Below are 57,671 nucleotides of genomic sequence, written 5' to 3'. Positions count from 1 at the left end.
TTAGCAATACTAAACAAGGGCTTCATCATGGTGCCCGAGTGATACACAAATTGCTGCAACTGATCACGATAGGCACTGAAATCTTTTATCGGCCGCAAGGCCACACCATCATCCATCGCTGCTTTAGCTACTGCTGGGGCAATGACGGTAATGAGGCGAGGATCAAAGGGCTTGGGAATTAAATACTCGGGACCAAAGGAAAGGTTTTCAGTGCTATAAACCGCAGCCACTATTTCGCTTTGCTCTGCTTGTGCCAGCTCGGCAACCGCATTCACCGCCGCAATTTCCATGCCACGGGTAATGGTAGTGGCTCCAACATCGAGTGCCCCGCGAAAAATAAAAGGGAAGCACAGCACGTTGTTCACTTGATTGGGATAATCGGTACGACCTGTGGCCATCACGGCATCAGGTCTTACTGCCTTCACTTCCTCTGGCAGAATTTCTGGTGTGGGATTCGCTAAGGCATAAACCAATGGGCGCGCAGCCATTTTTTTAACCATCTCTGGTTTTAGGACTCCGCCAGCCGATAGGCCCAAGAAAATATCGGCACCTTCCATCACTTCGCCCAAAGAACGTAATTGCGTTACTTGGGCAAAGGGATCTTTTTGTGGATCCATTAATTCTTTACGGCCTTCATACACCACACCGGCAATATCGGTAACCCAAATATGCTTGCGGGGTAAGCCTAAATCAACTAGTAAATCTAAGCAGGCTAAAGCAGCTGCGCCAGCGCCTGAAGTTACTAACTTCACTTGCTTGAGATCTTTGCCAACTACCTTCAGGCCATTCAGAATCGCTGCTGCCACCACAATTGCCGTGCCATGCTGATCATCATGAAAAACGGGAATTTTCATGCGGGCGCGTAATTTTCGCTCAACCACGAAGCAATCGGGGGCCTTGATATCTTCTAGGTTAATGCCGCCAAAGGTAGGCTCTAAAGCAGCAATGATCTCGACTAACTTATCGGGATCATTTTCATTCACCTCTATATCAAAGACATCAATTCCAGCGAATTTTTTGAACAGAACCGACTTGCCTTCCATGACCGGCTTACTGGCGAGTGGGCCAATGTTACCTAAGCCCAAAACCGCGGTGCCATTCGTAATTACGCCTACCAAATTGCCGCGCGCAGTGTACCGAAATGCATTCCTTGGATCACGGGCAATTTCTTCACATGCAGCAGCGACGCCGGGCGTATACGCTAAGGCTAAATCACGTTGATTGGTTAATTGCTTGGTAGGGGCAATGGCAATTTTGCCGGGGGTTGGAAACTCGTGATACTGCAAAGCCGCCTCACGAAGGGCTTTAATTTGCTGCTCTTTTGCGGTTTCTGCTGCGCTCATGCGAACTTTCGTCTCTAACAAGCCCAATTTCAAGGAATTTTGGGCTAAAAATTGGGCTAAAAACCTTCATTCTAGTCCTCCTACGCCTTCTAGTCATTTTGCCCGTCTAGCTATTGCGCCTTGTGAGCGCTTGCAACATAAAATAGCTAGATGAGTGCGCCAGCCAAACTTCCACCAGATTCATCGCTGAGTTCATCAATGCGTGAATTTGCCGTAATTGAGAAATACTTTAAGGCAGGTGCGCAAGCAATGGCGCCAAGAGCAAATCTTACCGAGGAAGATCGCGCGTCGATTGCACTTGGCATTGGTGATGACTGTGCCTTATTAGCAATACCTCGCAATCAAGTCTTAGCAATTAGCACGGATATGTTAGTAGAGGGGCGGCATTTTTTGCCAGGCGCGAACCCGCAGTGGCTTGGTCATAAAGCTTTGGCTGTTAATCTTTCTGACTTAGCAGCCATGGGTGCACAACCGATTGCCTTTACTTTAGCTCTGGCTTTACCTGCAGCAGACCCGGTTTGGTTAAATCAATTTACCGCGGGCTTATTTCAACTGGCTAAACAATTTAACTGCCACCTAATTGGCGGCGATACTACCGCTGGGCCACTAACTATTTCCATTACGATTATGGGTCAGGTTGGTGCTGGGCAAGCACTGCGCCGAGCGGGCTCAAAACTCGGTGATGATATTTGGGTCTCAGGCCACGTTGGTGATGCACGTTTAGCGCTAGGCGCGCTACGTAAGGAATGGTCTATCAGTGCCCACGCTTTAGCTGAGGTCTTACCACGCATGCATTTGCCTACTCCACGCATTGCCTTGGGCCTCGGCTTAAGGTCACTAGCCAGTGCCGCAATTGATATTTCCGATGGTCTCCTCGGTGATTTACGTCACCTCTTAAGAGCCTCACAGGTTGGCGCGGTGATTGATGTATCAGCGCTACCAGTTTCAGCGTCGCTGGCGCAGCAACCGGAAACGTTTCGCTGGCAATGCGCGGCTGCAGGTGGTGATGACTATGAATTATGTTTTACTGCCGCACCTGAGAAACGCGAACAAATAGAAGCCTTAAGTCAAACCTTATCTCTACCATTAACGCGGATTGGTTTTACAAGTGAGTCGGCTGATGCTGCAATTCATCTCTTGGATGGTCAAGGGCGACCCATCGATGCAATCATGGCCGCAAATTTACTGCGCTCATTTGATCACTTTGCTTAATTACGCATGCTGATCCAACCCCAAATCTCATTGCGCTGGATGCTGCAAACTGGCAACCGGACCTTTGCGCTGGGCTTTGGTAGCGGCCTCAGCCCTTTTGCACCTGGCACCATGGGTACTTTATGGGCATGGGCAATATTTTGGCTCGGTAACTATTTTTTTTCGGCTAATGATTGGGCCTGGATTATTGCGCTTGGTTTCGTTTTTGGTTGTTGGCTTTGTGGTTCGGTAAGCAAAGAAATTGGCCAGGCCGATTTCGGCGGTATTGTGTGGGATGAAATCATCGCCTTTTGGTTGATCTTATTTTTTATCATGCCGACCAACCTTTGGACCCAAGCCGCAGCGTTCATTTTGTTTCGCTTCTTTGATGCAGTTAAGCCTGGACCAATTCACTTAGTAGATCGCTATTTTAAAAAAGCTCCAGCAGCAGAAAACCCCAATTTTTGGCAAACCCTGTGGCAGGGTTTTGGCATCATGATTGATGATGTCTTGGCAGCTTTCTTTACACTCTTAATCATTGCTTTATTTCAAACGCTGGTATTTTGATGATCACAAACAATTTGACCGCAAACACCGTTGCGCAATTAGCGCAGTCATTAGGCTCACAACTAAGCCTACATAGTTGGAGTGTGGCACTAGCGGAATCATGCACAGGCGGCTTAGTGTGCGCCAGCCTTACTGAAATTGCGGGGTCAAGCGCCTGGTTTGAACGGGGTTACATTACCTATAGTAATCAAGCAAAAAGTGAGTGTCTGGGTGTTAGTGCTGAACTCATTGGTTCATTTGGTGCAGTTAGCGAAGAAGTAGCCAAAGCAATGGCCGAGGGTACCCTAAAAAATAGTGCCAGCAACCTAGCAATTGCGATTACAGGAATCGCTGGGCCAACAGGTGGCAGTCCCGGCAAGCCAGTTGGGACAGTTTGTTTTGGCTGGGCATTCACGCCGGTAGCAAACAATCTGCCTTCGCCAGCGCTAGTTAAAGTCAACACCCAACATTTTGCTGGCGATCGAGCAGCGGTCCGAACACAAGCTTGCGCCTTTGCCCTGCAAGGCGCATTGGCTTTAATTCATCCAACCTTTACGACGGAAATACCACAGCGGAATAATGGCTGAAATCATCATGATGCCAATAGCCATGGGATAACCCAACTCCCACTGGAGTTCAGGCATAAAGCGGTAGTTCATTCCCCAAATACTCGCTAATAATGTTGGCGGCATTAAAGCCACTGAAACCACTGAGAAGATCTTAATAATTTTGCTTTGGTTCAAATTAATAAAACCTACCGTTGCATCCATTAAGAAGTTAATTTTATCGAATAAGAAAGCGGTGTGATTTTCTAAGGAGTCAATATCACGCAAAATTTGCCGGGCTTCTTCTTGTTGCTCATCGGAAAGTAATTTGCTACGCATGAGAAAAGATAAGGCACGGCGCGTATCCATTACATTACGCCGAATTCGGCCATTGGTATCTTCTTCTTTAGCAATAGTTTCGAGTACATCAGCGGCATCCGCATCGCTTATGTCGTCGGATAAAACCTGTTTACCGGCGAGCTCTAAATTTTCATAGACTTCTTCCAAAGCGTCGGCAGAGTATTCGGCATCGGTGGAATATAAGTCTAATAAAACATCTTTCGCATTACTGACCGAGCCCGGACGTAAGCGGGCCCGCAGCCGCACTAAGCGGAAAACTGGCAAATCTTCATCGTGGATCGAAAACAGGACATTTTTTGTGAGTACAAAAGCAACCCGTACGTTACGCGAGGTTTCGTCTTCATCTAACAAGAAGTCGGTACGAATATGCATATGGCCATCATCTGCCTCAAAATACCGTGCAGAAGCCTCCAGGTCACCCAAATCATCGAGCTCTGGGAGAAGCACATCAAAGGCCTCTTTAATCCAGATGAGCTCTTCCTCTTCGGGATCAACCACATCAATCCAAATGGGATTAACGTGCTGGAGTAGTTCATTGCGATCTTCGACTTGCTCTTGAGAGAGTCGACCGTTTTGCAGGACGAACAAGTTGATCATGGTGAACTCCTAAGGAATGCGCTAGTTTATCCTATGAGCTATGACAAATTCTCTAAATGAATCATCTTCTTTATGAAATCAAATTCAGTCAGCTTTATTGAGCAAATTCAGGCGGCCTGGGCAGCGCAAGAAAGCCTGCTGTGCGTAGGCTTTGACCCTGATCCAAAGCGCTTACCCGCCTGCCTAGTGGGCCAAAAGGACGCCGTCTTCACTTTTTGCAAAGAAATAGCCGATACCACGGCCGATTTAGTCTGCGCCTTTAAGCCCCAATTTGCTTACTTTGCCGCTCAAGCGGCTGAGCCGCAACTGGAAAAGTTGATGCATTACCTCAAAAAAACCTATCCCCATATTCCTATTATTTTGGACTCTAAAAGAGGGGATATCGGCAGCACCGCCGAACAATATGCAATAGAGAGCTTTGAGCGCTATGAGGCTGATGCAGTAACGGTGAGCCCATACTTAGGACACGACTCGGTTGAGGCTTATTTGCGCTATACCGGCAAAGGGGTCATTATTTTGTGTCGGACATCTAACCCTGGCAGTGCCGACTTGCAAGCCTTACCCGTGATGAACAAAGCGGGGTCTGAACCCCTTTATTTGCAGGTGGCACGCTTAGCCAGCCAAGAGTGGAATACCTCTGGACAAGTTGGCTTAGTAGTTGGTGCCACTTTTCCAGAAGAAATTACCCAGGTACGTGCCATCATCGGTAATATGCCCCTATTAATTCCGGGTATTGGTGCTCAAGGCGGTGATATAGATGCCACCGTAAAAGCAGGGCAAATTGCCGGGCAGCCGGGCACAGGCATGATTATTAATTCATCACGGGCCATTTTGTATGCCAGCGCTGGCGCTAATTTTGCTAGCGCCGCCCGCACAGCCGCTCTCAGTACGCGCGCTGCAATTAGGGTCGCGGTAGCACAATGCGATCCATATTCTCCAAAATAAAAGCCTGCCTAGTTGGAAAATGAATGCTCGCCTTACGGCAATATTTAATTTTATCGAAGCATTTCGGCGCAGGTAAGGCCGATGCCAAGGCGGCGGCCTGATCACGGCTTAAAGCAGCTGGCGTGGTGACAAAATAATGCTGTGCAGCAGCGCCGACCCCAAAAATCCCCTCACCCCACTCGACTGCATTCATATAGATTTCAAACAGCCGCTGCTTCGATAAAATAAGCTCTAGCAGGCCTGTAATCACTAACTCTTGGGCTTTGCGGAAATAATTTTTCTCTGCAGATAAAAATAAATTTTTGGCTAACTGCTGAGTAATCGTCGAGCCGCCACGGACAGCTTGCGTCCCTTTTTGCTGATTGCGCTCCCAGGCTTTTTGCATGTCCTCAAGGCGCACGCCATGATGTTGAAAAAAAATATCATCTTCGCTCACCAAAATAGCGCGCTTTAAATTACTAGATATTTTCTGATACGGTGTCCAGCTAGATTCAATTGCGCAAGACCAATGCCAAGTACATAAGCGCCAACGTTCGGCACGCTGAAAGGCAGTTGAGCTTGGTTGTAATACTGACCACAGTGCAATTTGAATCACAAAATAAATTTGCATGGCCACAATTCCAAAAACCACACACTTCAAAAAATAACTGAGGTGGGTTTTAAGCCAAAACATGACGCAATTCGGCCAAGACTTGCCGCGGATTAATTGTGCTACTGAAAGTTGCACCACGCCAAATTAAAAAAGCAGCAGCGGCTTGTTCTACTAGCATACCAAGCCCATCACTCACACGTGATCCATGTTGCAGGGCCTGCTGCATGAAGGGCGTCGGCTTGCCATAAACCAAGTCATAGGCAAAAGTACGAGGCTGAAAAAGCTGCGCAGCGGCTTGATCACTAAGAGGGGAAAGCACAGTTAAGCTGGCCGCAGTAGCGTTAATCACTAAATCAAATTGACCGAGTGTGCCTGAGCTCACTTGCGTTACTAAATCTTCGCTTGATTCTGCCGTTAATGCGACGCCTACCGAATGCGTAAGCTCGGCAAATAGTGTTGCCAACTGCTTAGCTTTGCTAGGTGAGCGATTCGCAATCATTACAGCTGCTGGACTTTGCGCCAGTAAAGGACCAATGATCCCACGGGCTGCACCGCCTGCTCCTAATATCAAAATCTTCATGCCCTTTAATTCAATTCCTTGTGCATCTAAATCGCGCACTAAACCTAAACCATCGGTGTTATCACCATTAATTTGGCCTCCGGCTTGCCATAGGGTATTGACCGCACCGGCAAGTTGCGCATGCGCAGTAAGTTGTTTGGCAAAGGCGCAGGCCTCTAATTTAAAAGGTATGGTCACATTCAGGCCTCGACCACCCTGCTGAAAAAAAGCCTCAGCAGTGGCTTGAAACCCCTCTACTGGAGCCTGTATGCGCCCGTAATACATGGCCTGCGCCGCCTGCTCAGCAAAACGTTGGTGAATCCAAGGCGAGAGGCTATGGCCAATGGGATTGCCAACCACTGCGTAGCATGCTTTACCCAAAATAGTTGCAGGATCAACTTGATCGTAAAAAAGTTTGGTGTCCATAGTGCTAGTTTACCGATGCAATTCCAAACGGTTACTTCCTGGCGAACTAGCATCACGGGTAAATTCAAAAGTAGCCACCATATCTAAAACCTCTAATTGCCTGCGCATCTCCGCGGGGAAGGGTCCAAAAGGTGCGGCGGCGCGCACAATTGCTAGCGCCTGACGATCTAACTCAGCAATGCCAGAGGGGCGACTAATTTCAATACCAGTTAAATTGGGTCGAGCGACGAGTAAATTTCCAGCGCTATCGACACTGATTAATACAATGAGGCTACCGTAAATTGGTCGACCATTGGCACGAGGGAAAAAGGTGCTGCCATACGCTTCAATTTTTTTGCGCATCGCATCGTAATACTGCGCAAAGACCACTGCCTTTGCATTGCTCGCCGTCAAAATTGCGCGGCGCTGCGACTGACCTGCTTGATTCTGCAAACGCTGTGCCAATTCTGTCTCTAAAGCATTAAATTGGGGTTTTGCAGTTTGCTCTTCTCCGCTAAGTCTGCCGCCAGACTGTTTGTGCTGAGCATCGAGTTGGGCCAACATTTTTTTTTGTTGTTTTTCTAAGACCTCCATCTGCGCTTCTATTCCCAAACGAGCGCGGTGCATAGCGCTGGCATTCTGGGGCGGTGCGGCGCCACCCCCCTGTAAATCAGCTTGGGCTAATTGATTGGCCTGCTTTGACGCACTTTGACTATTCGCATTGACCAAAATTACACTTAAGGCCGTATTCAAGCGACGATTTTGCGTCTCCTGCCAACCCCAGCGAAAAGACAAAAAAATTGTGTGTAAAGCAATTGACGCTAGTAAAGCGCACCAGATAGGGTGTCTTAAACAGGCGCGCTTAAACCTGAAGCGAAAAGCGTTTTGTTGCTCAGCAAAATCATGGGTTTGCAGTTTCGTCATTAATCTTAGGTATTCCGTCAGTTACTGTGCTTACCGTTGCTACATCGACCAAAGCCTCAATTTCTTTCACCCGCGTACTCGCAGTGAGCTGCAATAAATCGACTGCCGTAACCTCAATCATGGCACGGGTCAGACGCCCGTGGGAAGCCAGCTCAGGAATGGGTAAGTGCAGGGGAATGAATTCAGCCCTTGCCATCCCTTCTTTTAAATGCCGCACTGTAATTGCAGTTGGCAGATTATTTTGTAGCAACCAACGTAAGCACCAATATTTTTCAAGCCGATCTTGATATTCTCCGTAGACCTGATAACAAGCCTCAAAGTCGGCTGCGATACCCATTAAATCGGCATCGCGTGGCGGAAAGGGGGCCACCATTTTTGCCATTACTCCATGACGAATAATGGCGAGTAATTGCCATTGATTGACTAAATCGGTATAGCGTCGCAAGGGAGAAGTACACCAAGCGTAATACTCCAGACCCAAGCCCTCATGCGGCGCAGGGGTAGTTTGCATGCGAGTGCGCAAGGGTCCCCAACCTTTTTGCGTTCTAAATAATCCCGGCAGACCCTGTTCAGCAAGCAGACGCCCCCAAGTGCTATTACAGTAAATCATCCACTCAGCGACGACGGTATCTAATACCGAGCCCCGCTGGCGAGGAATAATTTCAATCTGCTCTGCTCCTACAGCGCCTGTAATCTCAAACAGAAAATCGCGCGCTAAGGCGCCTGGCTCAGCAGGCCCCAGTGGCTCGGCCCTGAGACCATTGGCCACACGTTGAGCCTGTCGCTGGGCGTGGAATATTTTTGCGGTTCGCCATAAGACCCCTAATTCCATTTGAAAGGGGGCAGCTAAGGTCCTTTCTTTACCCGCATGTTCTTCAAGCATTTCAGCACTTACGAGTTTCTCAAGATCTTCCAAACGTAAGTTTGCTGCGATTGACACTAATTCAATGACAGAGCGCGGACTAGCAGCGGTTAATTCTCCTTCTGCATCGACTTCCACATATAAGGAAACAGCTGGTCGAGAAAAGCCAGCATCGAGCGAAAACTGCTGAATGAAGTCGGGAGGCAACATGGTAATTTTGTCGCCAGGAAAATAGACTGTCGACATGCGAGTTCGGGCAATTTGATCGAAAGCGTCATCTCGGTGAATTGCTAAAGCAGGGGCTGCAATATGAATGCCAATCCGAAACCCCCCGCCGGAAATGGCGCTCACTGAAAAGGCATCATCAATTTCAGTTGTACTGGCATCATCAATCGAAAAGGCCTGGACTGGGGCCTCTGGTAAATTCGCTAGCGCTTCTTGTAGGGCATGCGGAGCAATACTCAGGCCGCTAGCGTGAGTAACTCCGTGGGGGAAATGCTGTTGTAAAAAAAGCCCTTGGTGATAATGCAAAGGGGACTCAAGCGCACCACAGCGCATAAATAATTGTGCGGGAGTTTCGCCAACAGTGGCACAAGCTGCTAACACCGCCTTATATGCCAAGCTATTTTTGTCTGGCGTAAAAAGTAAGTTATTAATTTGGTTGCGTAAGCCCGACGGAAAAATTCCTGCGACCAATTCATCTGCCCAACAAGCTTGTTGCGCTAATTCTGTCTTTTTACGTTCAATTGCCGCTAAACCTGCTTGTAATTGCTCGAGTGGCGCACGCAGAAAACGACCCCGACCCTTACGCCGAAAATAAATCGGCGCGCCCTGCAAGGCAATGGCTAAAGCGATTTTTTGCGCCACAGTAACTGCATTGCCAAAATACTCAATTGCTAAATCAGTAAAGATAAATTCTTCAGCAGGGGCACAATCCCAGAGTAGCTGCAAATCGATTTCCTGTGCCACGACAGCGGCGGCGTCGATGGCAATTTGGGCACTAGGTTGTTCAAACCGTAACCAAACTTCTTTTGCCTTCAGTTTTAGTTGTTTGCCAGAAAGGCTGGCCACTAACCATGACTCGCTATCGCCTGAACCACTAGAAGATATAACTGTTGCAGCACGAATTTCGCCGCTTTCTTCATATACCAGTTGCATACTTAAAGTGAAATTCCGCCGCTCGCTTCGAGCGCAATACCATTAACGTAACTCGCCTCATCGCTGGCTAAAAATAAATAGATATTGGCCATTTCTGCTGGTGTACCTAAGCGCCCTAACCAGCATCGCCTTTCAATATCAGCCAAGATAGCGGTTGGCATGGCCTTGACCATTTCGGTAGCAATAAAACCCGGGCAAACCGCATTGACTCGAATGCCTTTAGGTCCTAATTCACGCGCCCACGTTTTAGTAAACCCAATCACCCCAAATTTCGAAGCGGAATAATTGGTTTGACCAAAATTACCATACAAACCAACTACACTGGAAGCATTCACGATAGCGCCTTTACCAGCCTCTAGCATATAAGGCGCAACTAATTGGGTGCAGTTAAATACCCCTTTTAAGTTCACATCGATGACTGCATCGAATTGGGCTTCGGTCATTTTGATCAGCCGCGCATCTTGGGTAATGCCAGCGTTATTAATTAAAATATCAATGCGCCCATGGCGCTGCATAATCATCTCAATTGCTGCTTGAATAGAAGTGCGATCAGTCACATTAATGGCATAAGCTTCGGCGCCTGCCAAACTAGCGGCAGCCTTTTGCACTGCTTCTAGATTCACATCAGCCAACATCACTTTGGCTCCCTCTGCAGCAAAGCGTTGTGCGGTTGCCAAACCAATCCCTTTTGCTCCGCCAGTAATGATGGCTACTTTATCGTGCAAACGTTGCTGCATATGACCTATCCTTTTGGTTATTTCAATCGAGACTCAGAATAGCTCAACTCAACATAAATTAAGCAAGGCACTCTAAAATTTTCTGGTGTATCCCACCAAACCCGCCATTACTCATCACTAAAATATGGTCGCCTGATTTGGCTTCCGCTACAACTGCTGAAATTAGTTGCTCTAGGTCACTAAAAACCAGGGCTTTGGGTGCGAGTGATGGTAGGTTGAGTGGTGCCAATGCGCCTTCTAAATCCCAGCTGAGGGCCCCTTTACCTGCTGTGGCCTCATACGCAAAAACATGGTCTGCCAAATTTAGGCTCGCGGGTAGTTGGGCTTTCATTACCCCTAATTTCATGGTATTGGAACGGGGTTCTAGTACTGCCAAAATACGTGCCCCACCCACTCGGCGACGTAAGCCATCTAGTGTAGTTGCAATGGCAGTGGGGTGATGGGCAAAATCATCGTATACCGTGATGTGGTTTTTTATGCCGATGACTTCTAAACGGCGTTTAACATTTCGAAATGTTCCCAATGCCTTTGCCGCTTCACTTGGCTTAATGCCAATATGATGGGCGGCTGCGATTGCAGCTAGGGCATTCAGTTGATTATGTGTGCCCATTACACCTGAATCTTTTTCCCACACTAGCTCGGCAACTGGCTGCCCTTGATGAAGCACCGTAAAGGCATCAGCAGCTTGTGGCAACAATGACCAGCTAGCATTTTTGTCGCGACCAAACCCCTCTACTGCCGACCACGCGCCGCGTTGCAAAACCCGTTCTAATGCTGGCTCGCCGGCATTCACAACTATTAATCCATTGCCCGGTACTGTTCTCACTAAGTGGTGAAACTGGGTTTCAATCGCCGCTAAGTCGCTAAAAATATCAGCGTGATCAAATTCCAAATTATTGAGCAAGGCGGTACGCGGACGGTAATGCACAAATTTACTGCGCTTATCAAAAAACGCCGTATCGTATTCGTCGGCCTCAATAACAAAGTATTGGCCCGCCCCAAGGCGCGCCGACACAGAAAAATTCAGGGGCACGCCACCAATTAAATAACCTGGTTCAAGACCGTGGCATTCGAGTATCCAGGCGAGCATGGCCGCCGTGGTCGTTTTACCGTGAGTGCCTGCTACGGCCAAGACATGTTGCCCAGCTAGCACTTGTTCGCCCAACCATTGGGGCCCAGAGGTATAAGGTAACCCTAGGTTCATGATGGACTCCATCAACGGGTTACCACGGGAAACCACATTACCAATGACAAATAAATCGGGCCTTGCTTCAAGCTGCAATAATTGATCGGGGGAGTATCCTTCAATGAGTTTGATACCTTGGGCCTCTAGCTGTGTACTCATTGGCGGGTAGACATTGGCGTCACATCCAGTGACCTGGTGTCCGCACTGTCGAGCAATTGCAGCAATGCCGCCCATGAAAGTACCGCAAATGCCCAAGATATGAATATGCATTACTGAATTTTAGCTAAGGAGTGTTGGTGTGAGTCAAAGAATGAACCGAAAACAATGGCTAAGTGTGGCCCTGATTGCCATTATTGCCCTTTTCGCCGGCATTGGAATTTCTCACTGGTTGGCTAAAAACCGCTTAAGCGGTGACCCGAGTGCGCAACAATTTTTCCAGCAGGAGTGGGTCAAGCCAGACGGACAAATATTAAACCCCGCGATTTGGCAAAACCGTTTAGTACTCGTGAATTTTTGGGCCTCTTGGTGTCCACCCTGTGTAGCCGAAATGCCGGCCTTAGACCAACTGAGTAAGGATCTAGCGTCAAAGCCGGTGATTTTTATTGGCGTTGGCATTGACTCACCAAGTAATATCCGCGAATTTTTACTGAAAACCCCTGTTTCCTACCCCATTGTGATTGGCGGCCTAGAGGGCAGTCAAATGGGCAAGACTTTAGGCAATAGCCAGGGAGCACTACCTTTTACTGTGATTATCGATGCAAAAGGACAGATCATCTACCGAAAATTAGGCAAGATAGATGCAGATGAGCTAAAAAATGTCATTTTAAAGGCTATTTAACAAAAGTTAGCTGAACTTAGCCATTTTTAATCTACTCTTTTACCCCCAGAGCTGAGGTATCCCGATTCGTTTTTACGGGTTTTTATTTGCGGCTTTACTATTTTTAAGCCCTCAAGCGGGTATACTTTGACGATGGTAAAAATAGCTTTCCCGCCTTTTTATCTTTAACTGTACTTAAAAGTTGTTATTTATGTCGAAAAAACCATTAATTCTCGTTATTCAGGGCCCTAATCTCAATTTGCTGGGTACCCGTGAGCCTGGTATTTATGGTTCGAAAACCTTAGCTGAGATTCATGCTGAACTGAATTTAATCGCTCAGAAGGCTGGCATTGAGCTGCAAACCTATCAAAGCAACCATGAAGGTGAGCTAATCGATTGCATTCAAAAAGCCAAACAAGATGGCGTCGACTTTATTTTGATTAATCCAGGCGGTTTCACCCATACCAGTGTTGCTTTGCGGGATGCCTTGGCTGGTGTGGCGATCCCCTTTATTGAAGTTCATTTGTCCAATATTCATCAACGTGAAGCCTTCCGCAAACATTCTTATTTATCGGATCTTGCAATCGGCGTTATCTGTGGTCTTGGCCCCCTTGGCTATGAATTAGCCCTCAAGGCAGCCCAGCAGCAGCTGCAGGCACCTGCGCAATAAGTTGGCTAAATCATTGCAAGCCCTTCATGTCGTTCAATCTCCCTACAGCTTCATTCAGTAAGCAGAAAGTAAATGGCTATGGACCTAAGAAAACTCAAGACCTTAATTGATTTGGTTGCCGACTCAGGCATTTCCGAGCTCGAAGTAAATGAAGGCGAAGACCGAGTGCGAATTGTGAATACCCGAGATGCGCAGGCATCTGGCGCGCACAATCTTAGCCATGCCCCAAGCAACTTAAATTTTCCTGCGCCCACAGTGAGTCCGAATACGCTAGCGAGCTCGACTGCAGAAACAAATCAGGGCAAAACGCCCGAAGAAGATCAGCCTGCGGCCGAAGGCGTCATTGCCCGCTCGCCCATGGTGGGCACTTTTTACCGCGCACCGAATCCAGAATCGCCTAATTTTGTCCAAGTCGGTGATATTGTTACCGTTGGCCAAACCCTCTGCATTATTGAGGCTATGAAGTTGTTAAATGAGATTGAAGCCGAGACTGCTGGTGTCATCAAGCAAATTTTGTGCGAAAACGGCCAAGGGGTTGAATACGACCAACCCCTCTTTGTGATTGTCTAATTTACTTTTCCGAAACGCATATGTTTGACAAAATCCTGATTGCTAATCGAGGCGAAATTGCGCTTCGCATTCAGCGCGCCTGTCGCGAGCTGGGCATTAAAACCGTAGTGGTTTACTCGGTTGCAGATAAAGAAGCCAAGTACGTTAAGTTGGCTGATGAAGCTGTATGTATTGGGCCAGCGCCATCCCCCTTAAGTTATCTAAATATGCCCGCTATTATTTCTGCGGCTGAAGTAACTGATGCTGAAGCCATTCATCCAGGCTATGGCTTTCTTTCTGAAAATGCCGACTTCGCCGAGCGGGTTGAAAAATCAGGTTTTGCGTTTATTGGCCCTCGGCCTGAAACGATTCGCCTAATGGGCGATAAAGTCTCGGCTAAGCGGGCCATGATTAAAGCAGGTGTTCCTTGTGTGCCAGGTTCAGAAGGGGCATTACCAGATAACCCAAAAGAAATTATTGCTGCGGCTAAGCGCGTTGGCTATCCCGTCATTATTAAAGCTGCTGGCGGAGGTGGTGGTCGAGGCATGCGCGTAGTACACACCGAGGCCGCCCTCATTAATGCCGTTAATATGACCCGCGAAGAAGCAGGACGGGCTTTTGGTAATCCCGAAGTCTATCTCGAAAAATTTCTCGAGAAGCCACGTCATATTGAAATTCAGGTTTTATCCGATACCCATGGTAATGCGGTCTGGTTAGGTGAGCGCGATTGTTCAATGCAGCGGCGCCACCAAAAAATCCTCGAAGAAGCCCCAGCTCCTGGAATTGATCGACGATTGATTGCAAAAATTGGTGAACGCTGTGCCGAGGCCTGCAAAAAAATGGCTTACCGTGGTGCGGGAACCTTTGAATTTTTATATGAAAACGGTGAATTCTTTTTTATTGAAATGAATACCCGTGTGCAAGTCGAACATCCTGTCACCGAAATGATTACGGGCATTGATATTGTGCAAGAACAAATCCGCATTGCCGCAGGCCTCAAATTAGCCTTTCGCCAAAAAGATATTGTCTTCCAAGGTCACGCCATTGAATGTCGTTTGAACGCCGAAGATCCCTTTAAATTTACGCCCAGCCCAGGGCGGATTTTATCGTGGCATATGCCAGGGGGCCCTGGTATTCGGGTTGATTCGCATGCCTATAGCGGTTATATGGTGCCCCCAAATTATGACTCCATGATTGGTAAGTTAATTTCTTACGGCAAAACCCGTGAGCAGGCTATTCGACGCATGCGCATTGCCTTATCAGAAATGGTCATTGATGGCATTCAAACGAATGTCCCCCTCCACCGCGAGCTTATGCTAGATCCTAATTTTGTTGAGGGCGGAACGAGTATTCATTATTTAGAACATCGCCTTGAGGAACAGGCGGCCAGCCGCGGCAAAAGCTAATCGTGTCTTATCGTGAACTCATTTTCATGGTGGCTGCTGAAGTTGCTGAACCCCTTGGGGATGCTTTACTTGAATTAGGCGCGCTCTCAGTTACGGTTGAAGATGCAAGCGCAGGAGGTTACGATGAAAGCCCACTTTATGGCGAGCCTGGGCTAGCTCCAGATCTTCAGGCATGGGAACGGTCTACGGTTACTGCGCTCTTCCCACCTTCGCTGGCAGACGCTAATGAAGAGCTAAGGGCCATTTTAAGTGCTTTAACTGCGGCAGATTTTAAGTTAGCGCCGCCGCTGGTAAAAATGGTAGCAGAGCAAGATTGGGTTCGCCTCACCCAAAGTCAATTTGAACCCATTCAAATTGGCCAGCGTATTTGGATCGTACCTTCTTGGCATGACACTCCGGTTGATACCAGCGCAATTTGTTTAGCCCTCGATCCTGGACTTGCTTTCGGCACGGGTAGCCACCCCACCACACGACTCTGTTTGCAATGGCTAGAAAGTCAATTTAATTTACATGGCCGTAGTCTCTTAGATTACGGTTGTGGCTCTGGCATTTTGGCCATTGCTGCAAAAAAATTGGGTTGCAATCCGGTGCTGGGAATTGATATTGATCCGCAAGCCATTATTGCTGCCACCAGTAATGCTGAAATAAACCAAGTAGCAATCGATTTTGTTTTGCCCGATGGTGAAATCACTCATGCGCTAGCACCAACGCAGTTTGATATTGTGATGGCGAATATTTTAGCTAACCCATTGCAGCTGTTAGCCCCCCTGCTAATCAGTCGTTTACGTCCAGGTGGACACCTTATTCTTTCTGGTATCTTGGCGCGTCAGGCTACTGAAATCGCGACGGCCTATAGCCAGTGGCTACCTCTCACAGTAGTGGGAGACAGTGAAGGTTGGGTTTGTTTGCATGGTATCTTGCCACTGAATTTGGCTGCTACGGGGCCTCGTCCAGCAACTCGTACACCTAAAAAATCTTGGCTTCTCTATGTTTTACTCAGTAGTTTGTTGGTGTTGCTTTTGCTCATCGGCGGCAGTCATTTATTTAGGGCGCCCTTGTTACGCTCACTTGCACCACAAGTGGATGAAAAAATAAATCCCTTGAATCTTGCCGCTTTTACTTCGGTATTAAAAGTAAATACGATTCTGTGCAAATATCTCAGTTGCAAGGAAGCGCCGATTAAGGCGTTTGAGGCGTGGAAGATAGATTCGGCTAGCTTGGGCATGGAAAATAAAAATAACGCCTCTAAAGACGCTGAGATCCCCTCTATTTTGTCTTTTGAATTACAAAATCGTTTGGCTTTGCCTGTTGCATGGCCAAATATTGAGCTAACTTTAATTGATATCTCCGAAAACACCCTAAGTCGAATTGAGTTTTTGCCGGCAACGTGGCTATCAGCTCAATTTCAAGCTGACCATCCTGATTTTCAACACACCGGGGCAGCAGCTGGCCTAAAAGTGAGCTGTGCTATGCCACTAAAATTACCAGCTCAAGCCGCAGGCTATCGCTTGCGAATTGTGTATCCTTAATTTTTGCAGCTACTTTATTTAGAAAGTACAACATGGCTAGTTTGATTTGCGGCTCAGTGGCCTATGACACCATCATGAACTTTGAAGGTCGCTTTCAGGAACAAATTCTCCCAGAGCAAATTCATATTTTGAATGTCGCTTTTTTAGTGCCGAAGATGCGGCGCGAATTTGGGGGTTGTGCGGGCAATATTGCCTATAACTTAAAACTGTTAAATGGTGAACCGATCATCATGGCTGCCGTAGGTAGTGATGCTAAGCCTTACCTCGAACGCTTCAGTCGACTACAAATTGATACCACCCATATTCGCCAAATCCCAGAGTCGTTTACTGCCCAAGCGATGATCACCACCGATCTTGCCAACAACCAAATTACTGCCTTTCATCCTGGGGCAATGAATGCTTCGCATCTCAATTCGGTGGCGCAAGTCTTAGATGAATGTCGGCGCACAAAAAAATCTTTGCCCACTTTAGGCATTGTTGCTCCTGATGGACGTCAAGGTATGTGGGAGCATTGCCATCAATTAGCGGAGGCGCACATACCTTTTATTTTTGATCCTGGCCAAGGTTTGCCCATGTTTAATGGGAAAGAGTTACTAGAGCTCACAGCCCTAGCCAGTTATTTAGCGGTGAATGACTATGAAGCCGAGATGCTGGCGCAACGCACGGGGATGTCTTTAAAGCAACTAGCCGAACGGGTACAAGCATTAATTGTGACTAAAGGCGCTGCTGGTGCCACCATTTTTACTGCCAGCCAGCAATTAGAAATCCCAGTGGTCAAGGCCACAGAGCTAATCGATCCAACAGGTTGTGGTGATGCTTTTCGAGCCGGCTTGCTATATGGTCTAAATCAAGGCATGGATTGGGAAACGACTGGTAAATTGGCCAGCCTGATGGGTTCAATCAAAATTGCCCATCAAGGCCCACAAAACCATCAACCAAGGGCTCCTGAAATTGCCGACTTATTTGCTAAGGCCTTTGGCTATCGTTATTAATTCCAAGCGATTAACCCAATAAAAAGGGGTCCCGAAGGACCCCATCCAAGTAACTATACGTCCATGAGCGTCAGAAAACTTGAAACTTAAGGACGGCTACCGGTTGGGAAGGGCCATGCTGCTGCAGGATTCAACGCAGTTTGCGTTGAGGCTGGGGCTGCTTTAGCCGCGGGCTTTTTTACTGCTGAGCCCGCTTTCTTCTTGGCGGCAGGTTTTTTAGTTACTTTTTTTTTGCAGCTTTCTTCTTAGCTGCTTTTTTAGCAGGCTTTTTCTTTGCAGCTTTTTTGGCGGCAGGACGCTTTTTGGCGGCTGGACGCTTCTTAGCAGCTGGACGCTTCTTAGCAGCTGGACGCTTCTTAGCAGCTACTTTTTTCTTAGCAGCTGGGCGCTTCTTAGCAGCTACTTTTTTCTTTGCAGCAGGTTTTTTCTTGGCCATGGCCATAGTATTACTCCTTCAATGAAGTTTAAAACGAACTTCCGATTAAGAAGACCCGACCATTTAGCTTTGCTTTACCTTGCGGCATTGCAGAACAAACAAGCGAGCCATTCATCGGCATGCGGCCTAATACACAATGCTGCACGCTAATGAATCTGGGAAAAAAAGCCGTAATCCTTGCAGATAACGGCTTTTTAAATAGGTTGGAGAAAAGGGGAAGAGCCTTCCACGCACCCTGTTGAAAGGGTTTTCGGAATTCTTTTAGGCTCAAATATTGGCTACTAAAACTATTCAACCGACTAATCTCCTATTCATCTGCTGAGTACGCTCACTGCAATTCAATACTTACTCCCAATTCAGCGCACCACCAGTTTGATACTCAATAACGCGGGTCTCAAAAAAGTTACGTTCTTTTTTCAGATCAATCATTTCTGACATCCATGGAAATGGATTCTCTTCATTTGGGAACATAGAGTCAAGTCCTATTTGCATACAACGACGATTACAGATGTATCGGAGGTAGCCTTTGAACATCGGCGCGTTCAATCCAAGCACTCCTCTTGGCATCGTATCTTCGGCATATCGGTACTCTAATTCAACTGCTTTTTCAAAGATCGTTTTGATCTCATCTTTGAACGCGGAAGTCCATAACTGTGGGTTCTCCAGCTTTATTTGATTAATTAAATCAATCCCAAAATTGCAATGCATTGACTCGTCGCGCAAGATGTATTGATACTGCTCAGCAGCCCCCGTCATTTTGTTTTGACGACCCATTGCAAGTATTTGCGTAAAACCAACATAAAAGAATAAACCTTCCATTACGCAGGCAAAAACGATCAAGGAACGGAGTAATATTTGGTCGTTTTCTAATGTCCCAGTCTTAAATGCAGGGTCAGTTAGGACGTGAATATAGGGAATTAAGAACTCATCTTTGTCACGAATAGAAGCAATTTCGTTGTAAGCATTAAAGATTTCACCCTGATCTAAGCCTAATGATTCCACAATATATTGGTAGGCATGCGTATGAATTGCCTCTTCAAATGCCTGGCGCAAGAGGTATTGACGGCATTCTGGCGCGGTAATCTGGCGATAAGTGCCCAACACAATATTGTTAGCCGCTAATGAGTCGGCGGTAGTAAAAAAGCCCAAATTACGCATAATAATTCTGCGTTCATCGTCGGTTAAGCCATTGGGATCTTTCCAAAGCGCTATATCGCGATTCATATTGATCTCTTGTGGCATCCAGTGGTTGGCGCAACCGGCTAAATATTTTTCCCAAGCCCATTTATATTTAAAGGGGACTAACTGATTGACATCGGTAGTGCCATTAATTACCCGTTTATCGGCAACATTAACCCGCCGCGCTACGGCATCGTCCTTTGCCGGAATATTGACGCTATGCGTCTGCGGCGCAACCTTGGCGACCTCATCAGCTTGGTGTTGCAAAGGCTCACTCCGTTTTACATCCACTGCTATTGGCTGAGGGGCCAAACCTGCTTTAGCTAGTGCTGGCGCTACATCCTCTTCCCAATTCAACATATTCTTCTCCTTAATCCATTCTTACTTGTTGTAAGCAGTGCTTACTGACAAGCTTCACATTCATCAAAACCTGCGTCACCCGGACGCATTGTGCAAGCCGGGCCATCTGTAACAATGCCAGCGGCACTCGCTGCTGCATCCGTACCCGCTACGCCGCCGCCACTCGAAACAGAATTGAGTTGGCCACTAGCGACCGTCGATTTTTCCACGTGCGTTGCAGCCATAGTGCGCAAGTAATAGGTGGTTTTCAGGCCGCGTAACCAAGCTAACTTATAGGTGTCATCGAGTTTCTTGCCCGAAGCACCACCCATATAGATATTGAGCGATTGCGCTTGATCAATCCATTTTTGCCGACGTGATGCAGCTTCAACTAACCAGCTGGGCTCGACTTCAAAAGCGGTGGCGTATAAATCGCGTAAATCTTGGGGAACGCGATCAATTTTCGAGAGCGTGCCATCAAAATATTTCAAATCGGCAATCATGACCTCATCCCACAAACCACGATCTTTTAAATCGCGCACTAAGTACTCATTTACAACGGTAAATTCGCCTGATAAATTCGACTTCACAAACAAATTTTGGAAAGTAGGCTCAATGCAAGCCGAAACTCCAATAATGTTAGAAATGGTTGCGGTTGGGGCAATTGCCACACAATTTGAGTTGCGCATGCCATGTTGCTTAATTTTGCTCCGCAAACCATCCCAGTTCAGCGTCGAGGACATGTTTACCTCAACATACCCACCACGCTCTTCAGCCAATAGGCGCACTGAGTCTTGCGGCAGAATGCCACGATCCCATAAAGAACCCGTATAGGTACTATAGGTGCCCCGTTCTTCAGCTAATTCACTCGATGCTTGGTAAGCGTAGTAACACACCGCCTCCATCGAGCTATCGGCAAATTGCACGGCCTGCTCGCTGGCATACGGAATTCGCTGCATGTGTAAGCAGTCTTGAAAACCCATAATGCCCAAACCGACTGGACGGTGCTTTAAATTGGAATTGCGCGCCTTAGCTACAGCATAGTAGTTAATGTCGATGACGTTATCCAACATGCGCATCGCCGTACGGATTGTTTTTTGTAGCTTAGCATGATCTAAAACCAGTTTGCCATTGGCATCGCTGATCATGTGGGCCGTTAAGTTGACTGAACCTAAGTTACAAACTGCAATTTCAGTCTCATTCGTATTCAGGGTTATCTCCGTACATAAATTCGACGAATGCACTACGCCAACATGCTGCTGGGGGCTACGAATATTACAGGGATCTTTAAATGTAATCCAGGGATGCCCGGTTTCAAACAACATACCCAACATCTTGCGCCAGAGTTGTTGCGCAGGAATTTTACGACTTGGCTTGAGCTCGCCACGTTCGGCTTTTTGCTCATACGCAACATAAGCTGTCTCAAAGGCTTTGCCAAACTTATCATGTAAATCAGGGGTATTCGAGGGTGAGAATAAAGTCCAATCGCCATTCTCCATCACCCGTTTCATAAATAAATCTGGAATCCAATTCGAGGTATTCATGTCGTGCGTACGGCGGCGATCATCGCCCGTATTTTTGCGTAGCTCTAAAAACTCTTCGATATCTAAATGCCAAGTTTCTAAATAGGCACACACAGCCCCCTTACGCTTACCACCCTGATTGACTGCGACAGCAGTATCATTCACCACTTTCAAAAACGGTACAACGCCTTGTGACTTACCATTGGTGCCTTTAATGTGGCTTCCTAGGGCGCGTACATTAGTCCAGTCATTGCCTAAACCACCAGCAAATTTAGAGAGCAAGGCATTTTCTTTGAGCGCCTCGTAAATGCCATCTAAGTCATCATCTACCGTAGTGAGATAACAGCTTGATAGTTGGGGGCGGGTCGTTGCCGAATTAAATAAAGTCGGGGTACTCGACATAAAATCAAAGGTTGACAGAATTTCATAAAATTCAATTGCGCGCCGTTCGCGATCTAGTTCATTGAGAGCCAAGCCCATCGCAACACGCATAAAAAACGCTTGCGGCATTTCTATGCGGTGGTCTTCAATATGCAAGAAATAGCGGTCATACAGTGTTTGCAAACCCAAATAGTTAAATTGCAAATCGCGATCTGCATTTAGCGCTGCCGATAATCGGGTTAAGTCATACTCCAGCAAACGGGGATCCAGTAATTCGGCATCAATTCCTTGGCGAATATATTTAGGGAAATAATTTGGGTACTCCGCTTGCATATCCCCCTGTAATACTTCACGTCCCAAAATTTCTTTGCGGATCACGTGCATTAGTATGCGTGCCGTCACGGGGCTATAGGCAGGATCTTTTTCAATTAAGGTGCGCGCCGCCAAAATTGCAGAGTCATATACTTGCGTTAAAGGTACGCCATCGTATAAATTTTTAATCGTTTCGGTAATGATTGGGCTAGCGTCAAGATGATTACCCAAACCCTCGCACGCGGCCTCAATAATCGTGCGTAAAGCACCCATATCTAGCGGTCGCGAAACGCCCTCGTCCATAACTTGCAGAATTGGGGGTGCTGATTCTGCTTGACCTTTTGCCTCTGTCGTTAAAACCTGCTGCGAGGCGCGTTCTTGATTGCGCTTTTCACGGTAAAGCACGTAGGATCGCGCCACATTATGCTCACCACCCCGCATCAATGCTAGCTCGACCTGATCTTGTATATCTTCAATATGAAAAGTTCCGCCATTGGGGCGACTGCGCAACAAGGCACGCACAACAACGCTCGTTAATTGCTCAACTTGCTCGCGAACCCGTGCCGAGGCTGCGCCCTGCCCACCATTAACTGCCAAAAATGCTTTTGTCACAGCGATGGCAATTTTAGATGGCTCAAATGCGACCACAGAACCGTTGCGCCGAATAATTTTGTAATCGGATAATTGGGTCGTCTGACCCGCCCCAACCCCACCCGCCATAAAGCCTGCTGAGGGGGTTTGGCTGATTGGGGCCCCAGGATTCAGGCCTGTCGTTTGGGTGTTAGAAGCCAAACCAGCCGCTTGTGGGTTTGCGTAAGACATAGAACTCCTAGACTCTAATAGGGTAAAAAGGGTTAAATTCAATCAATACAGGGCTTCGGCAGCTATCTGCTGTGCATCGCTTAAAATACTAGATCTAGTGTTTTAAGCACTTATTGACACTAAGTATAGGGAATTATTTCATCTTTGATAAGCTTTTTCTCACAATTTTTTGTCAGGGTTTTCCTTAGGTCTATCGATTTTTATAGTGCTGATCCCCCATGTAGTTATGTAAGCTAGTGCTCACATATAAACAAACAATGGAGTTAATTAGGCTCGAAACTCTAGACCAAAGGGCAGCTGTTCTTGCAGCAAATGATTTTCGCGTTGTAGTCGCTGCCAATCAAAATGCCTGCCGGGGTCCACTTTTCGCTTTGGTGCTACGTCGCTATGGCCGGCAAAGCTTAAATGAGTGTAGGCGTTGCCAAGTACTTTAATCAGTTGTGCTAAAGCAACATATTGCGCATCTGTAAAGGCGGTTTCGCCGTCACCTTCTAACTCCACGCCAATAGCAAAATCGTTGCATTGCTTGCGCCCCAAAAAATCGGATTCTCCCGCATGCCATGCGCGTTGCTGTACCGAAACAAATTGGCTAATCAATCCATTGCGCTCGATCAAAAAATGACTTGAGACTTTTTGTGCAGCAATTTCGGCAAAATAGGGATGCGCAGTAGGGTCGAGCTTATTTTGAAAAAAATCACCAATGTAATTTTGTCCAAATTGCCCTGGCGGCAAGCTAATATGGTGAATTAAAACTAATTCAGGTTGTATTCCAGTAGGTCGGGCGTCGAAGTTCGGTGAAGGGCGCCAGCGTGCCAGTCCATACCATCCCGCTGGGTCCATCTCATTGCAATGCGCACTACAACAATAGAAACGCTGCTCCCGCTCTAGACAATCTTGGGCAGGCAGATGCACCCCACAATAGGCACAGGGAACAATTGGTAGTGGCTCGGTAATACGGGGTGGGGCTGGAACAGGGGCAGCAGCGAGTTTAGGCCTCTTCAACCAGAAATAAAACAAGGCCGCCACGGCGCCGAGAAGAACCCATTTCAGCATGGGGTTAAAGCCGATGCAAAATAACTTCGAGCACAAAGCGGCTACCTACATATGCCAACAGGAGCGCCGCAAAGCCCCACAAGACCCAACGTAATGCCGAGCGACCCCTAAGGCCGACCCGCAAACGCGCCACAATTAACCCGCCGAATAGTAACCACGAGGCAAAAGCAAAAATCGTTTTATGATCGAATACCACTGGCTTACCAAATAAGGTTTCAGAAAAAAAGATGCCAGAGAAAATCGTCAAACTTAATAATGCAAAGCCAAAATAAATTAAATTAAACAGTAAATTTTCCATGGTTAATAATGGTGGCAAACCTTCTAACCAATGCGCTAAGCGACTATCAGGCGCATAAGCCAAGGTGCGCCGTATTGCACGATCTTGCACCTCCATTAACACTGCCATCATCGCCGCCAAGGTCAGTAGACCGACGGCAATCGTCGCCACTATAAAATGGGCTTTAAACCAGGGATCAGCTACCGCGCGGGGCGAGATCAAGGTTCCAGGAAATAAAATGGGCAAAAATGCACACAGCATCGCAAATATCAACACCATTAAGCGCAAGCTAGCGATTGGCAAATACCAACTTTGTAACCAATAAAATAAGAGCCCGACCCATGCCATTAATGAGAGGTCTTGGGCAAAACCAAAAATAAATCCTGCGGGCGTAAAGACAGAATCGTGCAAATAGATCCCCTGAATCATCAGACTTAATAAAATCAAGGTTTGGACAAGCAAGGTAAATGTCCATGTTTCAGGACGAGAGCGCGGCCGCCAGCTTAAAACCACCAATAAACCAAGATAAAGTAAGGATGGCAGCCATGCGCTACTTGGGTAATCTAAAATCGACATAACTAAAGTCTAATCGATAAATGCTCAACAACCTCACCGATCGCCTTTCTCGCGTTGTTAAAACGATGCGGGGCCAAGCTCGCCTGACAGAAAGTAATACCGCCGAGATGCTGCGGGAAATCCGCTTAGCCCTGCTAGAGGCAGATGTCGCGCTGCCGGTGGTAAAAACCTTGCTTGAACAAATTAAAGTGCAGGCCTTGGGTGAAGCCGTCATAGGTAGTCTAAGTCCTGGTCAGGCGCTAGTAGGTGTTGTACAACGTGAATTGACCCAAGCGATGCAGGGCAATTTAAATGACAGTGGCGAGCTGAATTTGGCCACCCAACCCCCTGCAGTGATTTTGCTGGCGGGCCTGCAGGGCGCAGGTAAAACTACTTCGGTCGGTAAGTTAGCGAAATGGCTGCATGAGAAAAAGAAAAAAAAGGTGCTGACTGTTTCTTGCGACATTTATCGTCCTGCTGCCATTCAACAACTGCAAACAGTTAGCGCTCAAGTTGGCGTTGAATTTTTCCCCAGCTCGGTTGATCAACGCCCTGAAGTCATTGCTTTAGCTGCCCTCGATTGGGCCAAACGGCATTACTTTGACGTCCTCATTGTTGACACTGCTGGGCGCTTAGGCATTGATGCTGAGTTGATGGCAGAAATTCGTAACTTACATACTCAACTTAAACCGATTGAAACCCTTTTTGTTGTCGATGCCATGCTGGGTCAAGATGCTGTAAACACTGCCAAAGCCTTTCATGAGGCCCTGCCACTCACAGGCGTCATTTTGACTAAGCTTGACGGTGATGCTCGCGGAGGTGCGGCGCTCTCGGTGCGAGGCGTGACTGGCGTACCGCTCAAATTTATTGGTGTTGCTGAAAAAATGGATGGTCTTGAGCCATTTGATGCGGCACGCATGGCAAATCGCATTCTAGGCATGGGCGATATTCTGGCCTTAGTTGAACAAGCCCAAGAGCATGTTGATATTGCTAAAGCAGAAAAGTTAGCTAGCAAAATTCAAAAGGGGGGATTTGATTTAAATGACTTTCGCGCGCAAATTAGCCAAATGCAACAGATGGGCGGTATGGCCAATATGATGGATAAACTCCCAAGTCATTTAACCCAAGCTACCAATAAAGCAAATCTAGGGCAAGCCGATGCGCAGATAAAACGCATGCAAGGCATGATCGATAGCATGACCGCCAAAGAACGCAATAAGCCCGAATTACTCAAAGCCAGTAGAAAAAGGCGTATTGCTACTGGCGCTGGGGTGCAAGTGCAAGAGGTCAACCGCCTCTTAGCCCAATTTGAACAAATGCAAACCATGATGAAGCAATTTAAAGGCGGCAAAATGGCCCGCATGATGGGATCAATGGCAGCCCGGGGAGCCGCTAAAGGCTTAGGTGGTTTGTTTAAGAAATAAGTCGCGTACAGCAATAATGTGTTCTTTAATCTTCGCTAGCGGAATCATTTGTGCTTCACTTTCCGTACGCCCCTGAAATTCAACTTTTGCCTCTTTAAGGCCACGCTCTCCAACGACGACTCGAAATGGCACGCCAATTAATTCCCAATCGGCAAACATCGCACCTGGTCGTTCACCGCGATCATCCAAAATGACATCAATCCCTGCAGCAAGTAAATCGGCATACAAAGTATCGGCTGCTACGCGCACCACTTCTGATCGATCGTAATTCATCGGGCAAATTACCACTTCAAACGGAGCCATCGAGAGTGGCCAAATAATCCCGCGCTCATCATGACCCTGTTCTATTGCCGCGGCCAATAAACGCGTGACACCGATACCGTAACATCCCATCACCATCGGTTGTGCCTGACCTTGAGCATCAAGATAAAGGCACTTCATTGCTTCAGAATAGCGTGTTCCTAACATAAATACGTGACCTACTTCAATGCCACGACAAATATCAACCATCCCTTTACCGTCGGGTGAGGGATCACCCACTACCGCATTACGTAAATCGAAGACGCTCGCGTGAGGTAGGTCGCGCCCCCAATTGACGCCTTTAAAATGGTACCCAGCATCATTTGCACCACAGACAAAATCAGTCATATTGGCAACAGTACGATCAACCACAATCGTGACTGGTAGTTTTAAGCCAAGGGGACCAATATAGCCAGGTGGTGAGCCACAGGCAGCAAGTACTTCGGCCTCGGTAGCAAAACGGAATGCTTCTAAGCCCGACACCTTACTAGCCTTCACTTCATTGAGCTCATGATCGCCACGCAGCAGCAGCATAAATAAATTGGGCGGACCTTCTGCCTGATCTGCAGCTAGCAATAAAGATTTCACCGTTTGCGGTAGTGGCAAGCCTAAAAACTGCGCTACCTTATCGCACTGAGTTTGCTCTGGCGTCGCCACTTTCTCTAAGGCTACACTTGGCACTCCGCCCTGCGGAATTAACGCTAGCGACTCAGCTGCCTCTAAATTTGCGGCGTAAGCAGAATCGGGACAATAAACAATAGCGTCTTCCCCAGTATCAGCAATTACATGAAACTCTTGGCTACCCGAACCGCCAATTGCGCCATTATCGGCCGTTACTGCGCGAAACTGTAAACCCATGCGCTTGAAGATACGAGTGTAGGCGTCAAACATCAATTGATAAGACTGCTTTAATCCAGCGGTATCGCGATCAAACGAGTAAGCATCTTTCATGGTGAACTCGCGTCCCCGCATAATGCCAAAGCGCGGGCGGCGTTCATCGCGAAATTTCGTTTGAATTTGATAGAAGTTAATTGGTAGTTGTTTGTAACTTTTAATTTCTGCGCGCGCTAAATCGGTAATGACCTCTTCAGAAGTGGGTTGAATAACAAAATCGCGTTGATGGCGATCTTGAATGCGCAAGAGCTCTGGGCCCATTTTTTCCCAGCGCCCAGTTTCTTGCCATAATTCGGCAGGCTGCACCACAGGCATCAGTAATTCAATTGCGCCAGCCCGATTCATTTCCTCACGAATAATATTTTCGACTTTACGAATGATCCTTAATCCGCATGGCAAATAAGAATAAATACCAGCGCTTAGCTTGCGTATTAAGCCGGCCCGCACCATTAGTTGATGAGAAACCACTTCGGCGTCGGCGGGCGCCTCTTTCAGGGTAACGAGAAATGACTGAGATGCTTTCATGTGTGGATATAATCAAATCATTGATTTTAAAGGATTCGGGGCACCATCATGCTCGACCGTGAAGGGTATAGACCCAATGTCGGCATTGTCCTCCTTAACGGCCATAACGACGTTTTCTGGGGAAAACGCGTTGGGCAGCATTCGTGGCAGTTCCCGCAGGGCGGGATTCAATATGGCGAGAGTCCTGAGCAAGCCATGTTCCGCGAATTGCACGAAGAGGTTGGCTTGCTGCCAGAACACGTCCAAATTATTGGGCGCACAAGGGATTGGCTTCGCTACGAAGTGCCCGAGGCATTTTTGCGTCGCCAAAATGCCGCTCGACCGCATCGCACCGCCTACCGTGGTCAAAAACAAATCTGGTTTTTACTGCGCTTAACTGGCTTGGACAGCGATATTCATCTGCGAGCTTCAGACCACCCTGAATTTGATGCTTGGCGTTGGCACCCCTACTGGATTGAATTAGCTACGGTAATTGATTTCAAACGAGAAGTGTATCAACTCGCACTATCTGAGCTAGCGCGCTTTATTACGAGTGGGATGCGCATGCAAGATGCCAGTTGGGGTGCCCCCCTTGAAGCTCATTCACCCCCCAAGAAAGCAGCCGATCTTGACTCAACCAAATAAATTGCCCCTAGGGCCACCGCTAGAGCGGCAACCGACAGGCTTGAGCTGGCCGCTTACCTTGCTTGTTGTCTGCCTGCTAAGTGCCTGTGCCGGCACCACACCGGATGCCTACGAAGATCCCTTTGCTCCCAAGATCTTTAAAGAAGATACCGTTGTGCCCCTACCTACTAAGCCGCCCAATACGGCGAATCTAATCCCTTTTCATGTATCTCAACACTCAGTTTTTAAATTTGCTATTGATCCTGATTCAATTCGTATCGACCCTGATGGCGTAACCCGCTATGTGCTGGTCATTACGAGTCCAAGCGGTAGTCAACAAATTAATTTTGAAGGTATTCGCTGTGAAACTTTTCAGTTTGCTTTGTACGCCACTCTCAATACCAACTCAATTTGGCAAGCGAATCAACGTAAAACCTGGACCGATATTAAAAATAATGAGGCGAATCGATACCACGGCGCACTAGCGCAAGGCGCGTTTTGCAACAATAAATCACAAGTAAAAAATAAAGGTTTAATCCTCGATTCCTTACAGCCGAATAAATTTACTGGTAAGCCCAATGCTGACGCACATCGTTTTTAACCTGCGGCGGCCTTGATGAGGGTACCAATTGGCAAACCCGCGACGATCTGATTGAGTACTTGCGGTTCATGCCCAGAAGCAATCACAGTAGATGCACCCGTTTGTGCAGCCGTTTTGGCGGCTAAAATTTTGGTGAGCATGCCGCCCTTGCTAATGGCGCTACCAACTCCGCCAGCCATTTTCTCAAGCGAGGGATCTCCGGCGCTAGCCTCTGTTACTAACGTTGCCGCCTGATCTTGGCGAGGATCGGCTGTAAATAAGCCACCCTGATCAGTGAGAATAATTAATAGATCAGCATGAATGAGATTAACTACCAAGGCAGCAAGATGATCGTTATCGCCAAATTTAATTTCATCGGTTACTACCGTGTCATTTTCATTAATGACAGGTACTACTCCTAGGCCTAATAGAGTATCTAACGTTGCTTTCGCATTAGCTCGACGCTCGGGGTGATCAAGATCGGCATTAGTTAGTAAAACTTGTGCACTCTGCAAATTAAAATGGGCAAAACAACTTTCATACATTTGCACCAAACCCATTTGCCCAACAGCCGCAGCAGCTTGAAGCTGATGAATTGCAGTTGGGCGCTCATGCCAAGTTAGGCGTTGCATGCCCTCAGCAATTGCCCCAGAACTTACCATTAATAGTTGATGACCAGCCTGTAAAAGCACCGCAACTTGCTCAGCCCAGCGTTCAATTGCTGCTCGATCTAAACCATCACCATTATTAGTGACTAGGCTAGAGCCCACTTTTACTACGATGCGTTTCATTGGCTGCGTTGTCATGACAAGGTTCTCAACTCAATTTTAATCTACCTGAATGCTGCGCAGGCTTGACTTTAGGGCTTATCTAAATCGATACTGCCTTGATAACGGGGATCGACAGCCTGTTCTTCTAATTTATCACGCTCTCGCCGTTTTGAATCGAGATAATCTTGCAAGGCATAGCATAGGCGATCGCAACCCTCGCCTGTTAAAGCTGAAATTTCAAAAACTGGGCCTGACCACTTAAAGCGTTTAATAAAATCAGCGATGGTTTTTTTTCGCTCTGCCTCAGGAATCATGTCGACTTTATTTAAAACTAGCCACCGTGGCTTTTCATACAAGGCTTCGTCGTATTTACGCAATTCGTTCACAATAGCTTTAGCATCAGCAACGTTATCAACCGCTTCATCGAAAGGGGCAATATCGATTAAGTGCAATAAAACTCCAGTACGTTGTAGATGTCGCAAAAACCGGTGCCCTAACCCAGCACCTTCGGCAGCACCCTCAATTAATCCGGGAATATCGGCAATCACAAAACTACGCTCTTGCCCAACCCGCACTACCCCTAAATTGGGGTGTAAGGTTGTAAATGGATAGTCGGCTATTTTGGGTCGTGCATTGGATACGGCGGTTATCAGGGTTGATTTACCAGCATTAGGCATACCCAACAAACCGACATCAGCCAAGACCTTTAATTCCAGCTTTAATTTTTTACGATCACCTTCTTTGCCGTTGGTTTTTTGACGGGGAGCACGATTAGTACTACTTTTAAAATGTATATTTCCCCAACCGCCTACTCCGCCTTCTGCTAAACAAAGACGCTCACCATGGGTCGTTAAATCAGCAATGGGCTCACCAGATTCAAAATCACTAATGATGGTGCCAACGGGCATTCTAAGTTCAATATCTTCGCCCGCACGACCGTAGCAATCTGCGCCACGCCCAGGCTCACCATTTTTAGCTAAATGGGTTTTAGCATAACGGTAATCGATGAGGGTATTAATATTGCGATCAGCAATCGCATACACACTGCCCCCTCGCCCACCATCTCCACCATCGGGGCCACCAAACTCAATGAATTTTTCACGCCGCATTGAGGCGCTACCTGCGCCACCGCTGCCAGCGATTACTTCAATTCGGGCTTCATCAATAAATTTCATAAATAAAAAAGGCCTCGCTAGCCGCGAGGCCTGCTTCTGAGGTTGGTGAATTTAGTTCAATTCGATTTAAGCAAGCCATCGAATTGCCGTAAAACTGGTCTCAGCCAGGCGCCTAATAAAAATTTAGGCGGTAGGTGGTAAAACCGATACTTGCGCTTTGTTCAACGCACCCTTGACGCTAAATTGCACTTGTCCGTTAATCAATGCAAATAAGGTGTGATCTTTACCAATACCTACATTGACGCCAGGATGTACCTTGGTGCCTCGTTGGCGAATAATGATGCTACCCGCATTAATATGCTCGCCACCGAACACTTTTACGCCTAGGCGTTTCGATTCTGAATCGCGACCGTTTCGTGTGGAACCGCCGCCTTTTTTCTGTGCCATTGTTCTTTCTCCTGCTTTACAACTTAAGCCTTATTAGGCTTTGATTGTGTTAATCAGAATTTCAGTGAAATTCTGACGATGACCTTGGTGCTTTTGATAATGCTTGCGCCGACGCATCTTGAAGATTGTCACTTTGTCATGACGTCCTTGGGAGATGACCGTGGCCATCACAGCGGCACCATTAACCAGTGGATCACCCAATTTGAGTGAAGCACCTTCGCCTACGGCGAGAACTTGGTCAAGGGTAATTTCGCTGCCGATATCCGCTGGTATCTGTTCTATTTTCAATTTTTCACCTGCAGCAACTTTATACTGTTTGCCACCGGTTTTTATGACCGCGTACATGGTAGAGACCTCAATTTAAGACAACTTTTAATCACTTTTGCGGCTAATCCACCAAGGATTAGCTAAGCCCATTATTATATCCTGCATGATAAGCAGTGTCAAAAACATCGATCTAGCCCCCATATTGGCCCCCATAGCCCCTGATTTAAAGGCTTTGGATGAGGTGATTAAGCGTCGTCTTGCTTCCGAAGTGGCCTTAATTGATCAAATTTCCAGCTATATTATCCAAGCCGGCGGTAAGCGCATTCGGCCTACCTTGCTCTTACTTACCGCAAAAGCCTTAGCGCATGGTCAAGATACCCCCCATACCCTTGAGATCGCCGCCGTAGTGGAGTTTATTCATACCGCCACCCTATTGCACGATGATGTTGTCGATGAATCAACCCTGCGCCGCGGTCGCGAAACTGCCAATGCTGCTTTTGGTAATGCCGCTAGCGTGCTGGTGGGGGATTTTTTGTATTCACGCGCTTTCCAAATGATGGTGACACCAAATGATTTACGCATCATGCAAATCCTCTCGGACGCTACTAATACGATTGCCGAAGGCGAGGTGTTACAGCTACTGAATATGAATGACCCCGAGGTCAGCGAGTCAAGCTATTTGCAAGTCATTCGCTATAAAACCGCAAAACTATTTGAGGCTTCGGCAGAGTTGGGTGCTTTATTAGCCCGTTCTTCAGAAATTGATCGAGAGTTAGCCGCCGCTTTTGGTCGGCATATTGGCACTGCCTTTCAACTCATGGATGACATGCTTGATTACACTGCCAATGCAGCACAAATGGGCAAAAATGCTGGCGATGATTTACGTGAAGGCAAACCGACCTTGCCACTGATTTTTTTGTTAGAGAACGGTAGTCAAGACGAGCGTTTACTAGTGCGTGAAGCAATCACCCAAAACACTGATCTACCTGACGATGTTTTTAGTCAAATATTAAAAGCGGTGCAAGATTCAGGTGCACTGGAATATACCCACCAAGCGGCTGAGCGCGAAGCGAATTTAGCCTTGGCAACAATTCGTAATTTTCCTGACAATGAAGCAACTGCGGCCTTACGAGCCTTGTGTGCCTATTCACTAAATCGGCAAACCTAAGCTGCCGCGCTAAAATACCTTCAGCAACACGGAATGTAGCGCAGCCTGGTAGCGCACCTCGTTCGGGACGAGGGGGTCGGAGGTTCGAATCCTCTCATTCCGACCACTTAATTCTTATGAGAATAAATTGATAATATGGCTCAATGGCTTCGTTTTAATCATCACGGCAAGGTCTACTTTGGCCAATTAAATCAAGCCCAAATTTCGGTGTATGAAGGCAATCTTTTTGATCGCCCTCAGGCCACAGGCGAATCTTTTGCGCTTGCAGAAGTTGAGCTTGATATACCTTGTGTGCCCTCAAAAATGGTGGCTTTAGTTGATAATTTTTATGCTTTGGTTGAAAAATTAGCCCATGCTGTGCCAGCTGAGCCGCTCTATTTTCTCAAAGGCAATAACTCATTTCTTGCTGCCGGCAAAACTATTTGCCTACCAAAATCTTATAGCGGTAAAGTAGTTTATGAAGGTGAACTTGGAATTGTGATTGGTAAAAAATCACAAGACTTAACTGAAACTGAAGCCTTAGAAGCTATTTTTGGCTATACCTGCATCAATGATGTAACCGCAATTGAAATTTTACAAAAAGACCTTGGCTTTGCCCAGTGGACGCGCGCCAAAAGCTTCGATACCTTTGGGGTGTTTGGGCCTTACATCACGACTGATATAGATCCGCTGAGCTTGCGTATTCAAACCATTTTAAATGATCAAGAACGGCAAAACTATCCCGTGGCAGATATGATTTTCCCGCCAGCAAAACTCGTTAGCTTGCTATCCCAACAGATGACGCTTGAAGCAGGCGATGTCATTGCCTGCGGTACTTCAATCGGGGTAGGCAGTATGAAACCAAACAGCACAGTTAGCATTGTGATTGAGGGCCTTGGCACCCTCACCAACCAGTTTGCCTAGTTGTGACTGAAGCTGCCTTGCTATCGAAGCAGCGTCACTAGAATTCTGTCGGGTGCCTTTGTATTAATACCCAGTTGCAAAAGGTAAAGCTAAGCTTGCCTTGGCATGTTGCACATTGACATCTAAAAACTTGGTTAAAGCATAAACACTGCTCAAACAGGGTGTAGGTATTTGCACAATTTGACCTAGTTCAATTACCGATCCTAATAAGGCATCAATTTCCAGCGCTCGTCCTGCTTCTAAATCTTGCAACATAGAGGTTTTATGTTGACCCACTTTTTCGGCGCCGGCAATACGACGATCGATATCTACCCGAAATGTTACGCCCAATTTTTCCCCAATGAGCTGAGCTTCCATCATCATGTTTCGGGCTAGCTCGCGGGTGAGAGGGTACTGACAAATTCCTTCCAGATGACCATGGGTCAACGCACTAATGGGATTGAAAGTCATATTTCCCCAAAGCTTAAGCCAGATTTCGGCACGAATATCATCCAAAATAGGTGACTTGAAGCCCGCTTCAGCCATTAAGTTAGTAATCTGTTGAATTCGCTCTGACTTGCTGCCATCAAGCTCGCCCATGGGAAAGCGGGTTCCCTCAACGTGACGGATGACCCCAGGGGCTTGAGTTACGGTTGCCGGATAAACGACGCAACCAATAATGTTGGCTGGATTGATGGCCCGCATAATGGCTGCGCCTGGATCAACCGTCTCAACCGAATGATTTTCATATGGCCCAGCAAGCTTCTGAAAATACCACCATGGAATGCCATTTTGCATGGGGATTAAAATTGTCTCGGGGCCAATGATGTTGACTAAATCGCCTACTAGCGGCTCTACTTGATGCGCCTTTACTGCCAAAATTACCAAGTCGGGCTTACCTGCTTCAGTCATCTTTTCTACCGCCCGCACTTCGGCGTGTAATGGCTCTGGCAGATCTTCCATAATGAGGGCCAAGCCACGCTCTTGAATTGCGCGCAAGGTTGCACCACGGGCGACCACCGTTACCTCATTACCGGCTCGGGCTAACATCACTGCTAAATACCCGCCAATTGCACCACCCCCGCCCACTATACAAATCTTCATTTCATTCTCTTCCGTCTTGACTGTAATCTGCCTTCACTCCAATCAACCCATAGCAGATAATTAATGTAACTTCACATGAGGCTCGGTGCGCCGCGTGATGAGTCGCGCTAGAGTATCTAAGGCTGTCTTTACCCAACCGTGCAATGCCAATTCATGTAATTTATACAACGATAAATACATCATTTTAGCAAATAATCCTTCGATCATGATGGAGCCGCCTATTAACCCACCCATCATATTACCTACCGTACTAAATTTACCAAGCGATACCAAGGAGCCAAAATCTCGGTAATAGTAGGGCTTCAGTTCCTGGCCGACCAAACACCGTTGAATTTGTTGATATAAATGATTTGCCTGCTGGTGTGCGGCTTGTGCGCGCGGCGGCACAACACCTCCCTTGCCACCATGCGATTCTGGCCATGGACAAGCAGCGCAATCGCCCATAGCAAAAATACGAGGATCACGAGTGGTCTGGAGAGTTTGTAATACTTGTAACTGATTAAGGCGATTGGTTTCCAGCCCATTCATGTCTTTTAAAAACTCAGGTGCTTTCACTCCCGCGGCCCAAACCACTAATTCGGCCGGCAAAATTTGTCCATTTTCAAACTGTACGCCATCGGGTAAAACAGCGGCCACCTTCGAATTGACATACACATCAACGCCAAGGTTTTTTAACAAAACTTCGGTGGCTAGTGATAAGCGCACGGGTAAGGCGGGCAAAATTCGATCGGCAGCCTCAATCACATTAATCTGTAAATCTTTATTTGGATCGACTCGATCTAAGCCGTAAGCTACGACTTCGCGCGTGGTGCGATAGAGTTCTGCGGCCAATTCAACGCCAGTTGCACCAGCGCCAATAATGGCAACATGAAGTTGGCCCGCTTTCAACGGTGTCTTTTGCGCTTGCGCCCGAATACAGTCATTTAACATGCGCGTATGAAAACGCTCAGCATCCAATGGTGATTCAAGTCTGAGGGCATATTCAGCGACCCCTGGAGTGCCAAAGTCATTCGTTAGGCTACCAACTGCAAGTACCAAAATATCGTAGCGCAATTTACGCGCTCCCATCACTTCATGGCCGCCTTCATCTAAGTATGGATTGAGGAAAATGAGTTGTTGGGCGCGGTCAAGGCCAGTCATTTCCCCAATTCGATACTCAAAATGGTGCCAATGGGCTTGCGCCATATAGTCAACTTCATGCTGGCCTAAATCCATACTACCGGCAGCAATCTCATGCAGTTTTGGCTTCCAAATATGGGTACGGTTCTTATCTACCAGAATGATCCGCGCTTTGCCTTTGCGGCCTAGAGTATTACCAAGACGAGTAGCTAACTCAAGGCCGCCAGCACCACCGCCCACAATCACAATCTGCTTCACTAAATGCTCAACTAGCCGAAGGGGCCATTAAGTCGAACGGTATCCCAATTTAAAACAATGGCAATGCTTACCCAAATTAAATAAGGCAACATTAGTAAGCTCGACTTTGGTGAATAGTGGCGAGTGGTATAGATAATTGCCAATACCGATAGCCATAAAAGACTAGCCTCATAAAGAGCCCAATCAGGTCGCTCTAGGCGGAAATATAAAAAACTCCAAAGTAAATTACAGAGCCCATTTAGTACAAATAAAAGGCTTAGGTGGCGCACCGCTGTGGGGGCGGGATTTCGATCCCAAGCGATGACCCAGGCCGTGCCAGAACAGATAAATATAGCCGACCAAATAGGCCCAAATAACCAATCGGGCGGTTTCCAAAAGGGTTCTTTTAAGGCGTGATACCAAGCGTCTAAATTGGTTGCCCAGCCACCTAAAATAGCAACGGATAACCCCCAAATAAGGGCAACGATAACGGGTTTTCTAAACATAGTCATAACTTACTTTACACCCTTAGCAAATAAACTTTAGACCTTAATCAAACCAAAAAGGTGCGCCAGATCTTTAAAGAAGATGCGAATATGCGCTAAAGGATCGCGTTTTGCGAGCTTTTTATTCATATACGCGTCAAAAGTGAGTTTTTGCACATCCTTATCTTCGCAAATCTTTACAAAGCGCTCGCGCCGTTTATCGCTGATATACCAAAACCATTGCATAATCCCCAACACCAAAAAGACTTTGCCGTGTTCACGCATAAAACGCTTACGTGCCTTAGCTAGACTCTTCGGATTATTGGTCAATAAAAGTTCACTCACTGACTCAGCCGCCAAGCGCCCGCCAACCATGGCGTAATAAATACCTTCGCCCGAAGCTGGTGCCACCACTCCTGCTGCATCACCAGCTAACACCACATCGCGATTGTTGTCCCATTTTTTTAGCGGCTTCATCGGTAACGGTGCACCTTCATGACGCAGCATTTCAATATTTTCGAGGCCAGTAATTTTTTTTAAGTCAGCCACTGCACTACGTAATGAAAACCCTTTGTCTGCACTACCAGTGCCAATACTCATCGTCTTGCCATGAGGGAAAATCCAGCCGTAAAAATCGGGAGAGATCGTACCTTGATAAAAAACATCGCAGCGTGAACCATCAAAATCTGCCGGCGGCAGATCGGGTGTACGCACAATTTCATGATAAGCAAAAACATATTCAACGTCTTTGGCACTGGGGATAGCAGCCCGACCAACGCCAGATTTAGCGCCATCAGCGCCAATAATTGCTTTTGCCTTCACGGCCATTGAGGTATTGGGCTCATTTTTATTACTAGAGCGAACCATGTAGTGAACAATGCTGACCCCATCGGTATCACGTGACAATTTTTCAAAATTACCAACACGCCGTTCACAACCATCATTCGCTGCGCGTACCCGCAACCACTCATCAAATTGATCGCGATCAACCATTCCCACAAAGCCACCTTCAATTGGAATGTCGACTTTATTATTTTTGGGTGAGATCATGCGCGCTGACTTTGCTTTCGCAACCAAGAGCTCATCTGGAATTTCAAAATCTTGAATGAGTCGCGGCGGTATTGCACCCCCGCATGGCTTGATACGACCCGCTCGATCAAGCAATAACACCTTATGACCTAAGCGCGCCAAATCGCCTGCAGCAGTTGCACCTGCTGGACCGCCGCCAACGACGACGGCATCAAAAAGTTCATACGAATTCATACTTTTATCCTTCAGGCATTAATTTAAATTCGATACAGCAAAAGCGCTAACCATCATTCCAGCAACAAATAAAGGCACGCCAAAACCACTTAAAAATAAAGCGCGCTTAATGGGGTCACGCAAAAAATATAGCATCATCACGCCTTGTCCTAGCATTAAGCTCGCAATAACAAGAGCGCGCCAAGGCATATCCCATGCAAATAAAATGAGCACAATGATCGCTTGTGGAAATAACATCAAGCTACAAGCATTGATTGCTGCACCACGAACACCGAGTTGCACGGGTATAGACCGCACACCCATTTGACGATCTCCGTCGATAGCCTTGAAATCGTTCAAGGTCATAATGCCGTGGGCCCCAATACTATACAAAACCGCCAGCATAATCGATGCCTTTGACGGCATGGCATCACCCATCATCACTGCAGTGCCGGTGAACCAAGCAATACCCTCATAGGCAAGTCCACATGCCGCATTACCCCACCAACCATTTTGTTTTAGGCGCAAAGGCGGAGCGCTATAAGCCCAAGCCAAGCCCAAGCCAACGAGGGTTGCAATAAAGGCCCAGGGGCTAATGTAATAGCCTAATACCGCAGAAAGTAAAGTCCAGATGATGGCCACATAAAGCCCCCAATAGCCGGGCATTCTGCCCGAGGGAATGGGTCTTTGCGGCTCATTAATAGCATCCACATGTCGATCAAACCAATCGTTTACCGCCTGGCTTGCTGCACACACTAGGGGCCCAGCCAAAATAATGCCGGCTAACAATATTGGCCAGTGCCCGGAAAATGGGACACCTGCAGCAATTGCGCCGCAAGCAAACGCCCACATCGGCGGAAACCAAGTAATGGGTTTTAAAAGCTCAAGGGCAGCACTGCCCGATGGCCAGATGCGGCTAAGGCTCATAGGTGCTAGGCGCGAAAGCTCCATCTCCATAATCCCTCAGAGCTAATGGGTAGTACCATCAAAATATGTTCAAGAATCGCTAAAGACAACAAGGTTCCTAAAATAGTGCAGGAGGTAATTTGATAGGGGCTGGCTCCAACCGCAAAAGCGGCCTGCCAAATTGGCACCGCCACTACCGTCGCAGCAATAACCGAAATCGGCAATAAAGGATTCATTAAGCTGCGCGAAAAATAGCTATGAATATATTTCAGATGGTTCGGTAAAAAATTTTCGTTGAGATTTAGTACCCCTAAAAATAAGTTCAACTTAGCACTCTGGCGCATGATCCATAAAATAATAAATGTCCAAAAAGCGGTTTGATTTACCCCACCCCAACTCGCTACCGTTACCACAATTGCCAACACAATCAGGGCTATTTCATGATGTTGTATGGTTTGAAAGGCGAAGCCTACTTTCTTCCACCCCCTAGCATCGGGTGGGCAAGCAATACGCCGTGGGCCCGTTATAAAACCCAATAAAAAACCAATTTCCTGCCAAGCCCATACTAATAGTGCACATGTAAAACCGCAATAAGCGGCGGCTACAGTATCCATAGAGCTGCTGGTTTTAATGCCAACAATGGCAAATAGCATGACGCATCCACTCAACCAAAAAGTTCCCTGATACGTTGTCGGAGAGCGTTGGTTCAAAAATAAAATAATACCGGTGCCAAACCACCAAGCAAAGATAGTAAAAAGCAGTGGCCAGAGATACATACTCATGATTTTTTAAAATGACTTACCAAGTCGGCACCATCCGCACTGAACTAGGCAAGGCATTGTCGTTCACTGGCAAAAAATAGACGCGAATAAACTCAATACCAACTTGTGCGCCCAACCATGCAACATGTATTTTTTTAAACCAAGTTGACTGTTTTTTTACTGCTTCCATGCGGATAAACAGCGCTAACATTCGCTCCAAGCCCTGATAAAAACGTGGGTCATCGAGATTCAAGGTCACCGGAAATACTTGCTTAGTAATTTCATTGGTAATTTGCAGAACTTGGCGATCATAGTCGGCAGGTGAAATCTGTAATGCCTTATATAACTGGGGGCGTGAATGATCTCGTACATACATCGTGGCATAGACTGCCAAAATAAAAAAGCGAATCCAATATTTATTGATGCCGGTTAGTAATTTTGGATTTGCACGCATGATTAAGGCAAATGATTCACCATGCCGAAACTCATCGTTACACCATTTTTCAAACCATAAAAATATCGGGTGAAAACGCAACTCGGGCTTACGCTCAATTTGCCTAAAAATCGTAATGTAACGCGCATAGCCAATTTTTTCTGAAAGATAAGTGGCGTAGTAGATAAATTTTGGCTTGAAGTAAGTATATTTTTTTGTTTTTGCTAAAAACCCCAAATCAATCCCTATCCCAAAATCTTTGAGCCACTGATTAATAAATCCTGCATGGCGGCTTTCGTCGCGGGCCATATAGCCAAACAAGGTACGCATATCTTCATTTTTTACTTTGCGTTTAATTTCGGCATACAAAATACAACCTGAAAATTCAGATGTAATTGAGCTAATTAAAAAGTCAACGAATTCATCGTAGAGCTCCGGATCTACTTTTGAATAATCTTTATCCATGTCGGCAGGACGCTGGAAGTGATCGTTGTTGGTATCAGCCTCATATTCAACCATCAGTGCATCCCACTCACGGCGTAAGCTATCGATCTTGACTCGGTCAATTTCAGCAAAATTTGTAGTGTAAAAACGCGGGCTTAATACAGCGTCTTCGAGTGCGCGCTCGGTCGATGAGTTTAACTGGGCTGTTTTGCTCATTTGCGAGCCGAGCAAGGTTTCCACACTCTCCATTTTGACTTCCATTATTTCTGCTCCTTAACAGGCTTTGTCAACATCCGTAAAAAATTTTCAGCATTAGTTGGCCCGAATGAATCCAAATCAACCTTACGTTTCGTTACTGGATCAATCAAAGTTAGACGACCGTCGGTATGGCCAATTAATTCGAAAGGCCTTGAGCTATCAAAACCCTCACGCTTTCGCTCTTGCGCTAAGCCACGCAAGACGCCCCTTACAAAACCACTCTCACCAACCACGCTATGAATTTGCTGCCCACTGATGAACTCAATTACTGCAATCGATCCATCGGCACGATCTTCAAAGCGTAATTGGCGAACTTGTTGAGTGGGAGCGTATGGCTCACCAATATCATGACCCTGCAAACTGACCATGGCGACCCAAGTAAAAGTGAGCAGCATGACTGAAATTACCGCAATTCCCATACCCCTGGGAATTAATTTAGGTTCCAAGGTCAATCTCATGCGACTTGTTCTTCTACTGCCAACTCAGCAAATGCATTACCGGTACTGACATTACTCATCGCCTGATTGGTATGAACAGTCTGCCATGCGCTAGTTAGTTGCTGAGCAACGACAGTGACATTGGGAATACTGCGGAGCATGGGTTCAGGGTGAGCAAAATACCAAGGACGTGCGTGCGGCCACAAATGAAAATAGGCGATTTTGTCGCTAGCCGCTAATTGCAAAGGAATATTACCAGTGCCATCAGCAAACTCATGGATATCGGCACGCACAATACGCTTGAAAGGTAAATTAAAACTGACTGTGAGAACAATGCCTACTCGCATTACAACGCGTTGATTGGTAAGGGTATAAACCGTTGTTTGCGCTGCTAAATAAGCTAAATACGCAACTAAACCTAAGCCTAGTAAAGATAAAGCAATCACTAATGCAATACTGCCCAGCTCGGCGGACCAAGCCACATCACCTAGTGCAACCGAAATAATTTTGGCCAAAATAATGAAACTAAAATAAGCACTTAAAGCGGGCAGGTGGAAAGCATGACGCGCCAATGAAAACCAATTGGGGCTACCCTGCCATAAAATTTGCTCGCCAGCTGGCAAGGCTTCTGGTAAGCCATAGCTTGACTCAAATTCATGCTCTGGCGAGCGGTGAAGCAATTTCATATTAAGGGCTCTCGCCGTTCGGGGGTGGCATACAAGGTTCCGCCGCCGTAATACGCCATAACCCGCTCTTCTTCGAGCATGGTAATTTGGTCCTGACTTTTAATTGTGGGCACTTCTGCAAACTGCTTTCCTAAAATAGACTCGACTGCAATTTTCTTACTCTGTACACGCGCAAAATTCATTGGTAGCATCACCTTGCGACTACCATTTTCAGCAGTTGTTTCTAATTCTAAATAACGAATCACCATCTCGGCACGATCAACCCAAATCTCTTTAATGACCCCACCGCGTGCGCCATCAGCACCAATTACTGGCAAGCCTCGGGGGTCGATATCCGGTTTCGCAACTGCAAAGCCCGGCAAAATACGCATGGGCACAATCACTGGCTGGCCCTCAAAAGTTACATCTGGATAGTCGGGGCGATTGGCATACGAGCCAGGACCTACGGCGGCTAACATGGGATTACCAATGGGCTCAAGTGGGGCGCCATTAAAACGGTGCGCGGGACGCGCATTGCTAATAACATCTAATGGTTCTGAGCGCGGATTAAGCACATCACCATGAAATTGAGTTTTAAATACTTTAGGCGGGGGCATGCCAATTAAACCCGGATTACGCCTGATCTTGCCAGCTTGGTCATATTCCAAGGGAAAGCCTTCACGCTTACTTTCAAGCGTAAGGTAATAAATTAAGCCGAAAAAGAATGCCCAAAACACATAAAGTATGAGTTGCGCTAAATCAACATATTGTGTAATTGCTCCGGTTCCCATAATCAATTTCCTTTTAATTAAACAAACTTACAAGCATCCACTACCCTGGTAATTCAGCTAAACCAAACTTTTTATCAACGGTACTTTCTGCCATCATCTTGGTCGGCCGGTATGCGACTAAGGGCCCGAGCACAATTAAAGTGGCAAATAGTAAATAAAACTCGAGGTGATACACAAAACTGTAGCCTGTTGCGTTAGAGTCAAGGGCAGAGCCCAATAGCCCTGATTGGGCTAAGCTTGAAATTAAATCGCGAATTAAGCCGCCTAAAGCAATCGCCAAGCCCGCAGCCGTAGCCTGTACTGCTCCCCAAGCTCCCAATACCAACCCATTCATATCATCGGTTTCAAATGACATTGCCGCAGTTAAGGTGCTGACGGAAAATAAGCCGCCGCCAAAACCAATGAGGAAGGCACCACAACGAAACAGCCAAGGCGACTGCAATGGCTCAGAAAAAATGACGCAAGTAAACGCCAGAATACCTAATAGGGCGCCAATTGCAGCTAAGCGATAAGCCTCAATACTGCGATTCAAGCATTTAGCGGCCAAGGCAAAAGCGCAAATTGCGCCTAACGCCGTTATAAAAGTCAGTACAGTGGTAGAACTAACAGATAAGTGGAGGACTTCAGCTCCGTAGGGCTCCAAAATAATATCTTGCATACTAAATGCGGCGGTTCCAATGCCTAGGGCCAATAAAAATCGCAGCACTTTTTTTTGCGCAGAAAATAATTTCCACGACTCACTGAAACTTTTGCGTGGCAAATGCGGGGCAGTTAAATGCGGCTGCCGTGCCTCTTGTTTCCATAAAGCAATTAAATTCAAAATTAAGGTGAGGCTAGCGGCGCCTTGAATCACCCTAATTAATAGCACTGGTGTGAAATCAATTAAAAGAAATCCCAAAACTAAACTACTAGCTGCCATACCCACTAAAAGCATTAAATACATTAAAGCAACTACTCTTGGGCGAAGGCTGGGGGTACTTAAATCACACGCTAAAGCGAGTCCAGCAGTTTGTGTAGTTTGCATGCCGGCTCCAACTAATAAAAAGGCCAAACCACATGCACCTTCACCAAACCACATGGGCCAATGCGTATCTCCTGAAAGTAAAATTAACGCAAAGGGCATGATCGCTAAGCCGCCAAATTGCAACCACGTACCAATCCAAATATAAGGCACCCGACGCCAACCTAAAACAGATTTATGGCGATCGCTGCGATGGCCAATTAAGGCTCTAAATGGCGCAAACAATAAAGGGAGTGCCACCATTAAAGCCACTAAACCTGCGCTGACATGCAACTCAATAATCATGATGCGATTGAGCGTGCCAATTAATAAAGCTGCTGCCAAACCCACTGAGAACTGAAATAGGGATAAACGCAAGAGGCGACTCAAGGGTAATTCAGCCGTGGCGACATCCGCAAATGGCATAAAGCGTGAGCTGAGACGAGGGAAGCGAGGTTGAAAACGCATGATCTGGTTTACTGTCGCCCTAAAGCCATGGCTTGTGATTTATAAAACCCGCGAGAGATTTTTTTACTGCCAATAATTTGCCATGCGCTTAAATCTTCACCCATCTCGATTAACTTGGCAAGTTTTTTTTCTGCTACCGGTTCAATGAAAGGGGCGCGATCGCCGCGAGGAAATAACCGTCCCACACTAATTAGGGCTGCTAGGAATAGGGTTTTTGGGGCAAAGGTAAATATAATTGCCTGGTGCGTGCGTGCTGCCAGTAAGCCTAAGGCCTTAGTAATGTCTGCACGGTTGTAATGAATCATCGAATCCATACACACCACATAATCAAATTCCCCTAAGGCGGGGTCTAACATATCACCCGCAAGAAACTCAATTGAGCCTGTGCCCAAATCGGTCGGCACGCGTTCTCGACCCAATTGCACCAGGGTAGGAGAAATATCAATCGCCATCACACGCGCGCCCCGGCGTGCTAAATCGACTGCTAATAAACCAGTGCCACAGCCAGCATCAAGCACGCGCTTACCAGTTAAATCAAGAGGTAAGTAGGCCAATATTGTCTTACGCATCTCATCACGACCCGCCCGCACCGTTGCACGAATGCCGCTTACTGGGGCTGATGTAGTTAGTCTTGCCCACGCCTCAACCGCAGTACGATCAAAGTACTGTTCTAGTTGATTGCGTTTATCGACATAAGAGCGATGTTGCATGGCCCAGCCTTTATTAATCAAAGCCCAGTAAATCAAATATATCGCGGTCCTTCATTGGCTCAGCTGGCAATGGTGCGGTGCCAACCCAAAGCGCTGCAGCCAAACGCATATATTCTTTTTTTACTGCTTCTAGTTCTGGTGAATCTTCCATCTCAAATAAGGTCGATTTTTTTAAGCGGCTACGACGGATGACATCTAAATCGGGGAAATGGGCCATCGTTTTCAAGCCCACCCGTTCATTAAACTTATCGATTTGATCAGTAGCATTACTGCGATTAGCGATCACACCACCTAAACGCACGTTGTAATTTTTCGCCTTAGCACCAATTGCTTGCACAATTCGATTCATGGCAAAGATGGAATCAAAATCATTGGCAGTTACAATTAAAGCGCGATCAGCATGTTGCAAGGGTGCAGCAAACCCGCCGCACACCACATCACCAAGCACATCAAAAATTACCACGTCGGTATCATCGAGTAAGTGATGTTCTTTTAGTAATTTAACCGTTTGACCAACGACATAGCCCCCGCAACCAGTACCAGCCGGTGGCCCGCCTGCTTCAACACACATCACGCCGTTGTAACCTTCATAAACAAAATCTTCGACCCGTAACTCTTCCGAATGAAAGTCAACCCGCTCTAAAACGTCGATCACCGTAGGCATTAATTTTTTAGTGAGGGTAAAAGTCGAATCATGCTTTGGATCGCAACCAATTTGAATAACGCGCTTACCTAATTTGGAGAAGGCTACTGATAAATTCGAGGAAGTAGTGCTTTTACCAATGCCGCCTTTACCGTAAACCGCGAATACTTTTGCTTTGCCAATTTTGACGCTCGGGTCAAGTTCAACTTGCACACTTCCCTCGCCATCTGGTGGCCGTACTCGTCCAGTTTGGCTAATTGGTATATTCGTTACTTCCATGGTAAATCCCCTAGGTTATCCGCACATTAGCGGCTGTAATACGCTTTTGCATCGTAAAGTGTTTCAATCGAAATTGTTTGTACGCCCTGTTCCAAAGCAAAACGTTCGGTATTTCGTTTAGCTTTACCGCGCACAAAAAATGGAATCTTTTTCAACTCCGATTGCGCCTCGTCATCCCAAATTGAAATCAACTCTTGCGAATTTGTAGTCATACGAGTTTCTGTCTCAGGCTTCCGCTCTAATGTCGAGCCATGACCCAAATGAGAAGGCATCGCCTCTTCATGGAATTCACTATCGCCTCTAAACATCCCAATAAGATGCTCTTCTAGGCCCATCATTAATGGATGCACCCAAGTATCAAACAACACATTCGCACCCTCAAAGCCCATTTGTGGCGAGTAGCGTGCTGGAAAATCTTGTACATGAACTGGGGCTGAAATAACCGCACAAGGAATCTTCAGGCGTTTAGCAATGTGTCGCTCCATTTGCGAGCCCAAAATTAATTCAGGCTGTAGTTCAGCAATAGCTCGCTCAACCGTCAAATAGTCATCTGTGATTAAGGCTTCAATGCCGTACAGAGTAGCAGCCTCACGAACCTCGCGGGCTAATTCACGGCTATAGGTACCCAAACCTACAACTTGAAAGCCCATTTCTTCATGCGCTACTTTAGCGGCAGCGATGGCATGGGTGGCATCGCCAAAGATGAAAACCCGTTTATTAGTTAAATAGGTTGAATCAACCGAGAGTGCATACCAACGCGCCCGTGAATTATTGACTAGCGCGTCTACATCGCACTCAATACCAGCTAAAGTGCAAACTTCTTCAATAAATTGGCGCGTGGCTTTAAAGCCAATCGGGATAGTTTTAGTGTTAGCTTGATTGAAGTTACGCGCTAGCCATTGCGCCGCCAAATTGGCAATTTCTGGGTAGAGCACCACATTGAAATCGGCCTCATGCAAACGGGCAATATCGCTTGGTCTTGCGCCTAATGGTGCAACAACATTTACTTCAACGCCAATCTGGTTCAGTAAGCGGGTAATCTCGGTCACATCGTCTCGATGCCGAAAACCTAAAGCAGTTGGGCCTAAAATATTACAACGTGGCTTTTGATTGGCGAGTCGGGGGGTTCTTTTCACACCAGGTGCTAAAGCATGTTCAGTGCCTAATAAACGCACCATTTGATAAAACGTTTCTGCTGCGCCCCAATTTTCTTTCTTTTGATAGGCAGGAAGTTCTAAGGGCAAAACTGGTAAGGGTAAATTCAGTGCGGCAGCCAAACCACCAGGATCATCTTGAATTAATTCAGCGGTACATGAAGATCCCACCATAAGGAGTTCTGGCTTAAACCGTTCGTAGGCATTGCGCGCTGCCTCTTTAAATAATTCAGCTGTGTCGCTACCTAAATCACGGGCTTGAAAAGTGGTGTAAGTAACGGGTGGACGACGATGATTACGCTCGATCATGGTGAACAATAAATCAGCATAGGTATCACCTTGGGGCGCATGCAGTACATAGTGCACACCCTCCATGCCGGTTGCAATTCGCATCGCTCCCACATGCGGAGGTCCTTCGTAGGTCCATAAGGTTAGTTGCATATTAGGCGGCCAATTTCAAATGACGTAAGAGCGGACGCGCAAATAATTCAGCCAAGTCGGCAGCCTGATCAAAGCCTTGGATGGGTGTAAAAACCAATTCAATTGACCACTTGCTAGTAATGCCTTCCGCCTCTAGCGGGTTAGCTAAACCCAAACCACAAACGACTAAGTCTGGTTTAATCGCTCGACACCGATCCAGTTGGCGCTCAACATCTTGCCCCTCAGATAATTGCACGCCCTCGGGCAAGAGGGCCAATTCGCTGGCCATATGCTGACGATGTAAATAGGGCACGCCAACCTCGGTTAATACCATATCTAATTCCCGATGTAAAAAACGCGCTAATGGAATTTCTAATTGTGAATCAGGAAAGAAAAAAATGCTTTGGCCGGCTAATTGTGTTTTAAAACGGGCTAAGGCTGAGCTTGCCCGCTGCCTTTTAGGGGCGATTACTAGTTCAAATTGCTCTGCTGGAACCTGCCAAGCCAAGGCAGCAGCAGCAAACCATTTTTCAGTCCCTTCAACCCCAAGTGGAAATGGCGCCTCAAGCCGCTGTGCACCTTTCTCTTCTAGTACTCGCGCGGTATCTGCCAAAAAAGGTTGCGCCAATAAAAAACGGGTATGCGGACCAACGACTGGCACATTACTTGAATTACGGGGTGGGAAAAAACGCACCTGTTCAATTCCTAAATCTTTAAAGATGCGAATAAATTGATCTTCGACCACATCAGCTAGGCACCCCACGACCAATAACTCCGCTGGCGCTTGTGACTGAGCAGCAGTAGGTAGTGGAATATCTTTAGCTAAGGCTGCCAAACAAGCGTCCTCGCCTTGCGTAAAAGTTGTTTCAATACCGCTTCCTGAGTAATTCAGAATGCGCACTTGCGGCATAAAATTTCTACTCAGGCGCTGGGCAGCAGTGGCTAGATCTAATTTAATGACTTCAGATGGGCAAGAGCCCACTAAAAAAAGAAGTTTGATATCGGGACGCCGTTCTAATAGCTCTGCTACTACCCGATCGAGCTCTTCATTCGCATCTGCTAAGCCAGCTAAATCACGATCATCAATAATTGCCGTGGCAAAACGAGGTTCAGCAAAAATCATCACGCCAGCTGCCGACTGAATTAAGTGGGCACAAGTGCGTGAGCCTACTACTAAAAAGAATGCATCTTGGATTTTGCGGTGTAGCCAGATGATTCCAGTTAAACCACAAAAGACTTCGCGCTGCCCGCGCTCTTTAATAATTGGCAACACTTGCCGTTCGACAGGCGGGGAAATGACGGCACTCATGCTGGTAGCCCTTGGTTCATTTGGCGTTTTTCCTGTAAGCGTGCGGCCCGTAATTTCAGAATAAATTGCCCAGCATTAATAACATACGTGAAATAAGCCGCCAAAGCTAAATACATTAATTCCCGCTCTGTTAATAAGCCCATCATTAAGCACACAACATAAGCAGTATGAAGGGCAATGACCAACATGCTAAATACATCTTCCCAATAAAATGCTTTAGCAAAGAGATATTTACCAAAGACCACCTTCTCCCAAATACAGCCCGTTACCATGATGGTATAAAGACAAAAAGTTTTTATTAATACCGAAATATTAGCTGCATCTTCTCCAGAACCAGTCATTAAAAACCGCACCACCAGATACAGGCTAACCAGAAAAACGACGAATTGAACTGGCGCCAATAAGCCCTGCACTAAAGTCCATTTAGTGCGGTCCCGCCTCAGCCGTTGGGCAGGGGTATAGAGGGGTTCATAAGTTCTTGCCATGACGCTTAACCAGGGGCTTCCATTGCTCAATGTGTAAACAAAAGTTTACGCTTTTTCTGTTTTTTAGCCCACTAGGTATCTACCCCTAGTTGATGTAATTAAAATTTGACAGTTGGGCTCTTAATTGCGTAATCTATGGGTATAGCGCACAAGTCTTGGACGGACTCAAGCTTAAATAATTGTTGCGGTGCAATATTTTCACCTCAATGACTGGAGTTTATGTGGATGCACTCAATCGACCTTTACCAACATGTGAAATGTCCACGGCTTCCGATCTTGCGCCAAATACACTGCAAAAAAACCGGCGTGCTAAACCCAGTTATCTCAAGATGGTGGTTGAAAAAAAGGTATTACCCCGTTTATTGGCCGATCATGCAAATATTAAAAAGTTAAAACTAGAAAATATTACCCAATTGCCGCGGCATGTTTCTGCTCATGAAATTAGTCAGTTTTCGATCTTATTACTAACTACTTCCTATAACGAGTGTCGTGATTACGCTTTACGCTTATGTCATTCGGGTTGCTCAATTAATGAAATTTACTATAGCTTAGCGGTTGATGCGGCAAGAAATTTAGAGTACCTCTGGGAGGTTGACGCCTGTACGTTTGGCTCAACAACTATAGCAATCGGTCATTTGCAAGCTATTTTGCGTGAGCTTAATCCGCTTTTTCATACGCAAGCAGACCTTCACTATCAAACTAAAGGTCATGCCTTTGCCTTTGCAATGCCTCATTCGCAACATACGCTAGGCGTATTTCTGTTAGCTGAAAACCTGATTCAACATGGCTGGAATGTTTTAGCAGCGCCTAAAATTAGTAAAGCAGAAATTCTAGATACTGTTAAAGGGGCTTTTTTCCATTTTGTTGCTATTTCCATCTCCACCTTTAAGCATTGGGATGAGCTAGAGAAAATGATCCCACTCATTCGTAGTCAATCTTTAAACCCTCAATTACACATTATGGTTGGCGGCGCACTTTTTAGAGCGCAGCCCCAATTACTTGATCAATCGAGTGCCGATAGCTGCACTAGTGATCTTGATGAAGCCATTAAAACGGCGGCAAGCCTAGTAAAATAGTGGGTTAAATCAATCCACCAAGGCATGTCTTGTCGTCATCAACCCTAAATCCCCTCCTTCATATTGGCTCGCTCGCGCCACAGGAGGTAGCAACGGTCATTCAAGCTGGGTCAGATCTAGCGATTGTGATGGATGAGCAAGGCATCATTCTAGGTTTGGCCTTCGGCAATTCTGAGCTCTACAGTAAAAATCTTCAAGCTTGGGTAGGACAAAACTGGGAAGACACAGTTTCGATCGAAAGTCGTATTAAAGTTAAAACTCTACTTAAAGACGCAAAAGAAACGGGCACTTCACGACTGCGACAAATCAATATTGCTATTCCTGGGGCCACTGATTTGCCATTTCTCTGTGCCACTATTTATTTACCCAGTAGTCGGCGAATTGTGGCTTTGTACCGAGATTTGCGTGAGGTATCTTTATTACAGCAACGCTTAATTGATGCCCAACAAACTATCGAGCTAGACCATGCGCGTCTGCGGGAAATGGAAACGCGTAATCGTATTTTATTTGAAATTGCCTCTAGTGAAAATATTGTTATAGATAGTATTCATTTTAAAATTTTAGAAGCAAATGCTCGGTTTGTTGAAATTGTGGGGGAACCCATAAAAAAAATTATTGGAAAATCTTTTCTTGATTACTTGGCTAAAAAAGATCTTGATGCCGTACGTACGGCCTTAACCAAAGCTAGCTATGGTAGCGAAAAAATTGAATTCAATGCAACTTTTAATAGCAGTAATGTATTTTTAATTGCAGCGCCCTTTCGAAGCGCAAATCAATCCTTAATTTTGATCACCATGAAGACAGTACAAGATACTGAGATTGCTGGAATTAATAGTAGTCAAGCGCTCGCTTTATTTGCCTTGGAAAATTCAGCTGATGCTTTTGTGGTTACCAATTTACAGGGCATGATTATGAGTACTAATCATGCTTTTCGTAAAATGATTATGGTCGAAAAGCCAGAGCAGCTACTCCATGAATCGCTGGAGATTTGGCTCGAACGGGCCAGCATTGATTTAAAGGTGATGCTATCTAATTTACAAGCAGAACGAACTATTAAATTATTCGCAACTGCCATTCGTGATGCCTTTGGAACTTTTCATCCTGTTGAAATATCTGCGTCTGCTATGGCTAGCCCCAAAACCTGTATCGGCTTCTCAATACGCGAGGTTGGCTCCCGCATTCGGCCCCAATATCAAGTTGGTGAAGGTATCTCGCGGTCGAATGAAGAGTTAACCCAACTAGTTGGTCGCCTACCATTAAAAGAAATTCTGAATGAAACTACCGATTTAATTGAAGAGTTATGTATTAAGGCTGCGCTTGATTTATCACGAGGTAATCGCGTAGCTGCTTCTGAAATGCTTGGCTTATCGCGCCAAAGTCTTTATATCAAACTGAGAAAATTTGGTCTTAATGACGGCTCTAAAGAGAATGATTTGGAGCAATAAGTGTCCAATCTAATGGGTGCACCAGTGGCAATCATGGCTTTAGTCAAAATCGCTGAAGATGCAAAATTGAGCGGTATTGCCAAGCTAATGTTTGGCCGTTATCAACTTGGATCTGTACCTGGCTTACAACTAATTAAATACTTAGGATCAGGGGTGAATGGGGGCTTCTCAGTAAAGCCAAGCGCCCTTCATCAAGGTATTTTTGCGGCTTTTAATAACCAACAAGAAGCCGAACAATTTTTACATGGGTCGGCATTATTGCATTGGTATCGTGATCATGCCGATGATTTTTTTACTACGCAATTGCAGACCTACTCTTGCAAGGGCAGTTGGGGGGGTAAGTCGCTGCCAATTTATGATGCCCAAATTCCAACAGGGGCTATTGCCTCACTCACCCGAGCTTCGATTAAACCTTGGTATGCACAACAATTTTGGAGCAAAGCGCCGCCTGCTGAAACCGAGCTAAAACACACTTCAGGTTGTCTTCTGGCGGCGGGAGTAGGTGAGGCGCCACTCTTAAGGCAGGCTACCTTTACGATTTGGGAATCTGAAGTTGCTATGAATGACTATGCCCGCTCAGGCAGTCATTTAAAAGCGATTCAAGCAGCCCATCTTCATCATTACTTTTCTGAATCGATGTTTGCCCGCTTTAAGCCGATCAACCCTCAAGGTAGCTGGGGCGGTCACGCGTTTGGATAAGTCAACAGTTATTGTTGTTGGTGGTGGAATCGGTGGCCTTGCTAGCGCCTTAGCACTAGCTTGTGCTGGGCTTGAAGTGACGGTGATTGAAAAGGAATCCACCTTAGGTGGAAAAATTCGGCAGATTCAAGCCGGTGAGCAAGCGATCGATTCTGGCCCTACTGTTTTCACCATGCGCTGGGTATTTGACGAGCTTTTTCGTCAAGCCGGCACCAGCCTAGAAGATGAAATGCAGATTTCACCTTTAGCTGTTTTAGCTCGCCATGCATGGAGTAAAGATGAGACGCTTGATTTATTTGCCGACCGCATGCAATCAGCTGAAGCTATTGCACAATTTTCTTCGCGAGCCGAAGCAAACCGCTTTCTTGATTTTTGTAGTCAAGCTAGCCAACTGTATCAGGCCTTAAAAAAACCATACATGCTTTCTGGGCGGCCAAGCATGAGCAGTATGATGGCTAGCTTAGGGACTTCGGGTTCAAAGGTATTATTTGATATTGGCTTGTTTAGCAATCTCTGGAAAACTTTAGGTCGCTACTTTCATGATCCGCGTTTGCGTCAGCTCTTTGGGCGCTATGCCACATATTGTGGCTCCTCTCCTTTTGAAGCTCCTGCTACTTTAATGCTCATTGCCGAAGTAGAAATGCAAGGCGTCTGGAGCGTCAACGGCGGTATGTCTACTTTAGTGAAGACCCTACAACGACTTGCAGAACAAAAAGGGGTGCGTTTCATAACAGGTCATCCATGTACTGAAATTTTATTGAATAATCGACGCGTCTGCGGTGTACGTCTTGATAATGATGACGTTCATTACGCCCATTCGATTATTTTTAATGGCGACGCCCGAGCGCTTCAAGTGGGCTTATTGGGTGCGGGACTGAAAAATGCTAGCACGATTGATCGCCAGGCGACACCATCACTCTCCGCCTTAACTTGGTCGATGGTAGCTAAACCCAAAGGATTTCCGCTTCTACGGCATACTGTCTTTTTTAATGCAAACTATCAAGCTGAATTCGATGACATTTTTCTTCGCCAGCAGTTACCTCAACAGCCAACAGTTTATATTTGCGCGCAAGATCAAACCGATGTCCATCTTGATTATCCCCATGAACAAGGTATCTTTTGCTTAGTCAATGCGCCAGCACACCTAAGCCCGCGACCCGAACTCACTACCGAGGAGATTGAAGCATGCGAAAGTCAGGCATTCGCTTTATTAAAACAATGTGGTCTCGAGCTCAATCCCAATTTCAACACGGTAACGCGTACTTCGCCGCATACCTTCAGTCAGTTATTTCCGGCAACGGGTGGAGCACTCTATGGAACAGCCAGCCATGGTTGGATGGGCGTCTTCAAACGGCCTGCCGCGCAGAGCACTATTCCGGGCCTTTATCTAACGGGGGGGAGCGTCCATCCAGGGGCGGGAGTGCCCATGGCCGCCCTATCGGGACGCATGGCGGCCGCAACCCTGATGGGTCACCTCGGTTTGATCAAGCCCTCGGGAAAGGAGCTTATCTCTGGTGGTATCTCGATGCCCTGAGCGATGATCGCCAACATGGCATTGTCATTATTGCTTTTGTAGGCAGTGTTTTTTCACCCTACTATGCGAAAGCCCATAAAAAAACGGGGCAAGGCGATCCTGAAAATCACTGCACGCTAAATGTCGCAATTTATTCGCCAGGAAAAAAGCGTTGGACTATGACCGAAAGAAGTGCGCGCAGTGCATGCCGCAGCGCTAATGAGTTTGTCATTGGCCCAAGCTCATTACGCTGGGATAAAGATTGCCTCACCATTGAAATCAGAGAACGGGCAGTGCCCTTTGGTCAAGCTGTTCGTGGCACAGTTCGAATCTATCCAGAACAGCTGTTTAATTTTTCAACTGCCCTTGATGATCAAGGTCGTCATCGCTGGGGGCCGCTTGCCCCAAGAGCACGCGTCCAGGTTGAACTGAGTAAGCCTGATTTACATTGGCAAGGCAATGGGTATTTAGATTCCAATGAAGGCGATGGCCCGCTAGCACCCGATTTTCATGAGTGGGATTGGTCGCGCGCCGAATTGAGTGGCAAACGTACTGCAGTCATATATGATGTGCGCCAAAAAAATGGGGTGGAAAAATTGCACGCTCTCCTCTTCCATCCAGATGGTCGCGTTGAACCCTTTGTGCCACCCCCACGGCAAACTCTACCCAAAACTGCTTGGCAAATTCAACGACAGATGCGCAATGCTGATCAGCCTTCTTTGAAATTAATACAAACCCTAGAAGATACGCCGTTTTATGCTCGTTCGATTTTGTCTTCAGAGTTATTAGGCGAGCCAGTGATTTCATTTCATGAAACCCTCAATGTGCCTCGCTTCGCCTCACCAATTGTGCAATGGATGTTAGCTTGGCGAATGCCGCGAATACGCTAAAAATGCAGTCATTAGATAATTAGGCAGCCATTTTTTGTGCTGCTACTGCTACCTTCGCTTGCTCACGACGCCGCATTTCAACCCGCTCTAATAAATTCACCACCCAAACGATACGTTCGTGAATTGAACCACCATAATGAGGTTGATGCGGTGCTTTAATAACTGCTTGAATTAAATATTGACTTGCAGGATGTGCTGGAATGAAGCGTTTGCTCCAATTGCGCTTAGCAGTAACTAACATCGCGCGACTTAATAGATGCATTTTTTTCTGGCTCGATACAATCGCACGTAGGGCTATAGAATTCAACTGGTTTTGTTCTATTTGACGGCCAATTTCAGCATAAATTAAACGCGCTGCTTGAATTGCTGGACGACAATCCCAGGGTAGGTTAGTTATACCAATTTCGGCTTGCTCGTATAAAGTATCTGCTTGCTTTAAGAGGCGCTCGACTACTCTGGCAATGGCAGGATTAAATTGGGGATTTTTAAGCCATTGATCGGGATCAATTCCTTCTTCTACCAACCAACTACGCGGCAAATATAAGCGGCCATTGCGCGCATCTTCGCCAACGTCACGCGCGATATTAGTTAGTTGCATTGCCAAACCAAGATCACAAGCACGGGCTATGATTGCTGGATCACGCTTGCCCATCAGCAGGCACATCATCGCCCCAACTGAACCAGCAACGCGTGCGCAATAATCTAATAAAGCATCCAGAGTGACGTACTGGCGATGTTGGCTATCCCATTCATAACCCTCAATGAGTGCTTGTAATAATTCTTGGGGAATATCGTAATAACGGACTACTTCAGCTAAGGCCCGATCAGCCGCTTGATGGTCTGGCTTACCTTGATAAATACGCTCTAAGCGCTTACATAAGCCCGCAATAGCATCGGGTTTTGCATCAATCGCATCGGCAATATCATCCGTCAGACGACAAAAGGCATAGAGTGCGATGGCTGGGTCGCGTACCCGTTTGGGCAAAAGACGTGATGCAGCAAAAAATGATTTTGAGCCAACTCGCATCGTTTCAGTGCACTGGGCAACATCGTTACTAAATTGACTCATCCAGCATTCTCCTTTAAAGGCTGCAAACTTTAGGTGGTTGATGAATAGCCTTTGGTACAACCGACATCAAGGCTTTAGCAGAAGATAAAACCCCAGGAATGCCTGCGCCAGGATGCGTACCTGCGCCCACCATAAAAAGTCCCTGTACATCTTCGCTGCGATTGTGGGGTCTAAACCAAGCACTTTGTAGCAAGAGTGGCTCGAAACCAAAGGCCGCACCTTTTACTGACAGTAAGCGATCTTGAAAATCTTGCGGCGTCATACAAAAAGAGGTTTTAAGATGCGCTTGAAACCCTGGCATGACTGTGGCCTCTAAATAATCAGCAATTTTTTGACGATACGTTTCTGCATATGCCTGCCAATCGGTACCGCTATCTAAATTCGGAACCGGTGATAAAACATAAAAAGTATCACAACCCATCGGACCTAAAGAGGGATCCGTAGCAGTGGGTCGATGCAAATAAAGACTAAAGTCGTCAGCTAATATTTTGCGTTTAAAAATATCCGTTAATAATTCTTTATAGCGCTTACCCAATAAAATCATATGATGTGGAATATCGTGATACTGTCGATCAATGCCAAAATACCAAACAAATAAACTCATTGAATACTTGCTTTTCATTACTTTCTGATCAGTCCATACCCGACGGTGTTCGGGATCAATTAATTTTTGATAAGTCCATGCCGCGTCGGCATTCGAAACCACGATATCAGCAGCTATAAAACTGCTATCAGCCGTAGTGATACCAGTTGCCTGGCCATTTTTTACGACAATTTTCTTCACTTCAGTATTGCATTCAATCTCGACGCCCTGATCGCGTAATAGCCTAACTAAGCCCTGAATAATTGCGCCAGTACCACCCATTGCTGAAAAAACTCCATGCCTTCTTTCAAGTGAATTAATTAAGGCATACACGGCTGTTACAGAAAATGGATTACCGCCAATTAATAGTGGGTGAAAACTCATTACTTGACGTAATTTCGGGTTTTTAAAATACCGCGCTACCAACGTATAAATACTTTCCCATGCTTTCATGCGCATCATAGATGGAATGGCGGCAAGTAAATCTTTCAGCGAATCAAAAGCGACTGAACTTAAATCTTCAAAACCCAACTTATAGCATTTCTCAGCCTCTTGAAGAAACTGATCAAATCCCACCAAATCTTCAGGCGCAAACTTGGCGACCTCTTGACGCATTTGCGCTAAGTTACCGGTGTAATCAAAGTAGGTACCATCGTCAAAACGAATCCGATAAAACGGGTCCATTAAACGTAAATCAACATCGTCACTCAATTTTTCGCCACATAGCTCCCAGAGCTCTTCCAATAAAAATGGCGCTGTAATAATCGTGGGGCCGGCATCAAAAGTAAAGCCATCTTTTTTAAAGACCGACGCTCTACCACCTGGCGCAGCCAGTTTCTCAATAACCCGTACCCGATAGCCATGATGAGCTAAGCGAATTGCCGCAGCTAAACCACCAAAACCGCTGCCAATGACTAAGGCAACGGGTCTAGTGTCATCATGAATAACCGTCTTTTTCAACATAAATACGAGTAGTCTTACGGTCTACCGTAAGACTATTTCACCGAAGTATTGCTTACACTGGCAGCCGCTGCTGCAGTAGTTATGCCACTGCCACGTAAGTAAGGGTAATCAGTCAACATCGAAACACCGTACAAAGGCTTGTACGCACCCTGATGACAAGTGCCACAATTTGCCTTGGCAACATCGCCAGTTGGACCCAAGCGATGGGCTGGAAATACCTTGGTTAGCGGGACCATAAAATTATTATTAATATCACGCGCCATACGAATTCCATACCAAGCAGTTGAGCGCTGTGGCGGGCTTTCTTCCCAGCTAGCA

Annotated in this window: 54 protein-coding genes, 1 tRNA gene and 4 pseudogenes (2 of these 59 running past the window's edge); 22 read left to right on the top strand and 37 right to left on the bottom strand. The window is 46.5% G+C overall.

What is annotated here, in order from left to right:
* Positions 1–1,343 carry the 5' portion of an NADP-dependent malic enzyme gene (locus tag LZG75_RS02720; RefSeq protein WP_233923098.1) on the bottom strand. It extends 982 nt beyond the left edge of the window, so the window shows 1,343 of its 2,325 coding nt (coding positions 1–1,343); its start codon is at positions 1,341–1,343; the stop codon falls past the left edge of the window.
* Positions 1,344–1,493: 150 nt separating this feature from the next.
* On the opposite strand from LZG75_RS02720, the gene thiL reads away from it, so the two are divergent.
* The 3 genes from thiL to LZG75_RS02705 are packed head-to-tail and all read left to right on the top strand — an operon-like array spanning position 1,494 to position 3,667.
* Positions 1,494–2,555, top strand: coding sequence for a thiamine-phosphate kinase (gene thiL / locus LZG75_RS02715; RefSeq protein ID WP_370635386.1), 1,062 nt, complete (start codon positions 1,494–1,496; stop codon positions 2,553–2,555).
* A 6-nt stretch (positions 2,556–2,561) separates the two neighbouring features.
* Positions 2,562–3,101: a phosphatidylglycerophosphatase A gene (locus LZG75_RS02710; RefSeq protein ID WP_233923099.1), complete on the top strand. Its 540-nt coding sequence runs from the start codon at positions 2,562–2,564 to the stop codon at positions 3,099–3,101.
* On the top strand, positions 3,101–3,667 hold the full coding sequence (locus LZG75_RS02705; RefSeq protein WP_233934934.1) for a CinA family protein: 567 nt from the start codon (positions 3,101–3,103) through the stop codon (positions 3,665–3,667). The genes LZG75_RS02710 and LZG75_RS02705 overlap by 1 nt, the downstream gene beginning before the upstream one ends.
* Here the strand turns inward: LZG75_RS02705 and corA are convergent.
* Complete coding sequence (gene corA / locus LZG75_RS02700) at positions 3,617–4,582, bottom strand: magnesium/cobalt transporter CorA (RefSeq protein WP_233923101.1); 966 nt, start codon at positions 4,580–4,582, stop codon at positions 3,617–3,619. The two genes, LZG75_RS02705 and corA, sit on opposite strands and share 51 nt — an antisense overlap.
* Before the next feature lie 72 nt (positions 4,583–4,654).
* Here corA and pyrF point away from each other — a divergent pair, with 72 nt between their 5' ends.
* Positions 4,655–5,527 (top strand): orotidine-5'-phosphate decarboxylase, encoded by an 873-nt coding sequence (pyrF, locus tag LZG75_RS02695; protein ID WP_233923102.1) that lies wholly within the window; start codon positions 4,655–4,657, stop codon positions 5,525–5,527.
* Here the strand turns inward: pyrF and mtgA are convergent.
* The 6 genes from mtgA to mpl are packed head-to-tail and all read right to left on the bottom strand — an operon-like array spanning position 5,484 to position 12,220.
* A complete protein-coding gene (mtgA, locus tag LZG75_RS02690; protein ID WP_233934933.1) occupies positions 5,484–6,200 on the bottom strand; it encodes a monofunctional biosynthetic peptidoglycan transglycosylase in 717 nt (238 codons plus the stop codon). The genes pyrF and mtgA overlap by 44 nt on opposite strands.
* Positions 6,187–7,104 carry a shikimate dehydrogenase gene (aroE, locus tag LZG75_RS02685; RefSeq protein WP_233934932.1) on the bottom strand — a complete coding sequence of 306 codons (918 nt, stop codon included), beginning with the start codon at positions 7,102–7,104 and terminating at the stop codon, positions 6,187–6,189. The genes mtgA and aroE overlap by 14 nt, the downstream gene beginning before the upstream one ends.
* Positions 7,105–7,113: 9 nt before the next feature.
* On the bottom strand, positions 7,114–8,007 hold the full coding sequence (locus LZG75_RS02680; RefSeq protein ID WP_233923105.1) for an energy transducer TonB: 894 nt from the start codon (positions 8,005–8,007) through the stop codon (positions 7,114–7,116).
* Complete coding sequence (locus LZG75_RS02675; protein WP_233934931.1) at positions 7,985–10,027, bottom strand: ribonuclease catalytic domain-containing protein; 2,043 nt, start codon at positions 10,025–10,027, stop codon at positions 7,985–7,987. The genes LZG75_RS02680 and LZG75_RS02675 overlap by 23 nt, the downstream gene beginning before the upstream one ends.
* Before the next feature lie 2 nt (positions 10,028–10,029).
* Entirely contained in the window at positions 10,030–10,764 is a 735-nt protein-coding gene (gene fabG / locus LZG75_RS02670; RefSeq protein ID WP_233923107.1) for a 3-oxoacyl-ACP reductase FabG, read from the bottom strand.
* Positions 10,765–10,822: 58 nt separating this feature from the next.
* Positions 10,823–12,220, bottom strand: a complete 1,398-nt coding sequence (gene mpl, locus LZG75_RS02665) for a UDP-N-acetylmuramate:L-alanyl-gamma-D-glutamyl-meso-diaminopimelate ligase (RefSeq protein WP_233934930.1) — start codon at positions 12,218–12,220, stop codon at positions 10,823–10,825.
* Positions 12,221–12,260: 40 nt separating this feature from the next.
* Here mpl and LZG75_RS02660 point away from each other — a divergent pair, with 40 nt between their 5' ends.
* The 7 genes and pseudogenes from LZG75_RS02660 to LZG75_RS02630 all read left to right on the top strand — a co-directional run bounded on the left by LZG75_RS02660 (position 12,261) and on the right by LZG75_RS02630 (position 17,913).
* Positions 12,261–12,788, top strand: a complete 528-nt coding sequence (locus tag LZG75_RS02660) for a TlpA disulfide reductase family protein (protein ID WP_233934929.1) — start codon at positions 12,261–12,263, stop codon at positions 12,786–12,788.
* 190 nt (positions 12,789–12,978) lie between these two features.
* Complete coding sequence (aroQ, locus tag LZG75_RS02655; protein WP_233934927.1) at positions 12,979–13,437, top strand: type II 3-dehydroquinate dehydratase; 459 nt, start codon at positions 12,979–12,981, stop codon at positions 13,435–13,437.
* Between the two features lie 72 nt (positions 13,438–13,509).
* Complete coding sequence (gene accB, locus LZG75_RS02650) at positions 13,510–14,007, top strand: acetyl-CoA carboxylase biotin carboxyl carrier protein (protein ID WP_370635385.1); 498 nt, start codon at positions 13,510–13,512, stop codon at positions 14,005–14,007.
* A 20-nt stretch (positions 14,008–14,027) separates the two neighbouring features.
* The gene (accC, locus tag LZG75_RS02645; RefSeq protein ID WP_233923111.1) at positions 14,028–15,392 is read left to right on the top strand and encodes an acetyl-CoA carboxylase biotin carboxylase subunit; all 1,365 of its coding nucleotides are present in this window, start codon (positions 14,028–14,030) and stop codon (positions 15,390–15,392) included.
* A gap of 2 nt (positions 15,393–15,394) precedes the next feature.
* Positions 15,395–16,306, top strand: a pseudogene (gene prmA / locus LZG75_RS02640) (50S ribosomal protein L11 methyltransferase); the annotation flags it as partial.
* 96 nt (positions 16,307–16,402) lie between these two features.
* Entirely contained in the window at positions 16,403–16,921 is a 519-nt protein-coding gene (locus LZG75_RS02635) for a DUF3426 domain-containing protein (protein ID WP_233923381.1), read from the top strand.
* A gap of 32 nt (positions 16,922–16,953) precedes the next feature.
* Positions 16,954–17,913, top strand: a complete 960-nt coding sequence (locus LZG75_RS02630; protein ID WP_233923112.1) for a carbohydrate kinase family protein — start codon at positions 16,954–16,956, stop codon at positions 17,911–17,913.
* A 220-nt stretch (positions 17,914–18,133) separates the two neighbouring features.
* Here the strand turns inward: LZG75_RS02630 and LZG75_RS12305 are convergent.
* From LZG75_RS12305 to LZG75_RS02605, 5 genes and pseudogenes are all read right to left on the bottom strand, one after another.
* Positions 18,134–18,214: pseudogene (locus tag LZG75_RS12305) on the bottom strand (histone); the annotation flags it as partial.
* Positions 18,215–18,694: 480 nt separating this feature from the next.
* Positions 18,695–19,888 (bottom strand): ribonucleotide-diphosphate reductase subunit beta, encoded by a 1,194-nt coding sequence (locus tag LZG75_RS02620; RefSeq protein WP_233923113.1) that lies wholly within the window; start codon positions 19,886–19,888, stop codon positions 18,695–18,697.
* Positions 19,889–19,929: 41 nt separating this feature from the next.
* Positions 19,930–22,905 carry a ribonucleoside-diphosphate reductase subunit alpha gene (locus tag LZG75_RS02615; protein ID WP_255698727.1) on the bottom strand — a complete coding sequence of 992 codons (2,976 nt, stop codon included), beginning with the start codon at positions 22,903–22,905 and terminating at the stop codon, positions 19,930–19,932.
* Between the two features lie 267 nt (positions 22,906–23,172).
* Entirely contained in the window at positions 23,173–23,958 is a 786-nt protein-coding gene (gene ampD, locus LZG75_RS02610; protein WP_233934925.1) for a 1,6-anhydro-N-acetylmuramyl-L-alanine amidase AmpD, read from the bottom strand.
* 4 nt (positions 23,959–23,962) lie between these two features.
* Positions 23,963–24,811 (bottom strand): inner membrane protein YpjD, encoded by an 849-nt coding sequence (locus LZG75_RS02605; RefSeq protein WP_233923115.1) that lies wholly within the window; start codon positions 24,809–24,811, stop codon positions 23,963–23,965.
* Positions 24,812–24,831: 20 nt separating this feature from the next.
* On the opposite strand from LZG75_RS02605, the gene ffh reads away from it, so the two are divergent.
* On the top strand, positions 24,832–26,214 hold the full coding sequence (ffh, locus tag LZG75_RS02600) for a signal recognition particle protein (RefSeq protein ID WP_233923116.1): 1,383 nt from the start codon (positions 24,832–24,834) through the stop codon (positions 26,212–26,214).
* On the opposite strand, the gene LZG75_RS02595 is transcribed toward ffh, so the two are convergent.
* Positions 26,191–27,933 (bottom strand): proline--tRNA ligase, encoded by a 1,743-nt coding sequence (locus LZG75_RS02595; RefSeq protein WP_233923117.1) that lies wholly within the window; start codon positions 27,931–27,933, stop codon positions 26,191–26,193. The two genes, ffh and LZG75_RS02595, sit on opposite strands and share 24 nt — an antisense overlap.
* 48 nt (positions 27,934–27,981) lie before the next feature.
* Between LZG75_RS02595 and LZG75_RS02590 the strand changes: the two are divergent.
* Both LZG75_RS02590 and LZG75_RS02585 read left to right on the top strand, forming a co-directional pair.
* A pseudogene (locus tag LZG75_RS02590) lies at positions 27,982–28,497 on the top strand (RNA pyrophosphohydrolase); the annotation flags it as partial.
* Positions 28,498–28,540: 43 nt separating this feature from the next.
* On the top strand, positions 28,541–29,137 hold the full coding sequence (locus tag LZG75_RS02585) for a CNP1-like family protein (protein WP_233934923.1): 597 nt from the start codon (positions 28,541–28,543) through the stop codon (positions 29,135–29,137).
* 8 nt (positions 29,138–29,145) lie between these two features.
* Here LZG75_RS02585 and proB read toward each other — a convergent pair.
* The 4 genes and pseudogenes from proB to rplU all read right to left on the bottom strand — a co-directional run.
* Positions 29,146–29,922 (bottom strand): annotated as a pseudogene (proB, locus tag LZG75_RS02580) (glutamate 5-kinase); the annotation flags it as partial.
* A gap of 53 nt (positions 29,923–29,975) precedes the next feature.
* Entirely contained in the window at positions 29,976–31,061 is a 1,086-nt protein-coding gene (gene obgE / locus LZG75_RS02575) for a GTPase ObgE (protein WP_233923120.1), read from the bottom strand.
* 123 nt (positions 31,062–31,184) lie between these two features.
* A complete protein-coding gene (gene rpmA / locus LZG75_RS02570) occupies positions 31,185–31,448 on the bottom strand; it encodes a 50S ribosomal protein L27 (RefSeq protein ID WP_233923121.1) in 264 nt (87 codons plus the stop codon).
* A gap of 33 nt (positions 31,449–31,481) precedes the next feature.
* Positions 31,482–31,793, bottom strand: a complete 312-nt coding sequence (rplU, locus tag LZG75_RS02565) for a 50S ribosomal protein L21 (protein WP_233923122.1) — start codon at positions 31,791–31,793, stop codon at positions 31,482–31,484.
* Positions 31,794–31,878: 85 nt separating this feature from the next.
* Here rplU and LZG75_RS02560 point away from each other — a divergent pair, with 85 nt between their 5' ends.
* The 3 genes from LZG75_RS02560 to LZG75_RS02550 all read left to right on the top strand — a co-directional run bounded on the left by LZG75_RS02560 (position 31,879) and on the right by LZG75_RS02550 (position 33,786).
* Positions 31,879–32,883, top strand: coding sequence for a polyprenyl synthetase family protein (locus LZG75_RS02560; protein WP_233923123.1), 1,005 nt, complete (start codon positions 31,879–31,881; stop codon positions 32,881–32,883).
* 29 nt (positions 32,884–32,912) lie between these two features.
* Positions 32,913–32,989: transfer RNA gene (locus LZG75_RS02555), tRNA-Pro, on the top strand.
* A 29-nt stretch (positions 32,990–33,018) separates the two neighbouring features.
* Positions 33,019–33,786 carry a fumarylacetoacetate hydrolase family protein gene (locus LZG75_RS02550; protein ID WP_233934922.1) on the top strand — a complete coding sequence of 256 codons (768 nt, stop codon included), beginning with the start codon at positions 33,019–33,021 and terminating at the stop codon, positions 33,784–33,786.
* A gap of 63 nt (positions 33,787–33,849) precedes the next feature.
* On the opposite strand, the gene LZG75_RS02545 is transcribed toward LZG75_RS02550, so the two are convergent.
* The 16 genes from LZG75_RS02545 to bchF are packed head-to-tail and all read right to left on the bottom strand — an operon-like array spanning position 33,850 to position 49,115.
* Entirely contained in the window at positions 33,850–34,869 is a 1,020-nt protein-coding gene (locus LZG75_RS02545; RefSeq protein WP_233934921.1) for a 2-dehydropantoate 2-reductase, read from the bottom strand.
* 60 nt (positions 34,870–34,929) lie between these two features.
* Positions 34,930–36,246, bottom strand: coding sequence for an NAD(P)/FAD-dependent oxidoreductase (locus LZG75_RS02540; RefSeq protein ID WP_233934920.1), 1,317 nt, complete (start codon positions 36,244–36,246; stop codon positions 34,930–34,932).
* Between the two features lie 11 nt (positions 36,247–36,257).
* Positions 36,258–36,737 carry a TspO/MBR family protein gene (locus LZG75_RS02535; protein WP_233923127.1) on the bottom strand — a complete coding sequence of 160 codons (480 nt, stop codon included), beginning with the start codon at positions 36,735–36,737 and terminating at the stop codon, positions 36,258–36,260.
* A gap of 30 nt (positions 36,738–36,767) precedes the next feature.
* Positions 36,768–37,973 carry a geranylgeranyl diphosphate reductase gene (locus tag LZG75_RS02530; protein ID WP_233923128.1) on the bottom strand — a complete coding sequence of 402 codons (1,206 nt, stop codon included), beginning with the start codon at positions 37,971–37,973 and terminating at the stop codon, positions 36,768–36,770.
* Between the two features lie 18 nt (positions 37,974–37,991).
* Positions 37,992–38,879, bottom strand: a complete 888-nt coding sequence (gene chlG, locus LZG75_RS02525; protein WP_233934919.1) for a chlorophyll synthase ChlG — start codon at positions 38,877–38,879, stop codon at positions 37,992–37,994.
* A 5-nt stretch (positions 38,880–38,884) separates the two neighbouring features.
* Positions 38,885–39,640, bottom strand: a complete 756-nt coding sequence (gene puhE, locus LZG75_RS02520) for a putative photosynthetic complex assembly protein PuhE (protein WP_233934917.1) — start codon at positions 39,638–39,640, stop codon at positions 38,885–38,887.
* A gap of 16 nt (positions 39,641–39,656) precedes the next feature.
* Entirely contained in the window at positions 39,657–40,757 is a 1,101-nt protein-coding gene (gene acsF / locus LZG75_RS02515; protein ID WP_233934915.1) for a magnesium-protoporphyrin IX monomethyl ester (oxidative) cyclase, read from the bottom strand.
* Positions 40,757–41,212, bottom strand: a complete 456-nt coding sequence (gene puhC / locus LZG75_RS02510) for a photosynthetic complex assembly protein PuhC (protein ID WP_233934914.1) — start codon at positions 41,210–41,212, stop codon at positions 40,757–40,759. Before puhC ends, acsF begins: the two co-directional genes overlap by 1 nt.
* The gene (gene puhB, locus LZG75_RS02505; protein WP_233923133.1) at positions 41,209–41,877 is read right to left on the bottom strand and encodes a photosynthetic complex putative assembly protein PuhB; all 669 of its coding nucleotides are present in this window, start codon (positions 41,875–41,877) and stop codon (positions 41,209–41,211) included. Before puhB ends, puhC begins: the two co-directional genes overlap by 4 nt.
* Positions 41,874–42,647: a photosynthetic reaction center subunit H gene (puhA, locus tag LZG75_RS02500; RefSeq protein WP_233923134.1), complete on the bottom strand. Its 774-nt coding sequence runs from the start codon at positions 42,645–42,647 to the stop codon at positions 41,874–41,876. The genes puhB and puhA overlap by 4 nt, the downstream gene beginning before the upstream one ends.
* Positions 42,648–42,687: 40 nt before the next feature.
* Positions 42,688–44,115 carry a BCD family MFS transporter gene (locus LZG75_RS02495; protein WP_233923135.1) on the bottom strand — a complete coding sequence of 476 codons (1,428 nt, stop codon included), beginning with the start codon at positions 44,113–44,115 and terminating at the stop codon, positions 42,688–42,690.
* Between the two features lie 8 nt (positions 44,116–44,123).
* Entirely contained in the window at positions 44,124–44,825 is a 702-nt protein-coding gene (bchM, locus tag LZG75_RS02490) for a magnesium protoporphyrin IX methyltransferase (RefSeq protein WP_233934913.1), read from the bottom strand.
* Between the two features lie 13 nt (positions 44,826–44,838).
* Positions 44,839–45,747 (bottom strand): ferredoxin:protochlorophyllide reductase (ATP-dependent) iron-sulfur ATP-binding protein, encoded by a 909-nt coding sequence (gene bchL, locus LZG75_RS02485; RefSeq protein WP_233923137.1) that lies wholly within the window; start codon positions 45,745–45,747, stop codon positions 44,839–44,841.
* A 26-nt stretch (positions 45,748–45,773) separates the two neighbouring features.
* Complete coding sequence (gene bchB / locus LZG75_RS02480) at positions 45,774–47,342, bottom strand: ferredoxin:protochlorophyllide reductase (ATP-dependent) subunit B (RefSeq protein ID WP_233934912.1); 1,569 nt, start codon at positions 47,340–47,342, stop codon at positions 45,774–45,776.
* Position 47,343: 1 nt separating this feature from the next.
* On the bottom strand, positions 47,344–48,630 hold the full coding sequence (locus LZG75_RS02475) for a ferredoxin:protochlorophyllide reductase (ATP-dependent) subunit N (protein ID WP_233923139.1): 1,287 nt from the start codon (positions 48,628–48,630) through the stop codon (positions 47,344–47,346).
* Positions 48,627–49,115 (bottom strand): 2-vinyl bacteriochlorophyllide hydratase, encoded by a 489-nt coding sequence (gene bchF / locus LZG75_RS02470; RefSeq protein WP_233934911.1) that lies wholly within the window; start codon positions 49,113–49,115, stop codon positions 48,627–48,629. Before bchF ends, LZG75_RS02475 begins: the two co-directional genes overlap by 4 nt.
* Positions 49,116–49,372: 257 nt before the next feature.
* Between bchF and LZG75_RS02465 the strand changes: the two genes are divergently transcribed.
* From LZG75_RS02465 to LZG75_RS02445, 5 genes are all read left to right on the top strand, one after another.
* Positions 49,373–50,191 (top strand): B12-binding domain-containing protein, encoded by an 819-nt coding sequence (locus LZG75_RS02465; RefSeq protein WP_233934909.1) that lies wholly within the window; start codon positions 49,373–49,375, stop codon positions 50,189–50,191.
* A gap of 29 nt (positions 50,192–50,220) precedes the next feature.
* Positions 50,221–51,636 carry a transcriptional regulator PpsR gene (ppsR, locus tag LZG75_RS02460; RefSeq protein ID WP_233923142.1) on the top strand — a complete coding sequence of 472 codons (1,416 nt, stop codon included), beginning with the start codon at positions 50,221–50,223 and terminating at the stop codon, positions 51,634–51,636.
* Positions 51,637–52,335 (top strand): spheroidene monooxygenase, encoded by a 699-nt coding sequence (locus tag LZG75_RS02455; RefSeq protein ID WP_233923143.1) that lies wholly within the window; start codon positions 51,637–51,639, stop codon positions 52,333–52,335. It abuts the gene before it with no gap.
* Entirely contained in the window at positions 52,277–53,869 is a 1,593-nt protein-coding gene (crtD, locus tag LZG75_RS02450) for a 1-hydroxycarotenoid 3,4-desaturase CrtD (protein ID WP_233934908.1), read from the top strand. Before LZG75_RS02455 ends, crtD begins: the two co-directional genes overlap by 59 nt.
* Positions 53,870–54,027: 158 nt before the next feature.
* On the top strand, positions 54,028–54,738 hold the full coding sequence (locus tag LZG75_RS02445) for a carotenoid 1,2-hydratase (protein WP_233923145.1): 711 nt from the start codon (positions 54,028–54,030) through the stop codon (positions 54,736–54,738).
* Positions 54,739–54,757: 19 nt separating this feature from the next.
* Here LZG75_RS02445 and LZG75_RS02440 read toward each other — a convergent pair whose 3' ends face one another.
* The 3 genes in view from LZG75_RS02440 to pufC are tightly spaced (at most 32 nt apart) and all read right to left on the bottom strand, a layout consistent with a single transcriptional unit that may run on beyond the window.
* Entirely contained in the window at positions 54,758–55,807 is a 1,050-nt protein-coding gene (locus LZG75_RS02440) for a phytoene/squalene synthase family protein (RefSeq protein ID WP_233934907.1), read from the bottom strand.
* Positions 55,808–55,820: 13 nt separating this feature from the next.
* On the bottom strand, positions 55,821–57,353 hold the full coding sequence (locus LZG75_RS02435; protein ID WP_233934906.1) for a phytoene desaturase: 1,533 nt from the start codon (positions 57,351–57,353) through the stop codon (positions 55,821–55,823).
* Between the two features lie 32 nt (positions 57,354–57,385).
* Positions 57,386–57,671 carry the final stretch of a photosynthetic reaction center cytochrome PufC gene (pufC, locus tag LZG75_RS02430; protein ID WP_233934905.1) on the bottom strand. Its footprint extends 770 nt past the window's final position, so only the last 286 of its 1,056 coding nucleotides appear in the window; its start codon lies off the right edge, out of view; the stop codon is at positions 57,386–57,388.

Source organism: Polynucleobacter sp. IMCC30063, assembly GCF_021395235.1.
Classification (GTDB): domain Bacteria; phylum Pseudomonadota; class Gammaproteobacteria; order Burkholderiales; family Burkholderiaceae; genus Polynucleobacter.
Note: the sequence above shows the minus strand (reverse complement) of the source record. Positions and strands in the feature narration are given on the sequence as shown.

What these genes read in the sequence shown, in the direction of transcription:
- thiL (WP_370635386.1), top strand. Translation starts at nt 1,494, where the DNA reads ATGAGTGCGCCAGCCAAACTTCCACCAGATTCATCGCTGAGTTCATCA.
- LZG75_RS02710 (WP_233923099.1), top strand. Translation starts at nt 2,562, where the DNA reads ATGCTGATCCAACCCCAAATCTCATTGCGCTGGATGCTGCAAACTGGC.
- LZG75_RS02705 (WP_233934934.1), top strand. Translation starts at nt 3,101, where the DNA reads ATGATCACAAACAATTTGACCGCAAACACCGTTGCGCAATTAGCGCAG.
- corA (WP_233923101.1), bottom strand. Translation starts at nt 4,582, where the DNA reads ATGATCAACTTGTTCGTCCTGCAAAACGGTCGACTCTCTCAAGAGCAA.
- pyrF (WP_233923102.1), top strand. Translation starts at nt 4,655, where the DNA reads ATGAAATCAAATTCAGTCAGCTTTATTGAGCAAATTCAGGCGGCCTGG.
- mtgA (WP_233934933.1), bottom strand. Translation starts at nt 6,200, where the DNA reads ATGTTTTGGCTTAAAACCCACCTCAGTTATTTTTTGAAGTGTGTGGTT.
- aroE (WP_233934932.1), bottom strand. Translation starts at nt 7,104, where the DNA reads ATGGACACCAAACTTTTTTACGATCAAGTTGATCCTGCAACTATTTTG.
- LZG75_RS02680 (WP_233923105.1), bottom strand. Translation starts at nt 8,007, where the DNA reads ATGACGAAACTGCAAACCCATGATTTTGCTGAGCAACAAAACGCTTTT.
- LZG75_RS02675 (WP_233934931.1), bottom strand. Translation starts at nt 10,027, where the DNA reads ATGCAACTGGTATATGAAGAAAGCGGCGAAATTCGTGCTGCAACAGTT.
- fabG (WP_233923107.1), bottom strand. Translation starts at nt 10,764, where the DNA reads ATGCAGCAACGTTTGCACGATAAAGTAGCCATCATTACTGGCGGAGCA.
- mpl (WP_233934930.1), bottom strand. Translation starts at nt 12,220, where the DNA reads ATGCATATTCATATCTTGGGCATTTGCGGTACTTTCATGGGCGGCATT.
- LZG75_RS02660 (WP_233934929.1), top strand. Translation starts at nt 12,261, where the DNA reads ATGAACCGAAAACAATGGCTAAGTGTGGCCCTGATTGCCATTATTGCC.
- aroQ (WP_233934927.1), top strand. Translation starts at nt 12,979, where the DNA reads ATGTCGAAAAAACCATTAATTCTCGTTATTCAGGGCCCTAATCTCAAT.
- accB (WP_370635385.1), top strand. Translation starts at nt 13,510, where the DNA reads ATGGCTATGGACCTAAGAAAACTCAAGACCTTAATTGATTTGGTTGCC.
- accC (WP_233923111.1), top strand. Translation starts at nt 14,028, where the DNA reads ATGTTTGACAAAATCCTGATTGCTAATCGAGGCGAAATTGCGCTTCGC.
- LZG75_RS02630 (WP_233923112.1), top strand. Translation starts at nt 16,954, where the DNA reads ATGGCTAGTTTGATTTGCGGCTCAGTGGCCTATGACACCATCATGAAC.
- LZG75_RS02620 (WP_233923113.1), bottom strand. Translation starts at nt 19,888, where the DNA reads ATGTTGAATTGGGAAGAGGATGTAGCGCCAGCACTAGCTAAAGCAGGT.
- LZG75_RS02615 (WP_255698727.1), bottom strand. Translation starts at nt 22,905, where the DNA reads ATGTCTTACGCAAACCCACAAGCGGCTGGTTTGGCTTCTAACACCCAA.
- ampD (WP_233934925.1), bottom strand. Translation starts at nt 23,958, where the DNA reads ATGCTGAAATGGGTTCTTCTCGGCGCCGTGGCGGCCTTGTTTTATTTC.
- LZG75_RS02605 (WP_233923115.1), bottom strand. Translation starts at nt 24,811, where the DNA reads ATGTCGATTTTAGATTACCCAAGTAGCGCATGGCTGCCATCCTTACTT.
- ffh (WP_233923116.1), top strand. Translation starts at nt 24,832, where the DNA reads ATGCTCAACAACCTCACCGATCGCCTTTCTCGCGTTGTTAAAACGATG.
- LZG75_RS02595 (WP_233923117.1), bottom strand. Translation starts at nt 27,933, where the DNA reads ATGAAAGCATCTCAGTCATTTCTCGTTACCCTGAAAGAGGCGCCCGCC.
- obgE (WP_233923120.1), bottom strand. Translation starts at nt 31,061, where the DNA reads ATGAAATTTATTGATGAAGCCCGAATTGAAGTAATCGCTGGCAGCGGT.
- rpmA (WP_233923121.1), bottom strand. Translation starts at nt 31,448, where the DNA reads ATGGCACAGAAAAAAGGCGGCGGTTCCACACGAAACGGTCGCGATTCA.
- rplU (WP_233923122.1), bottom strand. Translation starts at nt 31,793, where the DNA reads ATGTACGCGGTCATAAAAACCGGTGGCAAACAGTATAAAGTTGCTGCA.
- LZG75_RS02560 (WP_233923123.1), top strand. Translation starts at nt 31,879, where the DNA reads ATGATAAGCAGTGTCAAAAACATCGATCTAGCCCCCATATTGGCCCCC.
- LZG75_RS02550 (WP_233934922.1), top strand. Translation starts at nt 33,019, where the DNA reads ATGGCTCAATGGCTTCGTTTTAATCATCACGGCAAGGTCTACTTTGGC.
- LZG75_RS02545 (WP_233934921.1), bottom strand. Translation starts at nt 34,869, where the DNA reads ATGAAGATTTGTATAGTGGGCGGGGGTGGTGCAATTGGCGGGTATTTA.
- LZG75_RS02535 (WP_233923127.1), bottom strand. Translation starts at nt 36,737, where the DNA reads ATGACTATGTTTAGAAAACCCGTTATCGTTGCCCTTATTTGGGGGTTA.
- LZG75_RS02530 (WP_233923128.1), bottom strand. Translation starts at nt 37,973, where the DNA reads ATGAATTCGTATGAACTTTTTGATGCCGTCGTCGTTGGCGGCGGTCCA.
- chlG (WP_233934919.1), bottom strand. Translation starts at nt 38,879, where the DNA reads ATGAGCCTTAGCCGCATCTGGCCATCGGGCAGTGCTGCCCTTGAGCTT.
- puhE (WP_233934917.1), bottom strand. Translation starts at nt 39,640, where the DNA reads ATGAGTATGTATCTCTGGCCACTGCTTTTTACTATCTTTGCTTGGTGG.
- acsF (WP_233934915.1), bottom strand. Translation starts at nt 40,757, where the DNA reads ATGGAAGTCAAAATGGAGAGTGTGGAAACCTTGCTCGGCTCGCAAATG.
- puhC (WP_233934914.1), bottom strand. Translation starts at nt 41,212, where the DNA reads ATGAGATTGACCTTGGAACCTAAATTAATTCCCAGGGGTATGGGAATT.
- puhB (WP_233923133.1), bottom strand. Translation starts at nt 41,877, where the DNA reads ATGAAATTGCTTCACCGCTCGCCAGAGCATGAATTTGAGTCAAGCTAT.
- puhA (WP_233923134.1), bottom strand. Translation starts at nt 42,647, where the DNA reads ATGGGAACCGGAGCAATTACACAATATGTTGATTTAGCGCAACTCATA.
- LZG75_RS02495 (WP_233923135.1), bottom strand. Translation starts at nt 44,115, where the DNA reads ATGCGTTTTCAACCTCGCTTCCCTCGTCTCAGCTCACGCTTTATGCCA.
- bchM (WP_233934913.1), bottom strand. Translation starts at nt 44,825, where the DNA reads ATGCAACATCGCTCTTATGTCGATAAACGCAATCAACTAGAACAGTAC.
- bchL (WP_233923137.1), bottom strand. Translation starts at nt 45,747, where the DNA reads ATGGAAGTAACGAATATACCAATTAGCCAAACTGGACGAGTACGGCCA.
- bchB (WP_233934912.1), bottom strand. Translation starts at nt 47,342, where the DNA reads ATGCAACTAACCTTATGGACCTACGAAGGACCTCCGCATGTGGGAGCG.
- LZG75_RS02475 (WP_233923139.1), bottom strand. Translation starts at nt 48,630, where the DNA reads ATGAGTGCCGTCATTTCCCCGCCTGTCGAACGGCAAGTGTTGCCAATT.
- bchF (WP_233934911.1), bottom strand. Translation starts at nt 49,115, where the DNA reads ATGGCAAGAACTTATGAACCCCTCTATACCCCTGCCCAACGGCTGAGG.
- LZG75_RS02465 (WP_233934909.1), top strand. Translation starts at nt 49,373, where the DNA reads ATGTCCACGGCTTCCGATCTTGCGCCAAATACACTGCAAAAAAACCGG.
- LZG75_RS02445 (WP_233923145.1), top strand. Translation starts at nt 54,028, where the DNA reads ATGACCGAAAGAAGTGCGCGCAGTGCATGCCGCAGCGCTAATGAGTTT.
- LZG75_RS02440 (WP_233934907.1), bottom strand. Translation starts at nt 55,807, where the DNA reads ATGAGTCAATTTAGTAACGATGTTGCCCAGTGCACTGAAACGATGCGA.
- LZG75_RS02435 (WP_233934906.1), bottom strand. Translation starts at nt 57,353, where the DNA reads ATGTTGAAAAAGACGGTTATTCATGATGACACTAGACCCGTTGCCTTA.